Consider the following 54,057-nt stretch of genomic DNA (forward strand, 5'->3'; position numbering starts at 1 on the left):
GACCAGCGTGAGGTCGGCCCGCAGGTCGCCGGTGTCGGGGAGCTGGGGCGCCTCCCCTGCGCTCTCCTCGCTGAGGAGGAGGAAGGCGTCGAAGAGGACGGCGGCCTTCGAGGGCCACCACCGGTAGATCGTCTGCTTCCCGACGCCGGCGCGCGTGGCGATGCCCTCGATGCTCAGCCGGGCGTAGGGGACGTCCTGGAGGAGGTCGAGCGTGGCCGTGAGGACGGCGCGGCGCGAGCTCTCGTTGCGTCGTGCGGGATCGGGGTTCGGCATGCGACCAGGGTAGCCGAAGCGAGACGAGACGTTGCGTATTGCCAAACGCCAGAGCGTGGTCTACGGTGTGGAGCACAACGAGACGCAACGTCTCGTCTTACGAAGGAGGATCACTTGTTCCCGTCTTCCCCCGCCCCCCGCACGTGGTTCATCACCGGCGCCAGCCGCGGCATCGGCCGGGCGCTCGCGGTCGCCGCGCTCGAGCGCGGCGACCGGGTGGTCGCCGCGGCACGCACCGCGACCGCCGACGCGTTCGACGAGCGGCACCGCGACCGCGTCCTCGCGCTCAGCGTGGACGTCACCGACAAGAGCGCGGTCGACGCCGCGGTGACCACCGCCGTCGCACACTTCGGCCTGCTCGACGTCGTCGTGAACAACGCCGGAACCATGTCCATGGGCATGGTCGAGGAGTTCACCGAGGCGCAGGCCCGCGCCCAGCTCGAGGTCAACTTCTTCGGTGCCCTCTGGATCAGCCAGGCGGTGCTGCCGCACCTGCGCGAGCAGGGGTCCGGCCACCTCCTGCAGGTCTCGAGCATCGCCGGCCTCGGCGGCTTCCCCAGCACGGGCCTGTACAGCGCGAGCAAGTTCGCGCTCGAGGGCATGAGCGAGGCCCTCGCCATGGAGGCGGCGCCCTACGGCGTGAAGGTCACCATCGTGCAGCCGGGTGGCTACTGGACCGACCTCTACACGAGCATGACCTCCACGACGCCGCTCGAGGCCTATGCCCCGCTGCGCGCCGAGCTCGAGAGCCAGTGGGCCGAGGGCTCGGTGGACAGCGACCCACGGCTCGCGGCCGAGGCGATGCTCGCGGTGGTCGACAGCGACGACCCGCCCCTGCGCCTCGCCCTCGGGAGCATGACCTACGACCTCGCGCACCACGTCTCGCAGCAGCGGCTCGAGACCTGGGCCGCGTGGGAGCACGTGAGCCGCGCCGCCGAGCACGCAGTGCCGCAGACCGAGGTCGCCGGATGACGTCGCCGAGCCGCACGGCGGCGCCGGTCGAGCCCGCCCAAGCGGCACACCGTTCCGGCAAAGGACGGGACGCACCCGCTGTGCGCTCCTAGGGTGAGGGCCATGCCACCCACCGTTCCCGACGTGACCCAGCTCAGCGTGTGCACGGGCGGGTGGGACGCGTGACGGCCGCGTTCCGTCCCGGGACGGTCCGTGAGGCGACCGGCGGCATCGTCGCGCTGGGCCTCGCGACGTTCGTCGCCATCACGACCGAGCTCGTGCCCGTCGGGCTGCTCCCCCTCATCAGCGCGGACCTGGACGTCACCGAGTCCGTCGCGGGCCTGCTCGTGACGGCGTACGCGGCCATGGTCGCCGTGCTGGCCGTGCCCCTCACGCTCGGGACGCGCCGGTTCCCGCGCAAGAGCCTGCTGCTGACGACGCTCGCGCTGTACACCCTGAGCAACGTGCTCGTGGCGGTCGCGCCGACGTTCGCCGTCGTGGCGGCCGCCCGCGCGCTCGGCGGCATGTCGCACGCGGTGTTCTTCTCGGTGAGCATCGGCTACGCGTCCCGGCTCGTGCTGCCGCACCTCACGGGGCGCGCGCTCTCGCTCGTCACGGCGGGGGCTGCGGTGGGGTTCGTGCTCGGGGTGCCGCTGACGACGGCGCTCGGGACGGCGGTCGGCTGGCGCGCCTCGTTCGCGGTCCTCGCCGGTGCGTGCGCGGTGACCGCCGTCCTCATCGCGCTCCTCCTGCCTGCCGTGCCGGGCGGCGGGAGCCCGCCGTCGGACGCCGCGCGCTCCACCCGGCGGACCGCGCTCGCCGTCGTCACGACGACCAACGCCCTGGCCTACCTCGGTCAGTACACGGTCTACACCTACGTGTCGCTGCTGCTCCTCGGCGCGGGCCTGCAGGAGTCGGCGCTCGGCCCCGCGCTCCTGGTGCTCGGGGCACTCGGGCTCGTCGGCACCGCGTTCGCCGCGGCTCGTCTCGACCACCGGCCGCGCCGCACGACGATCGTCGCCGTCGTGGCGATCGCGGGCGGCATGCTCGCCGTCGGACTCGCGTTCCCCGCGACGGTCGGGGTGCTCGTCGCGATCGGGGTGTGGAGCGCGGGGTTCGGCGCGATCGCACCGGTCTTCCAGTCAGCCGCGATCCGCACGCACGGCGCGTCGCCCGACGTCACGGGAGCGCTCGTCAACACGACGTCGAACATCGGCATCGGGGGCGGCGCCGCGCTCGGCGCGCTCGTCCTGGCCGGGTCCGGGCTCGACGCCGTCCCGTTCGTCGGGGCCGGCATCGCCGCCCTCGCGCTCGTCGTGGTGCTCGTCGCACGGCGCGCGTTCCCCGCGGCGCCGGCGGTGGACCACCGGTAGCCCCCGTCAGCGGGCGGCACTCTCCGCCGGGGCGGCGTCGGCGGCGAGCCAGGCGCGCGGCGAGCGTCCGACCCGGTGGCTGAACGCCCGGGAGAAGGCAGCGGGAGTCGCGTACCCGAGCTCGTTCGCGGTCCGGCTCACGGACGCACCGGCGCGGAGCCTGTCCTGGGCGACCGTCAGCCGCCAGTGCGTCACGTACTCCGCGGGCGGCTGCCCGACGACGTCCTTGAACCGCGCGGCGAACGCGCTGCGGGACAGGTGCGCCTCGCGCGCAAGGGACTCGAGCGTCCAGGGCCGGCCGGGGGACTCGTGGACGGCGACGAGCGCGGGGGCGAGGCGCTCGTCCGCCAGGCCGGGCAGGAGCCCGGCCGGCAGCGCGAGCTCGTCGGCGTGGTCGAGGATCCATCGGAAGAGCTGGACGAGGACCACCTCGAACAGCCTGTCGGCGACCACGCGGCGCCCGCACCGGACGTCGTCGATCTCCCCGAACAGCAGGTCGAGCGCCGGTTCGAGGCCGCTGACCTCGTCGAGCGGCAGCACGAGCAGGGGCGGGAGCGTCCGGACGAGGGGGTGCGTCGAGCCGCTCTCGACGTCGAGGGTCGCGCACGCGAAGTCGGAGTCCTCGGTGGGCGCGTTGTGGAACGCATGCTCCAGCGGGCGCGGGTAGAAGAGCAGGCTCGGGCGGTCGACGGTCCGACGCTCGGTCCGCCCGCCGGCGCCGACGTGCGTGACGTCCATCTCGCCACGGCGCAGCACGTGCAGGAACCCGCGCCCCGGCCGCGCGTCGAAGGTCGTGGTCCCGCACAGCGGCCCCGTGTGGAAGAGGTGCGTCCGGACGCGGAAGCGCTCGAGGAGGTGGGAGAGGCGGTCGACGGAGGCCATCGGCCCAGCATGCCAGACGATCAGGTAAGTCTGGTGGACGATTCGTATCCCGTCGTCCTGTCGACCCGCGCATGCTGGACGACGTCGGCCCCTCACCGCGACGGCCGCACGTCCCGCACCCGACACCGGAGGAACTTCCCATGTCCCGCGTCCCCCTCGTCAGCCCCGAGTCCACCGACGGCCCCGTGGCCGACCAGCTCGACCAGATCCACTCCGCGTTCGGCGGCGTCCCGGCGATGTTCCGGGCGGTCGCGAACTCCCCGGCCGCGCTGCAGAGCCTGTGGGGCTCGTTCGGTGCCCTCGGCACGGGCACGCTCGGTCCCGAGATCAGCGAGCAGATCGCCGTGGCCGTCGCGAACCGGAACGGGTGCGAGTACTGCCTCGCCGCGCACACGGCGCTCGGCCGCAAGGCGGGCCTCTCGCCCGACGAGCTCACCGCCGCGCAGGACGGCGCCTCGCACGACCCGCGGGTCGCCGCGCTCCTGCGCTTCGCCCTGACCCTCGTCGACGAGCGCGGCCACGTCACCGCCCAGGACGTCCAGGTCGTCCGCGACGCGGGGTGGACCGACGGGCAGGTCGTCGAGGTCGTCGCGCACGTCGCGCTGAACATCTTCACCAACTACGTCAACGTGGCACTCGACGTGCCCGTCGACTTCCCGGCCGTCGGGCTGCGCCGCGCCGCCTGACCGCCGTCGTGCGCGGCACCCGGGAGACGCCCGGGTGCCGCGCGCAACGGCGCGCGAGGCGCCGCCCGCGGGTCGCTGGCCAGCGGCCTTAGGGTGGCGCCATGACATCGGTGCGGCAGGTCCAGGTCACCTTCGACTGCGCGCAGCCGGAGCGTGTCGCACGGTTCTGGTGCGACGTGCTCGGCTACGTCCCCACGCCACCGCCGGAGGGCTTCGCGACGTGGGACGAGGCGAACGCCGCGCTGCCGCCCGAGGAGCGCGATACGTGGTTCGCGTGCAGCGACCCCACCGGCGTCGGCCCGCGCCTGTACTTCCAGCGCGTCCCCGAGGGCAAGGTCGTCAAGAACCGGGTCCACCTCGACGTGCGTGCTGGGACCGGGCTCGTCGGCGCCGAGCGACTCGCGACGCTCCAGGCCGAGCGTGACCGGCTCGTCGCGCTCGGCGCGACCTGCGTCCGGGCGATGGTGGCCGACGAGGAGAACGAGTCGTGCATCGTCATGCAGGACGTCGAGGGCAACGAGTTCTGCCTGGACTGATCGGCGGACCGACCGTGGGTCACGACACCGCGAGGGCGCGCACGGCGCGCTCGATGGCGGGACGCAGGTCGAGCTCGGGGTCGACGGTGAGCCGGTGCAGCAGCATCCCGTCGAGCAGCGCCATGAGCGCCCGGGTCGCCGGCACGGGGTCGGCGACGCCGAGGTCGACGACGAGCTGCTCCGTCCACCGCTCGAACTCGTGGCGCTGCCGCCGCAAGGGCTCGCCGAGCTCGGGGTCGCCCGCGAGCTCGAGGAAGAGCGCGTAACGCGCGCGGGTGCGTGTGGCGAACGGTCCGGTCTGGAGCTCGGCCATGGCGCACAGGCCCCCGATCAGTCCGTCGATCCCCGTGATCGCCGGCATCGCGGCCGGGTCGAAGTCCGTCCGCTCCTGCTCCGCGACCCAGTCGACCACTCCCGCGAGCAGAGCCCGCCGGGTGCGGAACCAGTTCGAGGTCGATCCGGGCGGGAGGCCGGCACGGGCATCGACCCGCGCATGGCTCATCGCCCGCACGCCGTCCCTGCCGAGCAGCTCCACGGCCGCTGCCAGCGCGCGGTCCCGCGTGGTGGCCATGGACGCCCCTTCCGACGAGGTCTACTATGAAAATAGTAGTCACTGGACGGAGGGGTCGTCATGACCACGCCCGAGCCTCGCACCACCGGTCCCCGCGACGCCGCGGACTGGTCGCCGCCGCTGCCCGAGGCCCCCGGCTTCGACCATCTCGTCGTCGCGACGCCCGGCCTGCGCAGCCACGTGGCCGTCGTCGGCGAGGGCGACCCGGTGCTGCTGCTGCACGGGTGCCCCCAGCACTGGTGGCAGTGGCACGCCGTCGCCCCGGCGATCGCGGCGCACGGCTACCGCGTCTACTGCCCCGACCTGCGCGGGGCCGGCTGGACCGTGGCCGACGACCCGCACGTCGCGCGCGAGACACGGCTCCACGACGTGCTCGCGCTCCTCGACGCCCTGGACGTCGATCGCGTCCACCTCGTCTCCCACGACATGGGCGCCATCACCGCGATGCAGCTGACCTACGACCACCCCGAACGGGTGCGGTGGGCGGTGCAGCTCGCCGTCTGGCCGGCCTTCCTGCGGTTCAGCCCGAAGCTCGTCCCGGCGTTCCAGCACCTGCCCAAGTACGTCTGGCACCGCCCGGGCGCCTCGCTGCGCGGGGACTTCTCCGAGCGGTACGTCGCCCGCCCGATGTCGGAGGCGACGATCGCGGCCCACCTCGCACCGTTGCAGCGGCCGGAGGTCGACGCCGCGATTCGTCCGCTCGCTCGCCGCATGGTCCTGCCCGAGGCGCTGCGCCTCGTCCGCGGCGACTACCGCCGTCGGCGGCTCACCGTGCCGACGCTCGTCGTGTTCGGCCGCCGCGACCACCCGACCACCGAGGACCTCCTGCGGCACATCTGCCGCGACCACGAGCGGTACGCCGACCGCTTCGAGCTCGCGTTCGTCGACGACGCCGCCCACTTCATCACCGACGACGCCCCGACCGCGGTCGCCGACCTCGCGCTCGACTGGTTCGCACGAGCGGCGTGACGGCGGATACCTAGGATGTCGCCGGCTGACCTGCCTCGTCGCGGCCTGTCCCGCGGCGTCCGGCGCTCGGGCACCGACGACGCACTGGTCGCCCGGACCCCTGGCGGAAGGTGGACGCGTGACGCGCTCCACCTCTCGCCGCTCGACGTCGCCATCCTGTACTACACGGGCCAGTACATCCATGGATCGACGATCCCGCGGCGCAAGCCCGACAGCCGTCGACCCCGCGCTGCTGCCCGAGGTGCTGCGCGTGATCGCCGTCGCGGAGCAGGCCCGCGCGGGGACGCGAATCGGCCTCGATCCGCGCCGGGGACGTCGCCCGACGGAGAAGCGAGCCTGGGACCGGATGAAGACGGCGGTCGACGACGCCGTGCGTCGCGCCTGCCCCGACCTCGCCGACGACGCGGTGCGGACGGTGAGCTTCCTGATGTGCTCGGAGGCCGCGGCCCGCTCCAAGAACGCCCCCTGGGAGGACGACGAGGAGCCGGGCGGCGACGTCGACATGCCCGCGAGGAAGGCGGCACTGACCTTCACCGACGACAAGGACGGCGAGAAGAGGTGGACCCAGGACGGTCCGCGGAGCGCCGGCGCGGCCCCGTGCGACTCCTGCTGCGGCCGCGAGCCAGGCGCGCTGTGTCGCGGGGCGGCGCGGGTGGTCGTCGCGACCACGATCTGGTCGGCGTGTCGTCCATCTGAAGCCAGAGTCCAAAAGAGGGTTCTGCGACGTACGACAAACGGTCGTTCTGCTGCGGTGTGGGGGAGGCGACTGGGTGGTCGATGGGGCGAGTGTGCGGTTCGCTTGAGCGCCCGTGGCTTTCGGCTTCGTGGTGCACCGATGCTGGCTCGCTCACGCGTCCTGCCGTCGTGGTCGGTCAGGGGACGCGGAGCTCGGTGAGGGGGTCGCGTCGTGCGGCGACGAGTGCGGGCAGGAGGGCTGCGAGGGTCCCGACGCCGAGGGTAAGGACCGCGACGGCTCCGAAGAAGTCGGTTCCCGGCAGCGGTTGACCGCTGATGACGAGGGCGGTGAGAGCGACGAGGCTGCCGGTGGCGGCACCGAGGGTGGCGAGGACGGCGCTCTGGGTGAGGACGAGCGCGACGACGAGGGTCTGGCTGGCGCCGAGCGCGCGGCGTCGGCCGTAGTCCTTGCGGCGCAGGAGGACGACTCCAGTCTGGACGGCGGCGATGAGCAGCAGTGCGAGGCCGAGCACGCCGACGACGAGGGTGCGGGAGTAGGCGCGCAGCTGGCCGGCTACGACGTCGCGCAGCAGGACGAGGTCGTCGCTCGTGGTGATGGTGACCGTCGTGGGGTCGGCGACGGCGAGCAGTGAGACGAGCGTGTCGCGCACGGGGTCGACGAGCTGGGGTGTGCTCGTCAGGACGACGAGGATGCTGACGGGCTCAGGTTCGGCGGGGACGCCGGCGGCGACGAGGGCGAGCGGTTCCAGCGGGTCGAGCTCGTCGGGAACGTAGAGCGTGCCTGCTACAGCGCGCTGCGTCCCGGCCGGGTCGGTGACGCCACCAGTGGTCATCGCGAGGTCGTCGAGCGCGGTGGCAGATGCGTGGACGGTGCCGTCGACGGGATCGTCGTCACCGATCCCCAGGTGGGCGGCGTCGTACGTCCACAGGTGACGTAGCGGGACGGGGGTGCCGCCGGGGACGGCGGTGTTGCGCACGTCGGTGGCGGCACTGAAGGCACCGGCCCAGGCGACGGCGTCGATGCGTTCGAGCTCGTCGAGGATGCGGGTGTCGATGCCCGCGTCGGGTTGGGCGCGCACGACGAGCGAGCGGGTGCTGGCGTCGTCGATGCTGGCCAGGACCTGGTCCTCGGTGCCGACGGCGCGTCCGGTGGTGAGCAGGACGGTCGCGCACAGGGCGGCGACGACGAGGACGACTGCGGCCGAGCCGACGGGCTGGCTGCGGGCGGAGGCGATCGCCTCGCGCACGACTTCGGCGGCGTAGCGCGCGCCGCGCAGCGTGCCGTTGGGCGGGCTCACAGGCGCACCTCGCGGGTGCAGCGGGCGACGAGCGCGGGGTCATGGGTCACGACGACGACGCTCGCGCCATGCTGGGCAGCGCGGTGGAACGTGTCCACGACGACGCCTGCCGATGCAGGGTCGAGGTTTCCGGTGGGTTCGTCGGCGAGCACGACGGCGGGCTCGTGCAGGAGCGCGCGGCACAGGGCGACGCGTTGGGCCTGACCGCCGGAGATCTCTCCGGGGCGGTGGGTCGCGCGCACGGCGACGCCGAGCTCATCCATGAGCTCGTGCGCGCGTCGGCGCGCCTCGCGGGGGGAGCGGTGGCGGTGCAGGGCCGGGCCGGTGATGTTGTCGAGCACGGTGCGGGTCGGGTCGAGGGCGGCGTCCTGGAAGACGAACCCGAAGCGCTCGGCGCGCAGGCGCGCGCGGCGGGCGTCGCTTCCGTCGGCCACGCTCACGCCGTCGAGCAGGACGCGCCCTTCCTGCGGGTGGACCATGAGGCCGAGCAGGTAGAGGAGGGTGGACTTGCCGCGTCCGCTCGGGCCGGTGATCGCGACGACCTCGCCGGCCTCGAAGCGAGCGTCCCATTCGCGGAAGAGCGGTTCGTGGCGGTGGTAGCCGAACGTGAGCCCGTCCGCGCGCAGTCGTGCGTCCACCGTTCAGCCGCCCTGAGGGGCAGGGGCGTCGCCGGCCGGTACGCGCACCCGGTCCCCGTCCGCGACTCCTTCGACGACGGCGGTCCCGCCTACCGAGGCGACGATCGTCACCGGGCGCTCGGCACCGTCCGGGTCGACGACGACCACCCTGCCGTCCGGGGTGCTGCGCAGCGCCGCGACCGGCACGGTGAGGCCGGAGACCACGGGGTCGGTCACCACGGCGGAGTCGAGCAGCGTCCGCCCGGTGACCGGCAGCTGCGTGCACGAGCCGCCGCAGACCGATCCACCCGCCGGGCCATGCAGGTCGATCAGGACTGCGCCGTCCTCACCCGGCCGCGACGCGGCGGTGAGGGCTTCCCACGACTCGCCGCCGGGCGAGGTGACGCGCACGGCCGTCCCGGACGGGATCCGGTCGGCCTGCTCCTGGGTCACCTCGAGCTGCAGCGACGGCTCGTCCGGCAGCGCCAGCACGACGGTCTCGCCCCCGCCGAGCGTCGCGCCACGGGTGACGATCTCGGTGTCGAGCACGATCCGGGCGGGCAGCTGCTCGACGTAGACGACGTCGCCCGCGCGGACCACACCGTCGACGCCGATACCGAGGTCGCGCTGCCACGCGCGCACCGCAGCGGTCGTTCCCGCGCCGAAGCGCCCGTCCGGCTCCCCGGAGAAGTACCCCGACCCGGCGAGCAGGGCCTGGAGCTGGCGCACGTCCTCACCGCGGGCGTCCGGTCCCAGATCCCGGAACGCGGGCACCGCGCCCGCCCCGACGACGACCGGCCGCTGGTCGACCCGGTACAACACCGCACCTGCCGCGACCGGCGCGCCGTCGAGCGCCGCGACCTCGGTCACCACGCCCGACGCGCGGTTGACCGCTGCCGGCGTCCGCGGCCACTGCGCCGTCACAGAAAGGTTCAGCTCGGCACCGACCTCACCTGGCACCACCTCGGCCGTCGTGAAGCCGGGCGTCGGGGGAAGCTCGGGCGCCGGACGGAACACGACCGCCCCCGCCCACCCCAGCCCCACGCCCGCGACCAGCGCCGCGGCAGCCCAGGCCACGACACCTGCGCGTCGACGCCGTCGGTCAGCCGGCTCCTCGCCTGGCCAGACGTCACCCACCGACCCGACCTCCGGGTGCGCGCCGGGTCCCGTGCGAGGCTCGCCGGTGGTCCTCACCAGCCCTCCGGAAGCTGGGGGCACTCCGCCTCGTACTGCTCCCACGTCTCCTGATCGACGTCACCGACCGAGGCCCATGCCGACCACGCGCCACCGGAGTTGTACGTGTCCTTGAACACCTGCTCCGACGGGGCCGCGGCGACGTCGACACCGAACTCACGCAAGCACTCCGCAGTGTCGAGCTCGTGCGCGTACAACTCGGCGAGCTGCGCGTCGTCCAACGGTGGGGGTGGAACGTCCATCCCGGCCGCAGCCATGCACTCGTCGTGGTCCGCCTTGTTCTGCGCCCGCTGCGACTCAGGCACGTCTTCAACAAGCATCGACCCGTCGGACTCGTCGTAGGAGGCAGTCCAGCCCCGTTCCTGCATGCAGGTCACCACGGTCTGCATCGACCGCTCTCCATTACCGCTCGTCCCCGCCGAGGAGTCGGGCGAGTCGGCGCCCCCGCCGCACCCGGCCAGGGCCAGCACGACCACCACCACCCCGACTACCGGGAACGACGAGGGCACCGTCCGCATCGCGCTGCGCCTCAGTAGTCGCAGAACACGCTGGCTGAGGCGATCGCGCCGCTGGCCTCGACATACGTCGAGTTCGCGACCTTCACCCCGGAGTAGTACGTGCGCGTGACATACGCCGACGAGTACGCGAACGTCTTGTAGTTGTTGTTGACGTAGTGCACCTGCGACCCCGACGCGCGAGCCTGCGTCGCGACGCTCACCGAGCACGTCTTCGCGCCCAGCGACCGCCCCTCCGCCGCCTGCGCCGGCGTCACAGACATCGCACCGACCAGCGCGATCGCGCCGAGCGTGCCCCCCCACCTGACGAGCATGTTCCTCATGACTACCCCCACATCAGCTGCGACGACACCATGCCGCCTGCGCTGAAAACCCTCCCAACCAGCACGCCGGCCGGCAATCGCTCGACCAAGAATTCCGCTCACGTTCGCTCGGTGTTCTCCTCACTGACCGGCCTCGCCCTCGAAGAGGGTCGCCATGCCCAGGATGAGGACCACGTGGTCGATCCGTCTCGCGAAGAGTGCCGCGGCCCTCGTCGTGCCGGTGGGTGCGTCCAGAGGTGCGACAGTCCAGGTCATGCCCTAATCCTTCCGGACCGGAGTGCCACAGCACGGCACAACTCCAGTCACCGCGATTCGTACTACGCAATTCGCCGTTTATGTAGTACGCTATTGGCGTGGCGATCAGGTGGACGGACAGCGCGGACAAGCACGGCATCGCCCGTGAGGACGCGTTGCACGCGATGCTGAACCACTATCTGGTCGCGGAGGCGTTCGACGAGCCGCGCGTCGAGGGGGCGTCTCGCCCGGACCTGTACATCGGGCCGCCGAGGCAGCTCGGCGGCGATCTGCTCGAGGTGATGGCCGAGCGGGTGCCTCCGCGTGACGTGGTGATCTTCCACGTGATGGTCGCGCGGCCGAAGTTCCTGGCCCTGCTGGACGACGAAGGAGAGTGATGACGATGACAGACAAGCGGTACGACGACCTCGCCGCGTGGGCAGAGTCCGACGCGCCGACGATCCGCCCGGGCGCCGTGGTACGCCGGGGCACGACCGCAAGCCGCGATGCGGTCCGCGCCCTGCTCGATGACGCCGCCGAGGGTGCAGGCGACGTCGCGCTCGTCGAGCGCTCGGCCGGGCGCCCGTCGCTGGACGCGACGCCCGGCGAGTCGCCCATGTGGAAGGTCCGCGCGCCGAAGCAGCTCGACGACCAGGTGCGCGCCGTCGCGGCCGCCGAGGGCCGCTCGGTATCCGAGGTGCTGCGCGCCGCCGCCAGCGAGTACCTGACCCGGCACGCGAGCTGAGGAGCGCTCGAGAACGAGGTTGATGTCGTCATCGCGCGGATGACGACACCAACCTCGTGTTCGGCAGGCCCCCGGTTACTGGCCCGTGAAGACGAACTGCGAGCCGGGCTCCTTGACGACGTCGCCGTCACGCGAGTTCGTGACGGTCACGTTCGACAGGATCGCGTTGCCGCGCGCCCCTCCCATCGCGAGGATGCCGGAGCCGTTGTTCGACCCGTCGATCCGGACGTTCGTGATCTTCACGTCCGGCATGTTTCCGCCGCCGTTCTTGAACTGGATGCCGTCGTACGTGGAGTCGACGATGTCCGTGTCGCGGATGGTGACGCCGACGATGTCGTGCGTCTGCGGGAAGATCGTGATCGCGCCGAACTCCTGGTCCTCGTTCCAGAACGCCCCGCCCGTGCGGTAGAGACCGTTGTTGGCGATGAGCGTCGTCCCCGAGAACGGCAGGGGGTCGTGGTCGGTCGCCAGCATGATGCCGGGGTAGTTCATGGTGTCGTAGATCAGGTTGTTCTCGATCGAGTTGTCGTAGCCGCCGTAGATCGCGATGCCGTTGGCACGCCACGGGAGCTGGATCGTGTTGTTGCGGAACGCGTTGTCGTGCCCGATGTCGACGGCCCGGTCCTTGACGTACGGGTTGGCCCAGACGGCCAGCGCGTCGTCGCCGTTGTTGCGGAACGTCGAGTTCACGACCGTCGAGTTCCGCGTCCCGTTGCTGAAGTTGATGCCGTCCGCGTAGGTGTTGCGGATCCGCATGCCGGAGAACACGAGCCCGTCGCCCGGTCCCCACAGCTCGGGGATGTTGGAGTAGTCGCGCCCGACCCACACGCCGACGTTCGCGTGCTCGATCCACACGTTGGTGATCTTCGTGCCCTGCCCGAACCGGCCGTTGAGGCCGACGCCGCCCTCCTCCTGGGCGTTGTTCCCGCGGATGGTGCCGGAACCGAAGATCGCGATGTCCGAGATCTGGGTGTTGTGGTCGATGTCGAACCCGAAGTTGCCCTCGTGCGGGTGGTTGATGACGCCCGGGGCGAGGTGCGGCTCGAGGGTCGTGTAGAGCTGCGAGTGCCACATGCCGGCGCCGCGGATCGTCACGTCGCGGATGCCCACCTGGTTGTGCATCCCGCGGTTCAGCGGGTCGTCGGTGAGGATCTTCTTCTCCTGGCGCCACTGCCCCGCCGGGATCCACACGCACTCGATGTCACCGTTCTGGTCGGCGGTCACCGCCGCCTGGATGGCGGCCGTGTCCTCGAGCCCGTCGTTCGGGACCGCGCCGTACTCCGTGATCGACGTGCACTGGGCGGGCTTCGCCGCGGGCGGCGCGACCTGCTCGAGCTCGACGAGGTCGATGACGTAGAAGGCGGCGTCGTCACCGGCGTCGCGCTGGAGCGTGAACACCGTCCCCGCGGGGAACGAGCGACCGAGCAGCACGCTCGACTCGTCGAACAGACGACGCGCGTCGGCGCTCGGCGTGTTGCTCAGCGCCTCGGGGCCGTCCACGTTCCCGTAGAGCCACGAGTGCTTCGACGAGAGCGTGAGCTTCTGCACGAACTGGCCGTCCGCGTAGAGGCTGATCGTCTTCTGCTGTCCGCCGCCGGCGGGGGCGTCGGGGATCGAGGCCCGCACGACGATCGAGTTCGTCGGGTTGGTCGAGGTGAACCGGACGTACTGGCCGGTGCTCGTGAGGCGCACGGACTCGCGGCCCGACGACTCGGTCGCGAAGTTGGTGTGCCCGAACGTGCGCAGCGCGTCGGTCTGGAGCAGCGTGCCCGTGTACTGGCCCTCCTCCGCCTCGTAGGTCGTGTACGGGACGGCGGCGCCGCGACCCACCGTCACGGCGAGCGTGCCGGTGTTGTTGCCCTCGTTCGTCTCGGCGACGACGCCGGTCGCGTCGGCCGTCGCGGTCACGGCGGCCCCGCCGTTGGTCGCGGTCCACGAGCCGCTCGGCGTGACGGTGACGGTCGCGCCCGCGGCGACGGCCGGCGTCGTGCCGTTCAGCGTGGCTGACCCGGCGACGACGCGCGTCACCGACCCGGCGGCGACCGGCTGATTGCCGCGGTTGCGCACCTGGACGGAGAACATCACGGCGGCCCCGACGGACGGGTTGGACGGGTTCGAGGCGACCGAGACGACCTCGAGGTCCGGACCGGGCGCCTCGCCCACGACGAGCTTCGCCGTGGCCGTGAACGCGTTGTCGGCCTCGTTCTGCTCGGCCACGGTGTTCGCCGGGTCGACGACCGCGCCCACGGTGTACTCGCCCGCAGGACGCGTGCCCGCGGCGACCGGCACCTGGGCGCTCGCGCCCGGCTGCAGCGCGCCGACGGCGGCCGAGCCTGCGGTCGTGCCGCCCACCTTCGCGTCGAGCGTCGTCGCGGACGACGCCCGGTCGCCCGTGTTCTTCACGGTCGCCGTGAGCGTCACGGCCGTCGTGGCCGTGGGCGCCGCCGGGGACGCCGTCACCGCGGTGACGGTGAGGTTGGGGTTCGGAGCGGGTGCCCCGTAGACCTCGAGCTCGGCGACCTGGCCGTTGCCCGCGCCGGTGTTTCCGGTGAAGCGCAGGCGCACGTCGGTGACGGTCCCGCTCAGGGGCACGTCGACGAGGTTGCCGCTGCCGGGCGCGAAGGCGTACGCGGCGGATGCCTTGAGCTCCTGCCACGCGCCCGTCCCCGTGCGGCCCCAGACGGAGAACGTCTGCGTGCGCGCGCCCCACGCGGCGTCGGGGTTGACGCGCACCCGCGCGCTGCTGAGCTGGGTCGGAGCCGCGAGAGTCACGTCGAGGGTCGAGGGGTACTGCCCGCCCGCGCCCTCCCAGTAGGTCCCGGTCTGGCCGTCCACGGCGTTCGCCGCGCCGAACTGCCACTCGGTCGACGACGCGGTCGCCGGGCGGGACTTCGCGTAGTTGGTGCCGGTCGGGTCGGTCGGCGGGTCGGTGGGGTCGGTCGGGCCACCCTCGGTCGGCGTGCCCCACACCTGCAGCTCGGACACCTGGCCGTTGCCCGCGCCGGTGTTGGCGGAGAACGCGAGGCGGACCTCGTCCACCTCGGTGTCGAGCGGGATCTCAACCTTGTTGCCGGTCGCGGGGTCGAAGCGGTACGCCGCCGACGCCTTGAGCGTGCGGAACGACGACTCGCCGTCGGAGCGGCCGAGCACGCTGAACGTCTGCGTGCGCGTCGACCACGCCGCCGGGGGCGGCAGCGTGACGACGACGCGCTCCAGGTCGGCCTCCGCACCGAGGTCGACCGTGAGGTTCGACGGGTACTGCCCGCCCGTGCCCTCCCAGTACGAGCTCGCGTTCCCGTCGTTGGCGTTGCCCGCGACGTAGCTCTGCGTCGTCGACGACGCGGCGATCGGCTTGCCGACCGCCAGGTTCGTGGCGTCCGCGGCGTGCGCGACGGCGACCACGCCGAGCGGCGCGACGAGCGCCAGGGCGGCGCCCGTCACGACCGTGTACTTCCAGGGGGTTCTCATGAACGTCCTCGTTCTCCCGCCGGGGCGGGCTCGTCCACCCGCGGGCAGCGGTGCCCGACGGCGGGCGCGACCGTGCTGGTGCCGCGCCCGCCGTCACGGGTGGGTCGGGTCAGGTCCGTCTGCGCCACGACACGGCCCGTCAGGGATGGTCACCGGCCGAACCGCGGACGCCATTCGAGAGTTGCAGGGGGTGCACTGCTTTGTGCTGGTCGACTGTCAACTTCTTGCGTCGTGCAGTACAGACGTTACGAGGCGGACATCCCAGGCGTCAAGGCCGCGCGAGGAGCCCGTTCGTCGCGACGACGTCATCCGGTGCTCGTACCGGAGGTGTCGTCGCGCAACGGGACACTCCGGGGACCGTGAACGACGGCGCCGCCGGGTGCGGCGGGCGGCGGCGTCCCCGATGATCGGACGGTGGACCCGACACCCGAGGTGAGAGCCGCTGTCGTCGTGATGCGGGAGGTGCTCGCCGGCGTCGGAGGCGTCACCGAGATCCCGGTGATCGGCCGGTTCCTGCGCGGCGTGGGGGCAGCGTCATGATCCTGTCGGTCGCCGCGGCCGTCGCCGCCGCCGTCGCCTACGCGGTGGCCACGATCATGCAGGCGGTCGCGACGCGGCGCACGCACGGCATGGCCGCGGTGCGCCACCCGCTCGTCATCGGCGGGCTCGCGCTCGACGGCGTCGCATTCGGCCTGTCCCTGCTCGCCCTGGACCACCTGCCGCTGTTCGTCGTCCAGGCGATCATCGCGTCCTCGCTCGTCGGAGTCGTGATCCTCGCCCGTGTGGTGCTGCACGCGACGCTGCGGCCCACCGACCTCGCCTCGATCGCGGTGGTCGTCGTCGCGCTCGTCGTGCTCGCCCTCTCGGCCGGGGAGCAGCCCGCGGCCGAGCCGCCCGCCGGATTCGCGACCTGGACGATCGTGGCGGGCGCGGTACTGGTGGTCGCCTTCCTGCTCGCCTACCGCCGCGGGCACCCGATCCTCCTCGCGCTCGTCGGCGGGCTCGGCTACTCCGTCGCGGCGATCGCCGCGCGCGGGGCGCACGCCTCCGGCGACATCCTCGACACCGTCCTGCAGCCGCTCACGATCGCGATCGTCCTCGCCGGCGCGGCCGGCGTCCTGGGGTACCTCCGTGCCTTGGAGAAGGGCAACATCGGATCCGTCGCCGCCACCGTCTCCGTGGTCGAGGTCCTCGTCCCGGGCGCGGTAGGGCTCCTCGTCCTCGGCGACGTCGTGCGCGACGGCTGGGCGGTCCCGGCCGTCCTCGCCACGGTCCTCGCCGTCGCGGGCTGCGTCGTCCTCGCGACCAGCCCAGCCAACGCCGCCGCCGAGGAGCCGACGACCGACGACCAGGGCCGACCGCCGCAGGGACAGGTGGCTTCTTCGAACCAGACGTAGCGCGGGTCCTCGATGGTGCGCCCCGTCGGCTCGCCGGGTTCGCTGGGCGCGGCTAGCGTCTCCCTGGGGCCGCTCGTGCCCGGGCAAGGGGACGGGACATGGCACAGCAGGGCGCGCGGGCTTCCACCGCGACGATCACCGTCGGCTCGCTCGTCATGCTCAACGTGGCGGCGGTGGTGAGCCTTCGAGGGCTGCCCGCGGAGGCCGAGTACGGACTGGCGTCGGCCTTCTACTACCTGGTCGCCGCCGTCTTCTTCCTCGCCCCGGTCGCCATCGTCGCGGCCGAGCTCGCGTCTGCGTGGCCCGAGGAGGGCGGCATGTTCCGCTGGGTGGGCGAGGCGTTCGGGAGCCGGTGGGGATTCCTCGCGATCGCCATGGTGTTCATCGAAGGGTGCATCTGGTTCCCGACCGTGCTGACGTTCGCCGCGGTGACCCTCGCGTACACCGGCCCAGACATCGAGCTCGACCAGCAGATCGCGGACAACCGCTTCTTCGTTCTCGCGGTCGTGCTCGCCGTGTTCTGGGCCGCGACCTTCATCGCGCTGCGCGGTGCGTCGGCGTTCGCCCGTACTGCGCGCTGGGGCGGGATCGTCGGGACGCTCGTGCCCGCCGCGCTGCTCGTCGGGCTCGGAGCGGCGTACCTGATCAGCGGAGAGACGCCGGAGACCACGCTCTCCTGGGGCGCGTTCGTCCCCGATCTGACGCAGCTCGACAACATCGTGCTCGCCGCCGGGATCTTCTTGTTCTACGCCGGCATCGAGGTCAACGCGGTGCACGTGCGGTCGATCCGGCGGCCCGAGCGGACCTACCCGGTGGCCATCCTCGTCGCGGCGCTCGTCACGGTCGTCGTCCTGACGCTCGGCACCCTCACGATCGCCGTCGTCGTCCCGCAACAGGACATCAGCCTCACGACGAGCCTGCTCCAGGCCTTCGACGAGCTGCTGGCGTGGGCCGGCATCTCGTGGGCGGGGCCCGTCGTCGCCGGGATGCTCGCGGTCGGCGTCCTCGCCGGTGTCACGACGTGGGTCGCGGGCCCAGCCACGGGCCTGCACTCGGTCGCCCGGGCCGGGTTCCTGCCGCGCTGGTTCCACCGGACGAACCAGCACGGCATGGCGACGAACATCCTGCTCGTGCAGGCCGTCGTCGTCACGGTCCTGTCGGTGATGTTCGTCGTCATGCCGTCGGTGCAGTCGGCCTACCAGCTCCTCAGCCAGCTCACCGTGATCCTCTACCTCGTGGCGTACCTGCTCATGTTCGCCGCCGTCGTCGCCCTGCGACGCTCGCAGCCCGACCGGCCCCGGCCCTACCGGGTGCCCGGCGGCCGCGTCGGGGTATGGGTCGTCGGCGGCGTCGGGTTCGTCGCCTCGCTCCTCGCGCTCGTCACGAGCTACGCGCCCCCGGGTCAGGTCGCCGTCGGCAGCCCGGTGACGTACGTCGTGCTGCTCGTGGTGCTCTCGGTCGTGTTCGTCGCGCTCCCGGCGCTCGTCTACCGCGCGCGCAAGGAGACCTGGCGCGACGCCACCTCGACGTTCGCACCGTTCACGTGGCAGGACCCGAGGCAGCAGCCCGACGGCGGGCCCGACCTCGTGGCCCGCGACGAGGACGTGCTGCCCGACCGCTGACGGCGTCGTCCTCCGGTCAGCGTGAGGAGCCTTCCGCGCCCCCTTGGCCCCCCGTGCGTGCGCGCCACCGGTCGGTGACACGACGCCTCCTGGCCGAGAACCGCCCCCAGAGGTACTGCTGCAGCAGCAGCGTGAGCCAGCCCGCCAGCGCCATGCCCGCGAGGTTGACGACGAGCTGCACCGCGCTGCCCCACACCTCGGACCACACGCCGAGCGCCACGGCCAGCGCGATGTTCCCGGCCGCGGGGATCGTCGTCACCGAGATGAACACTCCGGTCAGACCGCCGAGCCGGGCAGAGGTGAGCGACAGGACTCCCGCCGCGCCCGCGACGAGCGCGACGACGAACGACCACTCGTCCGGAGCGTAGACGAAGGCCGTCGCGGGCCGCGGCGCCGTGAGGTCGTCGACGGTGACCCACCCGAACGCCCGGCACACCAGCCACACGAGGCTCGACAGCGCGACGGCGACGGCGAACCCGACGACGAGCGCGACGGCCGCGCGTCGCAGCAGACGCCAGCGCCTGCGAACGAGCCCGACGCCCAGCGCGGCGACGGCCCCGAACTCGGGCCCGAGCACCATGGCACCGATGACGAGGATCTGGGAGTCCTGCAGGAGGGCGATGCCCGCGATGAACGTCGCGAGGACCATGAAGCTGAGGAAGGTCCAGTTGAGCTCGGTGTCGTCGTAGGACCGCAGCACGACCTGGGGCCAGACCACCGAGTCGGCGCCGCTGCCCGGCGTGACCTCCTCGGCCTCGCGTCCGGCGCGCGACATCCACGTGTCGACCCCGCCGACGTGGATGGTGCCGCGCAGGTGCACCTCGAGGTGCAGGAGCTCGTCGACGATCTCGTTCATCGCCTCGCGCGCGACGTCGGCCGTGACGACGTCGCCCTGCGGCCGGACACCGGCGCCGTGGAGCACCGTGAGGGCCGAGACCGCCGGGTGCGGCTCGAGCAGAGTCGTCACCTGCGGCGTGAGGTCCGCGGGAAGGTGGATGCGCAGGTGCAGCACGGCCTCAGCCTTCCACCGGTGCTGCCGCGTCCATCTGCTCCTGGGCGAAGACGAGCGCGTACGGGAGCGCCTTGGCGGCCATCGACCACGTGTGGCTCTCGCCGGGCTCCTCGCGGAGCTCGACCGTCTGCCCCTGGTCCTGGAGGTAGCCGGCCATCTGCCGCACCGCACGACGGCTGTCCTCGGGCGCGTCGGCGCCCGAGTCGAGGAACGTGGGCATCGACTGCGTGAAGGCCATCGTCGGCAGGTAGGTCAGGGGCGTGTTGGCGTCGATCTGCGCCTGGGTGGAGAGCATCGTCGCCGCCGGGCCGGCGCCCGGTTCGCCGTAGGGCTCGATCCCGAGGATCGTGCCGTAGACGTCGAGGTTGCGCAGGCCCACGTTGAGCGCGCAGAAGCCGCCCGAGGACATCCCGCCGATGATGCGGTGCGCGCGGTCCGTCAGTGTCGGGTAGGTGGCGTCGATCGTGTCGACGACGGTCGTCGTGAGGTAGGTCTCGACCTGCTCGCCGCCCTTCGTGGAGTCGAGGCACTCGGTGTCCAGCCCGCCCGGGCCGGTGCCGTTCACCGTGGGCGCGACGACGATCATCGGGTCGACGAGGTCGGCCTCGAGGAGCACGTCCATCGTGTGCGCGACGCGACCGGCCGCGAACCAGCTGCTCGGCTCGTTCGGGGAGCCGTGGACGAGGTAGACGACCGGGTACCGGGTGGTCGCGTCGGGGTCGAACCCCGGCGGGAGGTAGACCCAGGCGGGTGCGTCGTCCATCTGCTCCTCGGCGGTGCCGGGCACGGCCAGCGTGCGGACGGTGCCGCGTTCGCTGCGCACCGCCACCGGCCCCGACACGTCGTCGAGCCCGAGGCTCACCAGCAGCACCCGGGCCGCGTCCCACGTCGGGACGTAGCCGACGTACGCGTTGGCCCCGACCGCCGCGCCGAGCACCAGGGCGAGCACGCCGCCGACCGTGAGCGCGGCCGTCGCGAACCGGGACCGCAGGCGACGACGCCCGGTGGCGCCGCTCGCCCGCCGCTGCCGGCGCGCGCGGCGCGCACGGCGGACCCGGACGACGACCCCCGCGAGCGCGGCGATCCCGAGCACACCGAGCGCCACCGCGAACGGGACGCTCATGAGCAGCCCGTCCTGCCCGGCCCCGAGCCGCCGCAGGACGTCCGCGGGCAGCGCCGGGTCGGAGTCCGGCACCGGGAGGCTCGCCGCACGCACGCTCAGGACCGTCGCTGCGGCTTCACGAACGGGAAGGCCAGTGTCTCGCGGATCGAGGCGCCGATGATCATCATGTAGATCCGGTCGACCCCGAGCCCGAGGCCTCCCGTCGGCGGCATGGCGAACTCGAGCGCCGCGAGGAACTCCTCGTCGATCTCCATCGCCTCCGGGTCGCCGGCCGCGGCCAGGAGCGACTGCTGCGTGAACCGCTCGCGCTGGTCGACCGGGTCGATGAGCTCGGAGTAGGCGGTGCCGAGCTCGGCGCCGAACGCGACGAGGTCCCAGCGCTCCGCGAGCCGCGGGTCGCGGCGGTGGACCCGCGTGAGCGGCGACGTCTCGACCGGGAAGTCGGTGTAGAACGTCGGCTCGACCGTCTGCCCCTCCACGAGCCGGTCGTACATCTCGTTGACGACGGCGCCGTGCGTCTCGTCCTCGCCGACCTCGATCCCGAACCGCGCGCACAGGGCGTGCAGCTCGTGCTCGGGCGTGTCCGGGGTGACCTCGGCCCCCACGGCCCGGGAGACGGCGTCGTGCACCGTGACGACGGGCCACTCGCCGTCGAGCCGCACCACGCTCCCGTCCGGGCGCTTGGAGACGGCGTCGCCGTGCACGGCGACCGCGGCGGCGACGACGAGCTCGCGCGTGAGGTGGCGCATCGTCGTGTAGTCGCCGAAGGCCTGGTACGCCTCGAGGGACGTGAACTCCGGGTTGTGCGTCGCGTCCGCGCCCTCGTTGCGGAAGTTGCGCCCGAGCTCGAACACGCGCTCGACCCCGCCGATCGCGAGCTGCTTGAGGAACAGCTCGGGCGCGATCCGCAGGTAGAGGTCCATGTCGTACGCGTTGATGTGGGTGCGGAACGGTCGCGCGTTCGCGCCGCCGTGGACGCGCTGCAGGATCGGCGTCTCGACCTCCATGAACCCGCGCCGGACGAGCTCGGACCGGAGCGTGTGCACCGCGACCGAGCGGCGGCGCAGGGTGACGGACGCGGTCGTGTCGAGCGCGAGGTCGACGTGCCGCAGGCGCATGCGCGCCTCGGGGTCGGCGAGACCGCGGAACTTGTCCGGCGGCGCCTTGAGCGACTTGGACGCCATGACCCACGAGCCGGCGTGCACCGACAGCTCGCCGGTCCGGCTGCGCGCGACCGTCCCCGTGACGCTCACGTGGTCGGCCAGGTCGACGACGCGACGCCACAGCGCGACGTCGGCCGCGCCGTCGGCCGTCAGCATGACCTGACGCTCCTCGTTCTCCTCGCGCAGCACGGCGAAGCACACCCCGCCCAGGTCGCGCAGCCGCACGACCCGGCCCGCGACCGACACGGACGTGCCGAGCAGGTCCGGGCCGAGGTCGGGCAGCCGGTGCGTGCGCGGGACCTCCACCGGGTAGGCGGGCATCCCCGCCTCGGCCAGCACCGCGAGCTTGGCGCGTCGCGCCCGCTCCTGGTCGGTCAGACGTCGCGTGGGCACGTCGAGCGCGAGCAGCTCCTCCTCCTGCGCGCGCACGGTCGCCCCGAGCGCGGCGTCCTCCGCCACCGACGCGGCGCCTGCAGCCCGGGAAGAACGGAACAGCGGGACGAACCCCTCGGCCTGACCCGCCGCGAGCGTCACCGACGTGAGCTGGGCGGGCGCCCCGTAGCACAGGTAGCGGGTGCGCCAGCGCGGCTCGTACTTCTGGTTCGAGCGGTAGAGCTGGTCGAGCTGCCACCAGCGTGACGCCACGAGGATGAGCCGCCGCAGGAACCGCTGGAACGCGCTCGCCGCGACCGACTCGCCCTGCTCGATGAGGCCGCGGAACATCGCGAAGTTCAGCGACACCCGGTCGACCGCCATGCCGGCGCCCTCGCTCGCGAGGGTCGAGATCATCAGCTCGGTCACGCCCGGCGCGGCATCCGGCGAGCGGCGCATGTAGTCCAGCGACACCCCTTTGCGCCCCCAGGGCACGAAGGTGAGGAGCCCGCGGACCTCGCCGTCGCCGTCGTGCGCGGTGACGACGAGGACGCGTGGGTCGCGCGGGCTGCCGAGCCGCTCGAGCGCCATGGAGAAGCCGCGCTCGTCCTCGCCGTGGCGCCAGGTGTCCGCGGCGCGCGCGAGCGCGGCGAGCTCGTCCGGGGGGATCTCGCGCTGGCGACGCATCCGGACGGTGTACCCCTCTCGCTGGGGCCGCGCGACGGCGTGGCGGACGGCGCGCATGCTCGGCGCGGCCAGGTCGAACTCGCGTGTCTCGACGATCGCCTCGTCGCCCATCGTGAGCACCGCGAGGCCCGCGTCACGGTAGGCGCGCGCCCCCTTCTCGCTCGCGGACACCACTCCGGGCGCCCATCCGTGCCGGCGCGCGTGGGCGAGGGCGCGTGCGATCGCGTCCGGCCACGACGCCGGGTCGCCCAGAGGATCGCCGGCGGCGAGCAGCACACCGCTCACGACGCGGTACGACACCGCGGCGCGCCCGTCGGCCGAGAAGATCGCGTCCCGGTCGTCGCGCGTCGCGAAGTACTCGAGGGAGTCGTCGCTCGGGTGCTCGAGGAGGAGACGACGGATCGCGAGCTCCTCCGAAGGATCGCGCGCGGCGTCGCGGGGCCCGGTGCGCAGGAACACGAGGACCGCGAGCAGGAGCGCGGCGCCTGCGACGAGGCCACCGACGAGCGCGAGCCAGCCCGGCGCACCGCCGTCGATCGCGAACGGCTCCACGTGGGGCGACAGCCCGAGCGAGACGCTCAGCGCCCAGCCCACGCGCTCGGTCTGGGAGTCCAGGGTCGAGGGGACCACCTGCAGGAGCGCGGTGACGATCCCGACGGCGAGAGCCACCCCGAGCACGACGACGAGCCCGGCGGCCCACCAGGCACCGCGCGCGATACGCGCCGGGAACGCGCGCCGCGCCGCGACCAGCACGACCACGAGCACGAGGCCGACAGCAGCCCCCGCGTAGGTGGCCCACGTCACGTCCTCGAGGACTCCCGCCTCCGGCGCGGCCTGGTCGACCACGACCGCGAGGAGCATGACGAGCACGGACGGGAGCTGCCACGCGAGGATCACGAACCACAACGCGGCACGACGACGGCGCAGGAAGCCGCTCGCCACCAGCCCCACCACGATCGCCGAGAACAGCGAGGGGTACGAGGGGATGTTGGTGATCGAGAGGACCTCGGCGACGGGCCGCTCGGCGTGCCGCGCGAGAGGCCGGAACACCAGGCCGAGCAGCAGCCAGACCGCGTAGACCTGCAGGACCCGCCCGCCCCACCGCGCGACGGCCTCCGCCCAGGGGGGCGCCGGCCGCGGCTCCTCCACAGGCGCACGTACCGGTGTGCCTCGTCGCGTGTCGGGCGTCAGCTCCGTCTGCGTCATCAGGTGTTCCCTTCCCCCCAGCCGAGCTGGTCGACCACCCACGTCAGCCCGTCGGGGAACATGGCCGTGGCGCCGTCCCAGTTGTGCGGCTCCGTGAACTCCTCGACGGTGCTGGGCTGTCCTGCGGCGGTGAGCGCATCCGAGATCCGGTTCGCCCAGGAGGGGTCGTCACCGCTCGGGACGCCGAGGTAGACGGGAAGCGTCTCGGTGAACGTCGTGCGCGGGATGGCCTCGAGCGGCGAGTTCTCGGCGAGCGCGCCCGGATCGGAGTGAAGCTCCTCGGCCTCGGGCTCGAGGTAGGGCATGAGCGAGACGATCCCGTCGAACCGGTCCTGGTGCCGGATCCCGACCATCAGCGACCCCAGCCCGCCCGCGCTCATGCCGCCGAGGATGCGGTGGTCGCGGTCGGGCTCGGTCCGCAGGTGCTCGTCGGCCCATGGGACGACGTCGTCCGTCAGGAACGTCTCTCGCTGCGGTCCGGGCGCGGGGTAGTCGATCGGCTCGTCGGTCGGGCCGAGGTCCATGTCGGGCGACACGACGATGACCGGCGGGATCTCGCCCCGCGCGACGAGCTCGTCGACGATCGCGTCGGCCTGCCCCGCCGAGAACCAGTCTGCGCCGCTCCCCGGCGAGCCGTGCAGCAGATAGACCACGGGATAGCGACGGTCCGTGTCCTGGCTGTACCCGGGCGGGACGTACACCCAGCTCGCCGAGTCCGGGACGCCCTGGCTCGTGGACGGGATCGTGACAGCCCAGGCGACGCCGGCCTCGGGTGTCGTCGGCTGCGGCGGTTCTGCCTGCTCGCCTGCGGCCACGGTGGGGGGCGGGCCTCCCGCCACCTGACCCGTGAGCGTACCGATGCCCTGCAGGTCGGTGACGTAGCCGATCCACGCTCCCACCGCGAGGGCAGCGGTCACGAGGCCGACGAACGTCACGAACGCGCCCCCGACGATCGTGAGCAGTGCCCGCGGATGGCCGCCTCGGCGCCGCCGCCGGACTGCTCGGACGAGCAGCAGGGCGAGCAGGACCGTCAGCACCGCTCCCGCCACGACGATCGCCCAGATCTGCCACGAGTCTCCGGCCGCCGTCACCCGGCCAGGCTACGGCCGAGCGAGGACGGCGGCATCGCGAACCTGCGCAGCAGCTCGGGGCAGACGCCCCGGCCCCGCCGACCTTCGGGGCCGAGCACGGCTCGGCAGGAACCGCTCCACGTCGTCGACGCGACCCGCCTCGGGTAGAAAGCCTGCATGGCCCCGCACCCCCCGTCCGTCGCATGGTCGTGGTCGCGCCTCCTCCTCGGTGTCGCGTACGCGGCACCCGCGGCGGTCGTCGCGCTGGCCGTGGACCCCGCGCTCGGGCTCGTCGTCGCCGTCGGAGTGCTCCCGGCAGCCGCCGTCCCCCTGCGCGGACCACGGCGACGGCGCGCGCTCGTCGTCCTCGTGGGTGCGGTCGCCGGGTTCTCGCTGCTGCTCGGCTCGGTCGTGGGCAGGACGCCGGTGCTCGCGGTCGTCACGATCCTCGCGCTGTGCGTGGCCGTCGCGACGGCGACCGCCGTCCCGGAGCGGCGGCTCGCCCCGCTCGCGCTCGGCCTCGGTGTCCCCCTCGTGGGCGCGGGGCTGTCTCTCGACGGCCCGGCCGTCGGCGCCCAGGCGGCGATCCTGCTGCTCGCCGGCTCCGTCTACGCGTGGCTCGTCTCGCTCGCCTGGCCGGTGACGCCGTCGGTCCCGCGTCCTCGGCGCCCACCGCCCACCCGTGCGGCGGCGGCGCTCTACGGCCTGCAGATCGGGCTCGCGGGCGGCGTCGCTGCCGCCGTCGGGTTCTTGCTCGGCATCGACCACCCGGGATGGGGTCCGACGGCGGCCCTCCTGGTGAGCAGGCCGCGCTGGGAGACTCTGCGCTCGCGCGGCGCGGGCAGGTCGGTGGCGGTGCTCGGGGGCGCTCTGCTCGCGTGCGCGGTCGCCGCGGTGGATCCTCCGGCGAGCGTGCTCGCGGCGGTCGCCGTCGTCGCGATCGGCGGCGCGGCCGCGACCGCCGGGAGTCGCTGGTACGTGCTGCCGTTCTTCTCGACGCTGCTCGTGCTGTCGCTGCTGCTCGTCCACGACGACGAGCCGTCGGCCCACTGGTTCGTCGAGCGGGTCGGCGAGACGCTCGGCGGGGTCGCGCTCGCGCTCGCCTTCGCGTGGGCGGTCCCGCGCCTCGCGGCCCGGTTCTCAGGGCGTCAGCAGCACGAGCACGGCTGATCCCCGCCCGCCGTCGGCTCCGGCGTGGTGGTCGCCGGCGTCGCCGCCGCCGCGCTCGTCAGCGTCGCCGTGGGGGCGCAGCACGCGTCGCCGCGCCACGCCTCGACCCCTTCTTTCACCGCGACGGCGGCGATGACGAGCGCGGCGAGCGGGTCCGCCCACGTCCAGCCCAGGGTCGAGTTGAGCACCAGCCCGACGAGCAGCACCGCGGACAGGTACGTGCAGAGCAGCGTCTGCTTCGAGTCCGCGACGGCGGACGCGGAGCCGAGCTCGCGGCCCGTGCGGCGCTCGAACCACGAGAGGAACGGCATGACCGCGAGGCTCACCGCCGCGAGCACGATGCCGACCGGGGAGTGCTCGGGCTCGGCCGCGCCGAGCAGCGTGCGGACGGCGTCGACGGTGACGAACAGCGCGAGGCCGAAGAACGAGACCGCGATGAGCCGCATCGCGGCGCGCTCGCGCCGGTGCGGGTCGGGTGCGGCGAACTGCCACGCGACAGCGGCGGCGGACAAGACCTCGACGACCGAGTCGAGCCCGAACCCGACGAGCGCCGCCGACGACGCGATGCGCCCCGCCGTGATCGCGACGACTGCCTCCACGACGTTGTAGGAGATCGTCGCGGCGACGATCCACCGCACGCGCCGCTCGAGCACGGCACGCCGCGCGTCGGGCAGCGCGGGACGGGGGCGGGGGCCGAGAGAGATCGATGTCATGAGCAGGTGCACCCCTCGGGCGCGCAGCACGTCGGGTCGACGGCGACGACGAGCTGCAGCAGGTCCGCGAGCGCCGGCGCGAGGTGCGGGTCCGCGAGCCGGTACCAGGTGCGGCGCCCGTCGGGGATCGACTCCACGAGCCCGCAGCCGCGCAGGCACGCGAGCTGGTTCGACATGACCTGCCGGGAGACGCCGAGGGCGTCAGCGAGGTCGGACGGATAGGCCGGTGCCTCGCGCAGCGCGAGCAGGATCCGCGTGCGCGTCTCGTCGGAGAGCGCGTGACCGAGCCGCGCGAGCGCGGCGGTGTGCGTGAGGGTGACGGTCTCGACCATACGACAGACAGTACACGCGCCGATGTATTCAGGGAACGCTGTAGCGACTGACCGAGCAGCGTCCAGGAGCGGCGCTCAGCGCGGCGGCCGCTCGTCGCCCACGCACGACTCGGCGGAGGCATCGCAGACCCCGCCCGCATCGACCTCGTCGACCTGGTCGACGACCCGCTCGTCCACGAGCCGCGCGGCCCGGAGCAAGCCTGCGCGCAGCTCGTCCGCCGCCTCGTCCGGCAGGCCGGCCAGCACGCGCCGCTCGGCGGCCGCGACGCGTTCGCGTGCGGTCGCGAGGACCGTCTGCCCCGCGGCCGTCACGTCCACGTGGCGCGCTCGGCGGTCGACCGGGTCGGGCGTGCGGCGCACGAGGTCGGCGCGCTCGAGACCGTCGACGAGGTAGGTGAGAGCCGTCCGGTCGAGGCGCAGGCGCGCGGCGATCTCCGCCTGGTTCGAGCAGGTCCCGTCCGCCGCGACGGAGAGCACGAGGTAGCCGCGCGGCCCGCCGGGCACGTCGGAGAGCGCCGCCCCGACATGCGTGGCGTGCGCGCGCAGGAGCGTCACGAGGGCCCAGCCGAGATCCGCGGGCGATCGCGGCGGTGCGGAGAGGGAGACCGACGAGAGCTCTGCCACGACGTCGAGCGTAGTCGCCTTCGGCGACGATGTAGTGTTCCTCCTTGATGATCTGTCTCTCAGATCATCTTGGAGTCTCATCACTACGCGTCGGCTCGCTGCCGACCGGACGGAGCATCGTGAACCTCGCCCTCTGGATCGTCACCGGTCTGCTCGCTGTCGCCTACCTCGGCGCCGGCCTGCTCAAGGCCACGCAGTCGCGCGAGAAGCTGCGGGAGAACATGCCGTGGGTCGACGACTTCTCCGCCGGCACCGTGCGGTTCATCGGGATCACGCAGCTCCTCGGCGCTCTCGGCCTCGTCCTGCCCTGGGCGACGGGGATCGCGCCCCTCCTCACGCCGGTTGCAGCGACGGGGCTCGTCGTGACGCAGGTGCTCGCCATCGGCGTGCACGTGCGCCGCGGCGAGACGGGCGGGCGCCTCGGGATCAACGTGGTTCTCCTGCTCCTCGCCCTGTTCGTCGCGGTCGGCCGGTTCGCCGGGTGGGGCGCCTGACGACGGTCACGTCGTCCGTTCCTGAGCGGTGACGCGCTACGCCTCGGCGTGGCGCGTCACCACGCGACGGAACAGCACGATGAGCGACGCCACGAGCACCCACGCGGGGAAGACGAGGATGAGCGCCGGCGCCGACGTGAGCCCGAGCAGGAGCACCGCCGCGACCACGTAGCCCAGGACCGCGAACCACCGCGGGACGAGGTTCACCCGCAGCCCGCGCGCCGTCGTCGACAGGACGAACATGGCCGCCACGCGCAAGGCGTAGATCATGAGCACCGTGCTGGTGCCGTCCGCCAGGCCGTGCGCCGCGAGCACGTCCTCGGGGAACTCGCCCGTGAGCCGCACTGTCGCGAGCGCCGTCGTCGCCAGGCCGGACGCCACGAGCGCGAGCCCGGCGAAGAGGATCCCCGAGGCGAGCTGGACCGTCGAGAGCAACGGGTCCTCGCGCGTCGCCAGCCGGCTGATCCGCCGTCGGGTCGCGGCGAGGAACCAGATGAAGCACAGCATGGCGATCGGGATCACGTAGTACCCGACGACCAGCAGCGTCGTCCCGCCCGAGCCCGCGTAGTACTCGAGGAGGCGGTCGGCGTCCGCCTCTGCCCGTGGCCGCCCGTCCAGGATGAGGATGCTCGCACCGAACGCCAGGGCGAAGACGACCCCCGTCACGGCCGCACCCGTTCCCTGCAGCCGCGGCCACCGCGGTGCAGCGGGACGGCCGCCCCCCTCGCCCGTCGTGCCCTGGGCGTGCCGCGGCGCGACTCCGTGCGCAGGAGCGCCTTCGTCGTCCTCGTCCACGTCGCCCTCCCCTGTCGACCCGGTCCCATCGTGGCGCGGGCACGGAGGTCGTGCGAGCGGGATGACCACGGTGTTCGGCGAACGAGCCCGGGTTCGGCACGGGCGGCGGCTCGGCGCGCGACGCGTGGGCGGTCCGCGCCAGGATGGAGCATGCTGCTCGCCGAGGTCGCCACCACGTCCGACGCCGTCGCCGCCACCCGCTCCCGGCTCGCCAAGCGCGCCGCGATCGCCGACCTGCTGCGCCGCGTCGCCGACGAGTCCCGCGAGCGCGACGAGCCCGGCGAGGTCGAGATCGCCGTCGCCTACCTCGCGGGCGAGCTGCGCCAGCGCCGCACCGGGCTCGGCTGGCGCTCGCTGCGGGACCTGCCCGCCCCGGCGGACGAGCCGAGCCTCACGCTCACGGCCGTCGACGCCGCGTTCGCGCGCATGGCCGACCTCTCCGGGCCGGGATCGGCCACGGCGCGCCAGGCCGAGGCCGCCGCCCTGTTCGGCGCCGCGACGGCCCGGGAGCAGTCGCTCCTCGCCGGCCTCGTGTCGGGCGAGCTCCGCCAGGGCGCGCTCGACTCGGTCGTCGTCGACGCCGTGGCCGAGGCGACCGGCGTCCCCGCGGACGCGGTGCGCCGCGCCGTCATGCTCGCGGGCGCGACCGGGCCGGTCGCCCGCACCGCACTCACGGCGGCGAGCCCGGCCGCCGCCGAGGACGCCCTCGCCGGGTTCGCGCTCACCGTCGGCCGGCCCGTGCGCCCGATGCTCGCGCAGTCCGCGCCCGACGTCGCCGCCGCGTTCGAGAAGCTCGGCGCCGCACCGCCCGCGGAAGGTGCCGACGACGCCGGGGGCGGGCGGCCGCCGTCGGGCACCGCCGTGGCGGTGGACGTGAAGCTCGACGGCATCCGCGTCCAGGTGCACCGCGACGGGGACGACGTGCGTGTCTTCACCCGGTCGCTCGACGACATCACGGAACGCGTCCCGGAGATCGTCGCCGCGGTGCGCGCGCTGCCCGCGCGGACGCTCGTCCTCGACGGTGAGGCGCTCGTCGTCGGGTCCGACGGCGTCCCGCGCCCCTTCCAGGAGACCGCCGCCCGCTCGGCGACCCAGGGCGAGCGCAGCGCGGCCGAGGAGGTCGAGCTCGCGGAGTCGCTCGAGCTGTCGCCGTTCTTCTTCGACGTCCTGCACGTCGACGGCCGCGACCTGCTCGACGAACCGCTGCGCGAGCGGCTCGCCGTGCTCGACGAGGTGGCGGGACCGCACGCCGTCCGGCGCCTCGTCACCGCCGACCCCGACGCCGCGTCCGCGTTCTTCGAGGGGGCCGTCGCCGAGGGCCAGGAGGGCGTCGTCGTGAAGTCGCTCGACACCCCCTACGCCGCGGGCCGCCGCGGCGCCGGGTGGATCAAGGTCAAGCCGCGCCACACGCTCGACCTCGTGGTCCTCGCCGTCGAGCAGGGCTCCGGGCGGCGCCGCGGGTGGCTGTCGAACATCTGGCTCGGCGCGCGCGACCCCGACGGCGGGTTCGTCATGCTCGGCAAGACGTTCAAGGGCATGACCGACGAGATGCTGGAGTGGCAGACCCGCCGCTTCCGCGAGCTGGAGACGTCGGACGACGGGTACGTCGTGCACGTGCGCCCCGAGCAGGTCGTCGAGATCGCGTTCGACGGGCTGCAGCGCTCCACCCGCTATCCCGGCGGCCTCGCGCTCCGGTTCGCCCGCGTCCTGCGCTACCGCGACGACAAGACCGCCGCCGAGGCGGACACGATCGACATGGTCCGAGCGCTCGGGCGATGACCGCTCGCCGTCGCACAGCCGACAGCCCCGCGGGATGCTGCGGTACGCCGCGTCCCGGACACGGCCTCCCTGTGACGACAGCACACCCGTACAGTGGACGTATGGCTTTCGAGCGCATCTCTGCCGATCCTGGCCGCATGGGCGGCTTGCCGACGATCCGTGACACGCGCGTCACGGTCACGGCCGTGCTCGGGCAGCTCGCCGCAGGCCAGACTCCGCAGGACATCGTGCGCGACTATCCGTACCTCGAGCTCGACGATGTCTACGCCGCGCTCACGTTCGCCTCGGCGATGCTCGTCGAGCGAGAGCTGCCGTTCGCCGCCGCATGAGGTTCCTGGTCGACGCGAACCTCTCCCCGGTGGTCGCGGGAACGCTGCGCGCCCACGACTTCGACGCGACGCATGTGGTGGACCACGGGCTCGTCACAGCGTCGGACGAGACGATCGCGGCGTTTGCGGTCTCCAACGGCATGGCGATCGTCTCCGCCGACAGCGACTTCGCGACGCTGCTGGCGATCAGCAGAGGCACGGCGCCGTCGCTCGTGCTCGTCCGGTCGATCGACGCCCTTGCTCCGTCGGAGCAAGGAACGCTCATCGCAGCGAACCTCGGCACCGCCATGCCCGCGCTCGAAGAGGGCGCGGTCGTCTCCATGCGTCGCGGGCACATCCGCGTCCGTCCGCTGCCACTCGCGTGACGACGTCCGGCCGCCGGGCATCGCGCCTGACGGCATTGGGCCGTGACTGGGGCTTCCCCCTGGCTGATCGGGCGCCAGCACTGGCGCCGTAGACCTGGGGTCACGCCGCGGCGTCGACCGGGAGCTGGATCGCCGTCGCGGCCTTGTGGATGGGAGCCGTGACGCGGGCGAGCATCTTCTCCTTGCCGGGCATCCGGTCCACGAGCCGCAGCATCGCCAGCGACGAGCGCACCTGCCCCTTCGTCCGCACGAGCATGCGCTTCACGTTGGCGGGGCCGAGCGCCTGGTTGGCCTCGACGAAGGGACGCATCCGGCGCTCGTAGGCGTCGAACGCGACGACGTGGTCCGCGTGGGCTGCGAGCTCGTGGGCGAGGACGTAGGCGCCGACCAGCGCCATGCTGGTCCCCTGCCCGGCGGCGGGCGAGGCGCAGTACGCGGCGTCGCCGAGCAGCACCACACGTCCGCGCGACCAGCGGTCCAGGTGCACCTGGCTCAGGGAGTCGAACAGGAAGTCGGGGGACGCCGCGGTCGCGGCGAGGAGCGCCGGCACCTCCCAGCCCTCCCCGGCGTAGGCGTCGGCGAGGAGCCGCTCGCGCCCGGCCCGGTCGAGCTGCTGGTAGTCCAGCTCGGGCGACGACCAGAGGAACATCGCGCGCGCCGTGTCCTCGCGCGCCGTCGCGTACACGAGCGCGGTGCGACCGGGGCCGATGTAGGTGACCTCCTCGCGGTCCAGGCCGAGGCGGTTCGGCACGGACGCGACCGCGAGGTAGTGGCCGAGGTCGGTGACGTAGTCCTCGTCGGGCCCGAACGCGAGCTTCCTGGTCACGGACCGGAGGCTGTCGGCGCCGACGACCAGGTCGTACCGCCCGGTCCGCCCGGACGCGAACGTGACGTCGACCCCGGCGTCGGTCTCCGTGAGCGAGGCGATCGAGTCGCCGTAGACGTGCTCGGCGGTCTCCGCGCTCTCCCGGAGGAGGTGGTGCAGGTCGCCGCGGAGCAGCTCGACGTCGTCGTGGACCCGGCCGCCGAAGGTGTCGCCGTCCATGCTCGCCGCCCGGCGGCCCCGCGCGTCGACGACGGTCCCGGAGCGGACCTCGGTCCGCAGTTCGCGCGCAGCCCCCAGCAGGCCCATGCGGTCCAGCACGTCCAGTGCCGCGCCCCGCACGTCGACCTTGTAGCCACCCGAACGGGGCGCCTCGGACCGCTCGACGACGGTGGGGGCGAACCCTCGGAGTGCGAGCTGGTGTGCGACGGCGAGGCCGGCGACGCCGCCACCGGAGACGAGGACGGTGCGGTTCATGGGAGAGCTCCTTCGGTCTGGACCGGGCTGACCCTCAAACCGTACACACGTCTTAGACGTTCGTGCAAGACGGTCGAATCAGACGATCGTGCTAGCGTCGCAGCATGAGCACGACACGAGGTTCCGCCTCCGGAAACCGGGCCGCCCTCCTCGCCGCGGCCGGGGACTGCTTGCGCGACAAGGGCTACACGCGCTCCACCGCGCGCGACATCGCCACCGCCGCCGGTGTCAGCCTCGCCGCGATCGGGTACCACTTCGGCAGCAAGGAGGCCCTGCTCGACGAGGCGCTCGTCGTCGCCCTGAAGGACTGGGGGGACGAGCTCGAGTCGCTCGGCGACGTCGACGCGAACGCGTCTCCGCGCGAGCGGTTCTCGACGGCCTGGGACCGCGTCCTGGCCTCCGTGCGCCGCGACCGGCCGCTGTGGGCGGTCCAGTTCGAGCTCCTCGCCGACGCGAGCCGCGACCCCGAGCGGGCGGCGGCCGTCACCGCGGCGAACGGGCACGCACGGGCCGCGCTCGCCGAGCTCTTCGGGCTCCCCGACGCGCACGGCGAGCTCCTCCAGATGCTCATCCTGGGCGCAGCATCCCGCCTGCTCCTCGACCCGGACGACGTCCTGAGCGCCGCGCACGTGCTGGCACGCGTCGGGTCGCTCCTGGACCACTGCTGAACAGACTGACGGCGCAGGCAGTCGTGGAGGCTCGGCGGGCGGGTGGGGCCGCCACCACGTACTCGCTCGACCGCGACCACCTCGCTGCGGAGGCGATCGTGTCCCTCGCTCAGGTGCGCGAGGAGCTCTACGACCGGCTTCGCGGCCACATCTCACGATGGCCGACGGCACCTGCCTGCACGTGCGTCGTCGGATCCTGGGCGCGCGGTGTCGGATGAGCACGACGGGTACGCGTGCCAGGAGAACGGCCGCACAGGGAGCCAGATTGCCGGGGCTCGGGGAGCGAAGTACCGTCGCGAGCACGGCCCGGAGCGTGGCGAGGATGTGCGCCCCTGCTGCGAGCAGTTCGTTCTCCACCGTCGCGAGTGGTGCGCCGTCGGCGCGCAGGGCTCGTGGCGCCGAGGCGCTAGGGGTTCGATCCATGCGCACTGTTCACGCAACGGCTTTCTCGCCCACCACCGGCGCCCACCATGACTGAGGTCGAGGCTCCCGCCGGTTCGTCACGCGGGTTGCGTGGCTTCTTGAACCGGGGAGGCGCGTGGCGGTTCCTGCTGATCCTGGTGGTGTACCTGGCGATCTACCTGCTGGCCGGCCGGCTCGGCGGAGCCATAGGTGGCGACTACGCGGACGACGATCTGTTCAGCAGCGTCGGCGCGATCTTCTTCCAGCTCACCTTCGCCCTGCTGGTCGGCGCGATCGTGCTGCTCGCCTTCTGCGCGTACATGGGGTGGACGCGAGAGATCTTCGCCCGCCAGCGCATCTACCGCTCGTGGTGGATGTGGCTGGCCCCGGTCGTGGTGCTGGTTCCGATCGTGCTGCGGATCCTGGGCATCGAGTGGGCGTCCTTCGGCGTCGCGATCGCGGGGTTCATGCTGGTCACCGGGCTCCTGGTCGGTTTCGTCGAGGAGCTCACCTACCGGGGTGTCGGGGTGAAGATGATGCGCGACGGCGGCCACGGCGAGTGGGTCGTCGCAGCCGTGACGTCGCTGTTCTTCGCGCTGTCGCACCTTGCCAACCTGGTCGGCGGTCAGTCGATCACGATCGTCGGCCCGACGGTCCTGTACACGTTCGCGTTCGGTGTCCTGATGTACCTGACGCTGCGGGTGAGCGGATTCCTGATCGGTGCGATGATCCTGCACGGCTTGACCGACCCCACCACGTTCCTGGCCACGGGGGGTGTCGACAAGGTGGACACGGGCGCCGCGAGCAACGAGTTCCTGACCGGCGCTGCCAACGCCACCTTCCCCCTGATCGCCATCGGGTTCCTTCTGCTCATCTTCATCCGCGGCCGCGTCGCCCGCCGAGAACCGGCACCGGCGGCCATCTGATCGAAAGGGCTCAAGAGGTGCCGAACGTGGCGGGATCGCCGTGGTGGTGCTCGGACGGTGGCCCCGGGTACACGCCCGAGAGGAGCAGCAGGTAGACCGCGACACCGACCACCACCAGTCCACCGAGCCACCAGAAGACGCGCCGCGGGGCGGCGATCAGGAGGCCAGCCCAGCACGACCTGCCAGCGCGGTACGGACCGGGCGCGGACGGGCTCCGGGCTCACCACGTGCGCAACACCGCGGCCTTGGTTCCGGTCACGAGGCTGCGTGCCGGGACGTCGTCGGCCACGACGGCCCCGGCCGCGATCACCGCGTCGGGGCCGATGCTCACGCCCGGCAGGATCGTCGCGCCCGCGCCGATCCAGACGTTCTCCGCCACGTCGATCGGTCCGCCGGTCAGCCACTCCTTGCGGTCGTCGGTGTCGACCGGGTGCCCGACGGTGATGAACGTGACCTTCGGCGCGACCATGACGCGCTCGGCGAGCCGGATGCCGGCGTAGTCGAGGAACGTGCAGCCCTGGTTGACGAACACCCTCTCGCCGAGCTCCAGGTTCAGGCCATGGTCGGTGTAGAACGGCGGGTAGATCGTCACCCGCGGTGGCAGCGGCCGGCCGAGGATCTGCTCGAACAGCGCGGACTTGCCCGCCTCGTCGTCGAACGGCAGGACGTTGAGGCGCGACGTCAGCTCCGTGGCGCGCAGCACCCGCTCGGACATGGCCTGGAACTCGGGGCTGTGGATGCGCATCAGGAGGTCGCCGGGCATCCCCCGATCATTCCCCGCCCCGGGCGTCCGGCGCGAGAGTCCGGCCTCACGCGGTGCGGCGCTTGGGAGACCAGCAGCGCGCCGTCACCGACAGCGCGTTCCACGCGTTGATCGAGACGAGCAGCGCGAGCACCGCCGCCGTGCCCTGCTCGCCGAGCGCGTCGAGCGCGAGGTCCGCGACGTCGTCGGGCACGTGCGTCTCCGACAGCCGCGTGACCGACTCGGTCAGCTCGAGCGCGGCGCGCTCGCGCGCCGTGAAGAAGTCCGACTCGCGCCAGACCGCGACGGCGTGCAGGAGCTGCTCGTCGGCGCCCGCCCGGCGAGCGGTCCGGGTGTGCAGGTCGACGCAGTACGCGCAGCCGTTGAGCTGCGAGGCGCGCAGGCGGACGAGGTCGCGCAGGACGGGGTCGAGGCCGGCGCGCTCGGCCTCCGCCGTCGCGACGGCGTCGAGGTCGCTCACGACGCGGTAGAGCTCTGGCGTCAGCGCCTCGACGTCGAACCGTGCGGGGACCTCGACGAGCGGGTCGTTGGTACGGGGTGCGGTGGTGGTCGTCATGGTCACCACGCTACGAAGGATCAGCGCACACGAGCAGGGCAATGCGCACCGTCTGGCATGGGCTAATCGTTCCCGGACGTTCGCCGACGCGACGCACTCTCGGGTAACTACCCGGAGTCCCAGCCAAGCGTTGTCACAGATCCGTGACAAATGGCATTGTCATGAGTCTGTGACTTTTTGCCCTGTCACGGTACTGTGACCAGCATGAGGGTCATCGCGAACGAGCTCCAGCTGGGCGCCGCGCTACGCGAGCGCCGCGAGCGCGCCCGACTGACACAAGGGCGCCTGGCCGAGCGTGCCGGTGTCTCGCGCGCCTTCGTCATCGACCTGGAGCGCGGCCGGCGCCCGCGCGCGGAGCTGAACCGCGTGCTGGCCGTCATGCGCGCGCTCGACGCGGCCATCACCCTCGTCGACGACGAACCCCGCGACACCGAGGACATCCTCACCGAGCTGCTGGGGGACCTGTGAGACTCGCCTTCGCGCTGTACGGCCGGGTCGCCGGGATCATCGAGCGCGACGGCGGAGCCACCACCCTGCGCTACTCGCCCGAGCACCTCGACCTGCGCCAGCCGACCCCCCTGTCGCTGTCCATGCCCGTCAGCACCACCACGTACCGCACTCGCCAGGTCGAGGCGTACCTCCGCGGCCTGCTGCCCGACCACGACGAGGTCCGTGAGCGCTGGGCAAGGAAGGCTGGAGTGCGCCCCGGCAACACCCTCGGTCTGATCGCCCACGTCGGCATGGACGTCTCCGGCGGCGCGATCTTCGCCCCCGAGGACGAGATCCTCGACGTGATGTCGCGACCCGGCACCCTCGTCCCGGCCAGCGACGCCGACATCGCCGAGCGTCTGCGCCGCGTCCGCCAGGACGACGCCGCGTGGCAGGACGACGAAGACGACGAACACTGGAGCCTGGCCGGTGCGCAGTCGAAGTTCACGCTCGCCCGCACCGAGAAAGGGTGGGCGTTCGCGGAGGGCAGCGCTGCCTCCACCCACATCGTCAAGCCCGGCATCGGGCATATCCGCGCCCAGGCGCTGTCCGAGCACGTGAGCATGCGGGCGCTGGCCATCGCCGGCCTACCGGTCGCCGAGACCCAGTACCTGACGTTCGAGGACCAGGACGCGATCGTCGTGACACGGTTCGACCGTCGCAAGGCCGCTTCCGGCGCGACCGCACGCATCCACCAGGAAGACCTGATCCAGGCCTTCGCGACGGACCCGCGCAAGAAGTACGAAGCTGACGGCGGCCCGGGAGTGCAGGCCATCGCAGACCTCGTGCGCTCCACCGCGGGGCAGACGTCCGTCATGCATCTCGTGCGCGCGGTCATCGCGAACCACGTGCTCGGCGCGCCCGACGCTCACGGCAAGAACTACGGCCTGCTGCTGGTCGGCTCGAACGCGAGCCTCACGCCGCTGTACGACGTGGCCACCGGACTCATCCCGAACGCCGCCGGCCGGCTGCGCTTCGGCAGAGGCGCCATGTCGATCGGCGGCGAGCGCCGGTTCGGCGACGTCGAGCTCGGCAACTGGGAGAAGTTCGCCGTCGCCGCGAAGGTCTCACCCGGGCGGGTCGTCGAATGGGTCGACGAGCTCGCTACCTCGATCCCGCCCGCCTTCGAGCAGGCCGCCAACGAGGTCGACACGCCGGACGCCGACTTCCTGGCCGGCACGGTCGCCAAGAACATTGCCTTGGTCGCCGAGCAGACCCGCAAGGGCCTGGCCTCCACCCGCCGCACCGGCGGACGAGTCGTCACCCCGTTCGTCCGGACGCTGCCCGGGCAGGGACGCGCACCCGCGCGACCACGCGCCGCCGGCCAACCCGCTGCGTCCACCGGCGCTGAGCCGGACGTCAGTCTCACGGCCGCCGATGACCTGGACGATCAGTGGGACGCATCCGGAGCTTGACGGCCGGAGGCAGACCACTGACCGGTCCCGCCGCGTGCACCGTGGGAACGCTCGAGCAGGTAGTCGCGCTCGACGGCGTTCTCGGCCAGCCCGGCCGCGGTGCGGAACGCCGCGGCGGCCTCGCCGGCGCGGCCGAGCTCGGCGAGCAGGTGCGCGCGGACTGCGCGCTCGCGGAACCGCGTGAGCGGGGCGGCGCTCAGGCCGTGCTCGCGGTCGAGGCTGTCGAGCAGGTCCAGGCCGCGCGTCGCGCCGAACGCGCGCGCCACGGCGACGACGCGCGCGAGGCGGACCGGGCCGGTCGGCGTGAGCCGTTCGAGCCACAGGTAGAGCGCGGCGATCTGCGGCCAGTCGGTCGTGGCGTCGTCCGGCGCGGCGGCGTGCACGGCGGCGATCGCCGCCTGGATCTGGTATTGCCCGACCGAACGCCGCGTCCACACGTCGTCGAGGACCGCCGTGCCCTCGGCGATCATCGCCCGGTCCCAGAGCGCGCGGTCCTGCCCCTCGAGCGGGACCAGCCGGTGCTCGGCGTCGGTCCGCGCGGCGCGGCGCGCCTCGGTGAGCAGCATGAGCGCGAGCAGGCCGGCGACCTCCGCGTCCTGCGGGCTGTGCTCGCGCGCGAGGCGCACGAGCCGGATCGCCTCCCGGGCGAGGTCGACCCGGCCCAGGTCGGCGCCCTCGCTGGCCGTGTAGCCCTCGTTGAAGACGAGGTAGAGCACGCGCAGGACGGCGGCGAGGCGCTCGTCGCGGTCCTGCGCGGTCGGGGCGACGAGGCGCGCGCCCGCACGGGCGAGCTGCTGCTTCGCGCGGCTGATGCGCGTGCCCATCGTCGCCTCGGTGACGCCGTAGGCGTGCGCGATCTCGGCCGTCGTGAGACCGCCGACCGCCCGGAGCGTGAGGGCGACCTGGGACGTCGGGCTGAGCGCCGGGTGGCAGCACAGCAGGAGCACGGTGAGGCTGTCGTCGTCGTCGACCACCTGGGGCCGGCGGTCGGTCTCCTGGACCGCGAGCTCCGTGCCGCCGACCAGGCGCTCACGCCGGTGCCGCGCCTGCTCGGCGCGCAGCAGGTCGACCATGCGGCGGTACCCGACGCGGATCAGCCACGACCGGGGCTCGGCGGGGACGCCGTCGACGGGCCACTGCACGCTCGCCGCGAGGAGCGCCTCCTGGACGGCGTCCTCCGCGACGTCGAACCTGCTGAAGCGGCGCGTGAGCGCCCCGAGCACCTGCGGCGCCTCCGTGCGCAGCAGGTGCTCGATCGCGGCCTCGGGCGTGACGGTCATCGGTCGTCAGGCGAAGTCGTCGCCCATGATCGGCCGGATCTCCATCGGCTCGCCGAGGACCTCGACCATGCGGCTGACGATCTCGACGGCCCGCTCGTGGCTCGCGACGTCGATCACCGCGAAGCTGGCGAGGACCTCCTTGAGCTCGGCGAACGGCCCGTCCGTGGCGACCACCCCGGCGTCCGACCGGCGCACGGTCGTGCTCACCGCCGGGTGGCCCAGGCCCTCGCTCGAGACGAACTCGCCGGACGCACGCAGCTCCGCCTCGAACCGCTGGTAGGCCTCGAACGCCGCGAGCGCCTCGTCGGAGGGGACGTCAGCGGTCGCCGCGTCCCAGTCGGCCGTCGGGGTGTAGCCGAGGAGCAGGTACCTCATCGTGGTTCTCCCTCGCGGTGGGGCGGGTGGCGGTGGGCGTTCAGGGTCTCCTGGACAGGCTCTCGGCGCCACGGGAATCATGCCTCCGCAGGGGCCGGCCGGCGACGCAGGCGGACCGCGACGACCGTGGTCCACGTGAAGGCGACCAGGCCCGTCGCGGCGACCTGCACGCTGGCCTGCTCCGGCGACACCGGCAGCAGCAGGACGAGCGCGACCACGCCGTGGCCGACCGCCGCGAGGACGCGGCGCTCGCGGACCGCGCGGACGGTGAGCACGACGCACGCGACCGCGAGCGCCGTGAACGCCAGGACCGCGGCGACCGAGTGCGCGACGCCGTGCCAGGACATCGCGGCGACCGGACCGTCGGGAGTACCTTCCGGGAAGCCGTTCTCGGGGTCCATGACGAACGCGCCCGCGAGGACGAACCCGAGCGCCGAGAGCGCGAGGAGGACCGGGACGGCACGGCGGCCGACGCCGTCGGTCACGAGCCGCCGGTGGGCGACGGCCAGGGCGAGCACGCCGAGGCCCGTGAGGACGAACGTCGCGACCTGGATCCAGCCGAGGCTGCCCGTGGAGAGCTGGCTGAGCGGGTGCACACGCAGGTCGAAGCCCTCGCGCGTGAGCATCTGCACGCTCACGGACGCGTAGAAGAACGGGCCGGCCGCCGCCGCGGCGGTGAGCAGGCGCCGGGTGGAACGGTCGGTCGGTCGGTGGACGGACGTCGGGCGGGACTGCGGCGTGCGGGTTTGCGGTGCACCGGGCTGCTCGGTGGAGGGCTGCGTGCTCATCGGGTGCTCCTGGTTCTCGTCGGGTCGTGCCCTCTGGGGCCTGACACCGCTACCTCGTCGCGCCCGTCGGCATCTCGACATCCGCGGGTGTGAGCTAGATCACACCCGCGCGAGCCCCCGCAGACGTCGAGAACCCGGCCCCTGTCCCGAGGTGACGGTGAGCGCCCCGACCGGGGCACCACCACACGCACAGGGAGACAGAACCATGACCGAGAACCAGAGCACCCGCGCCGACGCCGACGAGGTCGACGCCCCGTTGCTCGACGGTGGCGGGTTCGACCCGCCGGCACCGCCCAGCGCCGCGCTGACGGCGCTCGACCGCCTCGTCGGCACGTGGGACGTCACGGGCGGCGCCGAGGGCGTCGTCACCTACGAGTGGATGCCGGGCGGGTACTTCCTGCTCCAGCGCGTGCGCCTCACCCAGTTCGGCCAGGAGGTCACCGGCATCGAGGTGATCGGCAACCTGCACCCGTTCGGCGAGCCCGTCGGCGAGGACGTCGTCTCACGCTTCTACGACTCGACGGGCAACACGCTCGACTACGTGTACGAGCTCGTCGGCGACACGCTGACCATCTGGGGCGGCGCCAAGGGCAGCCCTGCGTACTTCCAGGGCACCTTCGACGCCGACGGCGACTCGCTCGTCGGCGAGTGGGTCTACCCCGGGGGCGGCGGCTACGCGTCCACCATGACGCGCAGCGCCTGAGCCGAGGTCAGGGGGCGGCGCCGGCCGCCGGGTGCTGGATCGTGCATCCGTCCACGCCCTCCGGACGGAAGGGGGTGTGGACGCCGCACCGGCGGCCGGCGGCGGGCTCCGCCGTCCTGTGCACCACGAAGGGACTCGACGATGAACCTCCGACGCACGCTCACCGCGATGGGAGCCGCGACGCTGGCGCTCGCAGCGACGGCGCTGGCCGCGCCCGCCTCCGCAGCCCCCGCACCCGCGGCTCCCCCGGCCGGGACGCAGAGCCTCGCCGCGGTGCTCGCCGCCGACGGCGACACGTTCGACCGGAACTGGTACGACTTCGACCTCGTCGACCAGGCGGTCGCGGCGGTCCTCGCGGCGAAGCCCGGCAGCCCCGTGGCGGTGCTCGCGGACGGCACCGTCCCGCTCACCGCGTTCCTGCCGAACGACCGCGCCTTCCAGCTCCTCGCCCTCGACCTCACCCACCGCTGGCAGCCCACCGAGGAGAAGGTGCTCACGTCGCTCGCCGAGACCGTCGGGATCGACGCGATCGAGCAGGTCCTGCTGTACCACGTGGTGCCCGGGGCGACCATCGACGCACAGACGGCGCTCGGGTCGGACGAGGCCGTGCTGACGACCGCGCAGGGCGGGACGTTCCGCGTCGACGTCCTGAGCAAGCGGTTCGCCCTCGTGCGGCTGGTCGACCAGGACCGGAACGACTACGACCCGTTCCTCGTCCGGAGCAAGCTCGACCTCAACAAGGGCAACGCGCAGATCGCGCACGGCATCACGGCCGTGCTGCGCCCCTCGAACCTCTGACGACCCGCCCGACGGAGCCCGGTCCCGCACGGGGCCGGGCTCGGTCGGGCCCGGAGTGCATCCGGATCGGTGTCCCCGGGGGAAGAGGGAGTGTCAACAGCTCGAGCGCCCGGCCCCCGGCCGGGCCGAGACACCGGAGGACACCATGCACCGCACCGCACGACGCAGCGCAGCGCTCGCGGGCGCCACCACCCTCGTCGCGCTGGGGGCGTTCGCCCTTCCCGCGCACGCCGCCACCGCCGACGGGGCTTCCCTGTCCGTCCTGCACGGGGTGCCGGACACCCCCGTGGACGTGTGGGTGAACAACGAGCTCACGCTCGACGACTTCCAGCCGGGCGACCTCGCCGGCCCGCTCGACCTGCCCGCCGGGTCGTACAGCGTCGCGATCACCGCACCCGACGCGACGGACACGAGCGCCCCCGTCATCGGCCCGGTCGACCTGCCGCTGGAGGCGGGCGGGAACTACACCGCCGTCGCGCACCTGGACGCGGCCGGCCAGCCGACCGCGACGCTCTTCACGAACTCGACCGAGCCGACCGCGGCGGGCCAGGGCCGGCTCACCGTCCGGCACGTCGCCGCGGCACCCGCCGTCGACGTGCTCGCGGGCGGCGCGGCCGTCGTCTCCGGGCTCGAGAACCCGAAGGAGGCCGTGCTCGACCTGCCGGCCGGGACGGTGTCCGCATCGGTCGCGGCCGCGGGTACGACCGATCCGGTGATCGGCCCGGCCGACGTCACGGTCGCCGAGGGCGTGAACACGATCGCGTACGCGTGGGGCAGCCTCGAGGCGGGCAACCTCGCCCTCGCCACGCAGACGGTCGAAGGTCTCCACTCGTCGCCCTCCGGCGTGCCGGCCGGGGTCTCGGGCCTGGCGGCCGAGGCGCCGAACAGCATCTTCACGGGCGTCGCCATCGCGTTCGGCGTGTGCCTCGTCGGGCTGCTCCTCGTCGGCGCGTCGGTCATGTTCGGGCGGGCGTGGCGCGAGCACGCCCGTGAGGCCGTGCACACCGGGCGGGGCGACCGCTCGGCATGACGCACGCCTCCTCTCCCGGCCGTGCGCCCGGGCACCGGGGCGCACGGCCGGGCCTCATGACCCTCCTGGGGGCGGTGCTCGTCACCGCAGCGGCCGTCGGCGGGTGCTCCCCGGCACCCGCCGGCGGGTCCGCGGGGCCACCAGGCCCGACGCCGGACCCCCCGCCCGCCTCGGCGCCCCACCGAGGCGGGGCGGGGGCCGCAGGAGGTCCGGACCTCGCCGGACCGACCGGCACGGTGGCGGACGTCCCCGTCCGACCGGCGCAGGACGCGTCAGCACCTGCGCCACCGGCGCCCACGCGCGTCGTGGTCGCGGACCTGGGGATCGACCTCCCGGTCGAGCCCACGGGCGTCGACCCCGACGGGCGGATGGCGCTCCCCGGCAGCGGCGACGTCGCGGCGTGGTACCGGTTCGGGCCGGCACCCGCGAGCACCGAGGGCGCGACGCTCGTCGCGGCCCACGTGGACGACCTGGACGGCGTCGGGCCCTTCGCCCGGCTCCGCGAGGTCACGACCGGCGCCCGGATCGACGTGGTCGACGCCGCGGGCACCTCGTACACCTACACAGTGACGGACGTGCGGAGCGTGGCGAAGCCCGACGTCCCGCTCGACGAGCTCTTCGACCGCGACGGCGAACGCCGCCTCGTGCTCGTGACGTGCGGCGGTCGGTGGGACGGCGAGCGACGGTCCTACTCGGACAACGTCGTCGTGACCGCGGCGCCCGCGCGGTGACCGCGGCCGGACCGGCCCGACACGGACCGGACGGACGCACCCCGGACGGGCAGGACCTGGCCGGTGCGCCTACGATCGCTGCTACCCGCTCGCCGCTGCCGCCAGGGCGGCCGGCGCCGACCCCCGAGGACGCACTCTGAACCCCACCGACACCGGGACCCCCGACCCGGACCTGTGGCGTCTCGGTCGCGACTTCGCCGACGGTGACGAGCAGGCGCTCGCCGAGGCGTACCGGCGGTGGTCCGCGCTCGTGCACACGATCGCGATCCGCTCGCTCGGGGCGCGCGCCGACGCCGAGGACGTGACCCAGCAGGTGTTCGTCGCCGCCTGGCGCGGCCGGTCCCGGTTCGACCCCGACCGCGCGCGCCTGCCTGCATGGCTCGTCGGGATCACGCGGCACACGGTCGCGGACGCGCACGAGGCCCGCTCCCGGGTCCGGCGGTCGGAGCACGCCGCCGCGGCGTCCGCTCCGAACCCAGGACGGACGGTGCACGAGGACGCCGACGTCGGGCGCGTCGCGGACCGCGTGCTCCTGAGCGACGAGCTGCGGCGGCTCGGCGACCCGGGGCGCACGATCCTCGAGCTCGCGTTCTTCCGTGACCTGACGCACGTGCAGATCGCGGAGGAGCTGGACCTGCCGCTCGGTACGGTCAAGTCCCACGTACGACGAAGCCTGATCAGGCTGCGCGACCGGTTGGAGGTGGACGGTGCAGCACATCGATGACGAGACCCTCGCGCTCCTCGCGCTCGGCGAGGACGTGCTCGACGACGCCGCGCGCGTCCACCTCGCCTCGTGCGCGGTGTGCGCCGCGACCGTCGCCGAACTCGGCAGCGTGGTCAAGGCGTTCGACGGCGCGGACGAGTCGGACGTGCTCGTGGCGCCGCCCCCCGACGTCTGGGCGCGGGTCCACGCGGACCTCGGGCTCACGCGCGTCCCCGCCACGCTCGACGCCGTCCCGGCCACGCTCGACGCCGGCCCGACCCCCGCGGCGGCACCACCGCGCGCACCCGACGAGGACAGGCCGGGCGTGGTGGTCCCGATCGCGCCGCGCCGCCGGAGCCGGTGGGTGGCGCCCGCCGCCGCGGCGTGCGCGCTGGTCGTGGGCGCGGTCGGCGGCGTGCTCTGGGAGCGCCGGGAGTCGGCACCGCCGGTACTGCCCGAGACGACGGTCGCCACGGCGACGCTCGACGCCCTGCCGGACTGGGAGGGTGCGAGCGGAGAAGCGCGCGTCGAGGAGCGTCCCGACGGCCGACGGCAGGTCGTCGTGACGGTGGACGCGCCCGCGCCCGAGGGCACCTATCGCGAGGTCTGGCTCCTCGCCGAGGACCTCAGCGGCCTCGTCAGCCTCGGCGTGCTCGAGAGCACGGAGGGCACGTTCGACCTCCCGGACGGGCTGGACCTCGCGCAGTTCCCCGTGGTCGACGTGTCGGAGGAGCCTCTCGACGGCGACCCCGCGCACTCCGGCGACTCGGTCGTGCGCGGACCGCTGGGCGTCTAGCGGCGGGTGTGAGGGAGAGGTTTGCGGTGCGGTCACAGCGGCAGTATCCCGGGACCGTTTGACGCCACCCCACGGTATTCGACCGCCGGGGCTGGTCGGTCTCTCTACGCTTCGCATCATGGAGCAGATCGTGGCGGCGTTCGAGGACGTTCAGTGGGGCACCGCTGGGGAGTGGGTCGGTGGGTTGAGCGCTCTCGCCGCGGTGCTCGTTGCGTTGTCGATCGCGCTTCGAGCGCGGACGGACCGGCAGTCGGCTGAGGCGCGCGTGACCGCGCTCGAAGAGGCGGCGGCGAAGGAGAAGCGCGAGGCGCAGGCCCGAGCGGTGGCAGCGTGGATCTTCTACCGAGAGGGCGCACCCGAGGATGAACGGGACGACCAAGGCCTACCCCCGCTCGCGGTGCGGATGCTGGCCGTCGTCAATGGATCGTCGCAGCCGATCTTCGACGTGAGGGTTCAGTACTGGGAGAAGGGCCCGAACGGGGCCCAGCGGACAGAGATCTTTGATCTTCCGGCGATTGCCCCGACCCGCAGCGAGCGCATCCGTCCTCGGGGCACCATCAGGTACGAGGGTGAGGCAGTCATCCAGTTCACGGACGCCACGGATCAGCGGTCGGAGCGGCGTGAGCGCGGCGAGCTCCGCCCGGTGAGTGAAGCCCAGGTCTGGACGTGAGGATGCCGCACGGCTCAGTGCAGGTGGAGGCCCAGGTGGTTCTGGGCTGTGCGTAGTGCAGTGTCGGTGAGCTCGATCGCTTCGTGGGACAGCACCTTGTACTCGGTACTGACCGCTTCGGCGATGGTGACCTCGGGGCCGTGGCGGTCGAGGTCGACCCAGAGGGCGTAGCACTGGAGGTCTGCGCCGTGGCGGGAAGGGTAGGCGATGCCGACCGGTAGGGATCCGTCTGCCAGGACGGTGCGTGAGAGCCACCAAGCCGCGCGGGTGGTCGCGGTTCGGCGGGGGCCGGTGAGGGTGGACACGTCGATCGACAGCGGCCTGTCGCGCAACCAGCGCGGAGCCCATTGCTCTGCCGTTGCCCGCAGGTATGCCAGCGAGTTGCTGGAAGCGATGTCGACGACATGACCGGCGTTGAGGCGCTGGAAGGAACTCATGGTGCGGACGTCGCGCCACTGGCGGGGGACCGACCGTGTCGGCATGTGCCCAAGCCGTTCCCACTGCTGATCGACCGGTTCGGGGTCCTTGTCGTCGAACAGGTCCGCAAGCGGAAGGGGGACGAATTCGGCGTAGGCGAGGGCTTCCATGTAGGCGCCGACTCGGTTCGCGGCTCCTTACAGGGTGGCCCAGCCGCGCAGGTCGAACCGGCTCCAGGCCTTGTTCGGTGGACCTGATCGTGGAGGCGGATTCAAGGGCCCGTAGGACGTCTTATGAACCCGCCACAGGACCTTCGGGATGGCGGCGACGTCAGGGAGCAGCTCGCCCGCTGCTCGCGGCTCCGCAACGGGCGAACCCTCGTTCAGTCGTGCCATGCGCCGGTGACGAAGGCTTCGGCTGCCTCAGTGACTTCCTTGGTGCGACCCTCGCGCAGCGCGAGCACCGGTGAGGTCTCACCCAGGATCGGGTTGTTCCCGAGGAACCACGTGCGTGCCACGTGGTCGGACTCGGCGTCGGCGATCACCACCCACACACGGTGGGCCGTGTAGATCCGGTCCTGGGCGCTCTGGCCCGGCTCGGTCGCCTTCGCCCACCGGTAGGGAAGCTTGCTGTCACGGCTTCCCGCGAGCGCCGCGACCGCGGTTGCGCCCAGGTGTGTGTTCAGGCGTCGCACGACCTCGTGGATGTCCATACGGATCGAGCGCGCGTGCGCGTCGACCATTGCTCCGAGAGCCATCAGGCCACCCTCCCTACCACTTGTTTTACCACCTCAGGTTACACCGATGCGAAGCATGTATCGACAGAGGTCTAGCCGGCGCTCTCCCGCCTGCGTCAGGCGTCGTGCCGCAGGAGTGCGGTCAGGTCGCCGACCGGGCCGGCGTGCCGGAGCTTGTCGGGGTTGAGCTGGTTGTGCAGCGCGACGACGTGCCCGTCGGCGACGTCGACGGACATCACGCACAGCAGGTGTCCGTCCGCGCTCCGCACGAGCAGCGCCGGCTGCCCGTTCGCCTCCCCGAGGTCGATCGCCATGTGGAGGCGCTCGCCCTGCCGCACCAGGCCCAGCAGGAACCGCGCGACGGGCACCGCGCCGACCAGCGGGGAACGGATCGCCGGGGCGCGGCCGCCGCCGTCGCCGGTGAACACGATGTCGGCGGCGAGCAGACGCTCGAGACCGACGACGTCCCCCGCCGTGACGGCGGCGACGAACAGGGCCGCCGTCCTCTCCCGGTCCGCCCGGGACGTGTCGGACCGGGGTCGACGGGCGTCGACGTGCTTCCTCGCACGCGCGAGGATCTGCCGGCAGTTCGCCTCGCTCTTGCCGACGACGGCCGCGACCGCCGGGTAGTCGTACCCGAGCGCCTCGCGCAGCACGAAGACCGCGCGCTCGACCGGGCTGAGCGACTCCAGGAGCACGAGGAACGCGGTCGACACCGTCTCGTCCATCACGACGCGGTGCGCCGGGTCGGAGTCGGCACGTTCGGCGGAGGCGAGGAGCGGCTCGGGCAGCCAGGGCCCGACGTACTGCTCCCGGCGGACCCGGGCCGAGCGGAGCGTGTCGATCGCCAGCCGAGTCGTGACCGTCGTGGCGTAGGCCTCGGGATTGTCGACGGACAGGCCGTCCGGTCCCGCGCGGTGCATCCGCAGGAACGCCTCCTGGACCACGTCCTCGGCCTCCGCCACGCTGCCCAGCATCCGGTAGGCGATGGAGAACATGAGCGGTCGGAGGTCGTCGTGGAGCTCCGCGAGGGCGGTCACGTCCCGATCCAACCACGACACCCGAGGGCAGGGGTGTCACAGGGAGGACAGCTGTCTCGTCGGACGGGAGGACGAAGGGAGAACGACATGCGAGTCTTCATCGCCGGCGCCACGGGTGCGCTGGGGACCCACCTGGTCCGCCGTCTGCTCGACGACGGGCACGAGGTGAGCGGGACGACCAGGACCTCCGAGGGTGTCGCACGGTTGGCCGCACAGGGTGCGACCGGCGTCGTCATGGACGCGCTCGACCCCGCCGACGTGCGGCGTGCGGTCCAGGACGCCCGGCCCGACGTCGTCGTGCACCAGCTCACGGCACTCGCGGCGATGACGGGCAACCCGAAGAGGTTCGACGTCGACTTCGCCACGACCAACCGCCTGCGGACGGAGGGCACCGACCACCTGCTCGCCGCCGCGCGGGCGGCCGGGGTCCGCCGGTTCGTCGCGCAGAGCTACACGACCTGGCCCAACGAGCGCACCGGAGGGTGGGTCAAGACGGAGGACGACCCCCTGGTCGACGACCCGGGCCAGGAGGGCCGGGAGTCGCTGCGGGCGATCCGCCACCTCGAGCGGGCCGTGACGCAGACCCCCGGCATCGAGGGGGTCGTGCTGCGCTACGGCAACTTCTACGGGCCGGGCAACGCGGTGTCCCGGACCGGCTCGATGAGCGAGATGGTCCGGCGGGGGCGTTTCCCGCTGGTCGGCGGCGGGACGGGGGTGTGGTCGTTCGTGCATGTCGAGGACGCGGCGGCGGCGACCGCGGCCGCCGTCGTGCGGGGCACGCCGGGCATCTACAACGTCGTCGACGACGACCCCGCCCCGGTGGCCGAGTGGCTGCCCTACCTGGCGGAGCAGCTCGGCGGCCGGCGGCCGGTGCGGCTCCCCGTGTGGCTCGCCCGGCCGATGCTGGGCGAGCTCGGGACGGCGCTCATGACCACCGTGCGCGGGTCGTCGAACGCCAAGGCCCGGCGCGAGCTCGACTGGACGCCGCGGTACGCGAGCTGGCGCGAGGGCTTCCGCACGGGCCTCGGCTGAGCCGGTACCCCTCCGCGGGTCGACCGATGAGTCGTGCGCGCCTGGGCGGTCACCCACGACCGGGGCAACCGCCCGCCGACTGCACCACCGACGAAGGGACGACATCGTGACCGCACCCGTGACCTACCGCCCGATCGAGCCCGTGACCGTCTATGCCCTGAGCGCGACGGCGCCCGGGAAGGGTCCGACGCACGTCGCCCCGGTCGTCGGGCCGCTCGTCGCACGTCTCGACGACGCGCTCACCCGTGCGGGGCGACCCCCCGGCGAACCGGCGATCTTCTGGTACGAGCCCGTCGACGGCACCGAGGAGCTCGGGGTGAACGTCTCGTACACCGCCGAGCCGGAGCCGCAGCCGGGCGACGGCTACGACGTCGTCGAGCTGCCGGGAGTCCCCGTCGCGGCGACGCTGGTCCACCGTGGCGACATGTCCGGCATCGGCGACTCCTGGTCGGAGCTGGACGACCACTGGGGGACGCAGCCACCGCCTCCGATCTTGCTGGATCACCGTTCCTCGAGACCCCTGATCAGGCGCGCGACCTCGCTGACCCGCCGAGCATCGGAGGTCTCGTCCGCATCGACGACGATCGGGTCCTCGTCGACCGGCTGCTGGAACGCCTCGGCGTGCGCGACCAGGACGTCGTCCGTGACGTCACCGCGTTCCCCGACCGCGCGGTTGGCCACCACTCTGGCACGCTGTCGCGCCAGGTCGACGTGGACCCAGACGAGGGCGAATCCTGCACCGGCCTCGGCAGCGACGTGGCGCCACCGGTCCCTGACGAACCGCGGTGACCCGGTGTCGTCGATGATCACGTCACGTCCGGCGCCGAGGGCCTCGGCAGCGCTCGTCTGCGCCAACCCGTTCGTCGTCGCCCACTCTTCGAGCGGGATGCCCTGACCACCGTCCAGCCCGCGCTCGGCATTGATGGCGTCGAGGCTGATCACCTCGGCAGACAGCTCTGACGCAAGGAGCCCCGCGAACGTGCTCTTCCCGGCGAACGACAGGCCGCACATGAGCGTCAGAGTCATGGGACTGACAGTACGAAGGTGTGGAGCCTTCACGAAGAGCAATAGTCAGTCGACGCGCCGACCACGCTCAGCGCCACCGGGTGCGCCGGCGCATCGACGACCCCCACGATCAGCCGCGCGCCACGGGTCGGGGTGCGCTCCACCCTCGCGACCTAGGAAGTCCGCGATGCGGTCCTGATGGGTCCGTGACTGTTGCTCATGCCCCCCGCACCCGCGCACGACGCGCGGGTGCGGGGAAGGGTCACGACGGGCGCTGGACCGTCATGCGTACGCAGTTGCGGTGGTGCCGTCCGAGCTGAGCGTGCCGGGTTCTTCCAGGTCCTGTGTCTCGAATGCGGCGACCTGGTCCTGGACGGCGCGCACGCGCGCGACGTCGAGCTTCTCGCTGCGGTCGAAGCGGTAGATGCCGTTCTGCTCCTGGAACACGTCCGTGAGCTGGGTGTAGCAGTAGCCGAACATGAGCGGGTCGCCGAGCAGGGCGTTCGTGAGGCCGGCGAAGCGGGCGTGGAACTCCTCCTCGTCGGCGACGCGCTGGCCGTAGCCCCAGGACTCGCCGAGCGCGTTCCCCGCTGCGGCGGCGGCCGCCTCGGGGTTCCACCAGATGCCGCCGTACTCGCTGACGAAGTACGGCTGACCGTTGTAAGGCTGCGACCAGACCGACCCGTCCTCGCGGCGGTTCTCGTACGGCGCACCGTCGGCGAGACCGCCCACGAGCTCCGCGAACCGCTCGGGGTCCTGCTCGTAGAGGTGCGAGTCCCACACGTCGGTCTCGAGGACGCGGTGCGAGTACCCGCTCGCGTCGATCACGGGCCGCGACGGGTCGGCGAGCTTGGTCGCCAGGAACATCGCGCGCGTGACGTCGTCGAGCACCGTCATGCGGTCGTGCAGGTCCTGGAACGTCTCGTTGAGCGGGCACCAGCCGACGATCGCCGGGTGCGAGTGGTCGCGCTCGAGGGCCTCGAGCCACTGCGCGACGAACGACGCCGTGGGCTGCTGGTAGTCGCCCTTGGTGCCCTGACCGGAGGCGCCCCAGTCGCCGAACTCGCCCCACACGAGATAGCCCAGGCGGTCGGCGTGGAAGAGGTACCGCTCCTCGAACACCTTCTCGTGCAGGCGCGCGCCGTTGAAGCCGGCGGCGAGCCCGAGCTCGATGTCGCGCACCAGGGCTTCGTCGGACGGCGCGGTCATGAGCGACTCCGACCAGTAGCCCTGGTCGAGCACGAGGCGCTGGAACACGGCCTCGCCGTTGATGCGCAGCGACCGGCCGTCGATCGACACGGACCGCAGGCCCGCGTACGAGCGCACCGAGTCGACGACCTCGCCCGCGGCGTCGCGGATCTCGACGAGGACGCCGTACAGGTTCGGCTCCCCCGGCCCCCACAGGCGCACGCGGTCCGCGGGCACGACGACGCGCAGCGCCGGCGCGAGGTCGAGGTCCGCCCGGGCGGTGGCACGCCCGACCTCGCCGTCGGCGTCGCTCACCGCGACGGTGACGGTGTGGCCGCGACGGTTCGCGGACAGCGGCACGACGACGTCGAACGCCGAGCTCGCGACGTCGGGCGTGATGCGCGGACGACGGGCGTGCACGGCCGGGACCGGCTCCATCCACACCGTCTGCCAGATGCCGGTGGTGCGCGTGTAGTTGCAGTGCGTGTTCGCGTACCAGGTCGCCTGCTTGCCGCGGGCCTGGACGGCGTCACGCGGGTCGCGGGCCCGCACGACGACGGTCACGGTGTCCCCGGCGCGGGCGACCCCGTGCAGGTCGGCGGTGAACGGCGTGAAGCCGCCGCGGTGGCGCACGACCTCGACTCCGTCGACCCACACCGTCGTGTCGTGGTCGACGGCCCCGAAGTGCAGGAGCACGTGGTGGTCGTCGCCGACCTCGGCCCACTCGGCCGGGATCGTCACCTCGCGGCGGTACCAAACCGCCTCGAGGAAGTCGGTGTTCTCGACGCCCGAGAGCTCGGACTCGGGCGCGAACGGGACGGTGATCGTCCCGGTCAGGGGGCGCTCGCGCAGGCCGCGCTCGAGGCCGGAATCGCCCTGGTCGATCTCGAACTCCCACTCCCCGTTGAGGTTGAGCCAGCGCTCACGGACGGCCTGGGGCCGCGGGTACTCGGGGCGCGGCGTCGTCCCGGCGGACGTGCCGGGCGTCGGTGCGCTCGGGGGGTCGAGAAGGTCGAGGGGCAGCGGCTGGGTCATGAACGTTCTCCATCGCGGTCGCCGATGATCGGTGGTCACCATGATTCAACCTCGCGCCGCCGAGAAATGCAACGTTGTACCAGCCACTCCCCGTCGACCTCCCGGAACTGGCGCGCGGTCAGACGACCGGACGCGAGCTCTCCCGCACGAGCAGCCGGTGCGGCACGACGGCGTCCGACGGCTCGCCGGGCAGGCCCTCCACCTGCGCGACGACGCGCGCGACGGCGTGCTCCGCGATCGCCCGGACGTCGGGTGCCACCGTCGTCAGCGTCGGGTTGGCGTACCGGCCGTCCTCCGTGTTGTCCCACCCGACGACGGCGACGTCCTGCGGGACCCGCACGCCGTTCGTGCGCAGGACGTGCAGCGCACCGAGTGCGAGCAGGTCGTTGGCGCACAGGATCCCGTCGACCTCGCCGAGGCGTGCCAGGACGTCCTCGACGGCACGCGCGCCCACGGCCCGGGTGAACGACGGCGCGGGCAGGACCCACTCGTCCCGCACCGACAGTCCCGCCTCGGCCAGCGCCTGCGTGAAGCCGCGCAGGCGCGGCGCCCCGGACCGCTCGGGGACTCCCGGCTCGGCGCCGAGGAACGCGAGCCGCGTCCGTCCGCTCTGGAGCAGGTGCTGGGTCGCCTCACGTGCGGCCAGCACGTTGTCGATGCTCACGTGGTCCGTGTGCACGACGCCGGCACGCGGGTCTGCGGGGCGCTCGCCGAGCAGCACCATGGGCGTGGCGCCGCGCAGCCGGTCGACCTCCGACAGGCTCAGGTCGAGCGGGGAGAACACGATCCCGTCGATGAGGCGGACGTCGAACCCGCGCGCCACCGCCTCCTCGGCGGTCCGGTCGCCGCCGGTCTCGTCGATGAAGACCCGGTAACCGCGCGCGTCCGCGGCCTCGATGACGGCGTGGGCGAGCCCGGCGAAGTAGGGCGAGGTGATCTCCGGCACGGCCAGCGCGAGGATGTTCGTGCGTCCCTGCCTCAGCTGGCGACCGGCGAGGCTCGGCCGGTACCCGAGGTCGGCGATGACGCGCTCGACCCGCTCCCGCGTCGCCTCGCCGACCCGCCCGGTCCCGTTCACGACGTTGGAGACGGTCTTCCACGACACCCCGGCTGCGGCCGCGACGTCCTTGATCCCCGGCGCCTTGGCCGGCGCCGAACGCCCTGGCACCGCGTCGGGCTCGTGCTCGGCGCCGCCCGCCGCCGCAGCATCGCTGTCCGTGCGTCGTCCGCCCACGTCATCCCTCTCGTCCATCTCTGGTCCCACCGGTCGCCCGTCGGTGCACTTGACGTCGGTAGGCAACGTAGTCCATCTTGGTTCAACGTTAGAACGCAACGTTGCACCACAGCGAGGAGTCGAGGATGACCGCGCGACGAGGACCGGGCCACCACGACCCGCTCGGCACTGCACCGCCTGGCACGTCCCGTGAGGGCACCGGCCGCCGGGGAGCGGGCCTGTCCCGTCGTGGCCTTCTCCAGGCCGCGTTGTTCGGCGCCGGAGCGGTCGCGCTGGGCGGCACCCTCTCGGGGTGTGCACCCAGCGCGAGCGCCGGCGACCGCACGCTGGTGCGCATCTGGGACCTGTTCTCCGGCGCGGACGGTGAGCGCATGCAGTCCATGCAGGCCGCCG

Annotated in this window: 59 protein-coding genes and 1 pseudogene (2 of these 60 cut by a window edge); 30 read left to right on the top strand and 30 right to left on the bottom strand. The window is 73.0% G+C overall.

Annotated features, from left to right (window positions below; all coding sequences use genetic code 11):
* A protein-coding gene (locus AC4H2H_RS01260) for a TetR/AcrR family transcriptional regulator (protein ID WP_494368999.1) crosses the window boundary here: on the bottom strand, window positions 1-273 show its beginning. Its footprint begins 336 nt before the window's first position; 273 of the gene's 609 nt are visible here — the first part of the coding sequence; it begins with the start codon at window positions 271-273; the stop codon falls past the left edge of the window.
* Between the two features lie 114 nt (window positions 274-387).
* Between AC4H2H_RS01260 and AC4H2H_RS01265 the strand changes: the two genes are divergently transcribed.
* Together AC4H2H_RS01265 and AC4H2H_RS01270 are read left to right on the top strand one after the other, a co-directional pair.
* Complete coding sequence (locus AC4H2H_RS01265) at window positions 388-1,245, top strand: SDR family oxidoreductase (protein WP_494369000.1); 858 nt, start codon at window positions 388-390, stop codon at window positions 1,243-1,245.
* 161 nt (window positions 1,246-1,406) lie between these two features.
* Complete coding sequence (locus AC4H2H_RS01270) at window positions 1,407-2,597, top strand: MFS transporter (RefSeq protein ID WP_494369001.1); 1,191 nt, start codon at window positions 1,407-1,409, stop codon at window positions 2,595-2,597.
* A gap of 6 nt (window positions 2,598-2,603) precedes the next feature.
* On the opposite strand, the gene AC4H2H_RS01275 is transcribed toward AC4H2H_RS01270, so the two are convergent.
* Complete coding sequence (locus AC4H2H_RS01275) at window positions 2,604-3,479, bottom strand: AraC family transcriptional regulator (RefSeq protein WP_494369002.1); 876 nt, start codon at window positions 3,477-3,479, stop codon at window positions 2,604-2,606.
* 140 nt (window positions 3,480-3,619) lie between these two features.
* On the opposite strand from AC4H2H_RS01275, the gene AC4H2H_RS01280 reads away from it, so the two are divergent.
* The gene (locus tag AC4H2H_RS01280; protein WP_494369003.1) at window positions 3,620-4,165 is read left to right on the top strand and encodes a carboxymuconolactone decarboxylase family protein; all 546 of its coding nucleotides are present in this window, start codon (window positions 3,620-3,622) and stop codon (window positions 4,163-4,165) included.
* Between the two features lie 101 nt (window positions 4,166-4,266).
* Entirely contained in the window at window positions 4,267-4,701 is a 435-nt protein-coding gene (locus tag AC4H2H_RS01285; protein WP_494369004.1) for a VOC family protein, read from the top strand.
* A gap of 19 nt (window positions 4,702-4,720) precedes the next feature.
* Here AC4H2H_RS01285 and AC4H2H_RS01290 read toward each other — a convergent pair whose 3' ends face one another.
* Window positions 4,721-5,272: a TetR/AcrR family transcriptional regulator gene (locus AC4H2H_RS01290; RefSeq protein ID WP_494369005.1), complete on the bottom strand. Its 552-nt coding sequence runs from the start codon at window positions 5,270-5,272 to the stop codon at window positions 4,721-4,723.
* Between the two features lie 60 nt (window positions 5,273-5,332).
* Between AC4H2H_RS01290 and AC4H2H_RS01295 the strand changes: the two genes are divergently transcribed.
* From AC4H2H_RS01295 to AC4H2H_RS01305, 3 genes and pseudogenes are all read left to right on the top strand, one after another.
* Window positions 5,333-6,241, top strand: coding sequence for an alpha/beta fold hydrolase (locus AC4H2H_RS01295; RefSeq protein ID WP_494369006.1), 909 nt, complete (start codon window positions 5,333-5,335; stop codon window positions 6,239-6,241).
* 15 nt (window positions 6,242-6,256) lie between these two features.
* Window positions 6,257-6,403, top strand: a pseudogene (locus AC4H2H_RS01300) (hypothetical protein); the annotation flags it as partial.
* A gap of 19 nt (window positions 6,404-6,422) precedes the next feature.
* On the top strand, window positions 6,423-7,136 hold the full coding sequence (locus AC4H2H_RS01305; protein WP_494369007.1) for a DUF6357 family protein: 714 nt from the start codon (window positions 6,423-6,425) through the stop codon (window positions 7,134-7,136).
* Here the strand turns inward: AC4H2H_RS01305 and AC4H2H_RS01310 are convergent.
* From AC4H2H_RS01310 to AC4H2H_RS01335, 6 genes are all read right to left on the bottom strand, one after another.
* Window positions 7,114-8,235, bottom strand: coding sequence for an FtsX-like permease family protein (locus AC4H2H_RS01310; RefSeq protein WP_494369008.1), 1,122 nt, complete (start codon window positions 8,233-8,235; stop codon window positions 7,114-7,116). The genes AC4H2H_RS01305 and AC4H2H_RS01310 overlap by 23 nt on opposite strands.
* Window positions 8,232-8,873, bottom strand: a complete 642-nt coding sequence (locus AC4H2H_RS01315) for an ABC transporter ATP-binding protein (protein ID WP_494369009.1) — start codon at window positions 8,871-8,873, stop codon at window positions 8,232-8,234. The genes AC4H2H_RS01310 and AC4H2H_RS01315 overlap by 4 nt, the downstream gene beginning before the upstream one ends.
* A gap of 3 nt (window positions 8,874-8,876) precedes the next feature.
* The gene (locus AC4H2H_RS01320) at window positions 8,877-9,929 is read right to left on the bottom strand and encodes a peptidoglycan-binding protein (RefSeq protein ID WP_494369010.1); all 1,053 of its coding nucleotides are present in this window, start codon (window positions 9,927-9,929) and stop codon (window positions 8,877-8,879) included.
* A gap of 113 nt (window positions 9,930-10,042) precedes the next feature.
* The gene (locus AC4H2H_RS01325; RefSeq protein ID WP_494369011.1) at window positions 10,043-10,564 is read right to left on the bottom strand and encodes a hypothetical protein; all 522 of its coding nucleotides are present in this window, start codon (window positions 10,562-10,564) and stop codon (window positions 10,043-10,045) included.
* 11 nt (window positions 10,565-10,575) lie between these two features.
* Complete coding sequence (locus tag AC4H2H_RS01330; RefSeq protein WP_494369012.1) at window positions 10,576-10,884, bottom strand: hypothetical protein; 309 nt, start codon at window positions 10,882-10,884, stop codon at window positions 10,576-10,578.
* A gap of 120 nt (window positions 10,885-11,004) precedes the next feature.
* On the bottom strand, window positions 11,005-11,139 hold the full coding sequence (locus AC4H2H_RS01335; RefSeq protein ID WP_494369013.1) for a hypothetical protein: 135 nt from the start codon (window positions 11,137-11,139) through the stop codon (window positions 11,005-11,007).
* Window positions 11,140-11,237: 98 nt separating this feature from the next.
* Between AC4H2H_RS01335 and AC4H2H_RS01340 the strand changes: the two genes are divergently transcribed.
* A complete protein-coding gene (locus AC4H2H_RS01340; protein WP_494369014.1) occupies window positions 11,238-11,516 on the top strand; it encodes a hypothetical protein in 279 nt (92 codons plus the stop codon).
* Window positions 11,516-11,863 carry a ribbon-helix-helix domain-containing protein gene (locus tag AC4H2H_RS01345; RefSeq protein WP_494369015.1) on the top strand — a complete coding sequence of 116 codons (348 nt, stop codon included), beginning with the start codon at window positions 11,516-11,518 and terminating at the stop codon, window positions 11,861-11,863. The genes AC4H2H_RS01340 and AC4H2H_RS01345 overlap by 1 nt, the downstream gene beginning before the upstream one ends.
* Before the next feature lie 75 nt (window positions 11,864-11,938).
* Here AC4H2H_RS01345 and AC4H2H_RS01350 read toward each other — a convergent pair whose 3' ends face one another.
* Entirely contained in the window at window positions 11,939-15,331 is a 3,393-nt protein-coding gene (locus AC4H2H_RS01350) for a CARDB domain-containing protein (protein ID WP_494369016.1), read from the bottom strand.
* Window positions 15,332-15,745: 414 nt separating this feature from the next.
* On the opposite strand from AC4H2H_RS01350, the gene AC4H2H_RS01355 reads away from it, so the two are divergent.
* The 3 genes from AC4H2H_RS01355 to gadC all read left to right on the top strand — a co-directional run bounded on the left by AC4H2H_RS01355 (window position 15,746) and on the right by gadC (window position 18,350).
* Entirely contained in the window at window positions 15,746-15,871 is a 126-nt protein-coding gene (locus tag AC4H2H_RS01355; protein WP_494369017.1) for a hypothetical protein, read from the top strand.
* Window positions 15,868-16,728: a hypothetical protein gene (locus tag AC4H2H_RS01360; protein ID WP_494369018.1), complete on the top strand. Its 861-nt coding sequence runs from the start codon at window positions 15,868-15,870 to the stop codon at window positions 16,726-16,728. The genes AC4H2H_RS01355 and AC4H2H_RS01360 overlap by 4 nt, the downstream gene beginning before the upstream one ends.
* 98 nt (window positions 16,729-16,826) lie before the next feature.
* Window positions 16,827-18,350, top strand: a complete 1,524-nt coding sequence (gadC, locus tag AC4H2H_RS01365) for a glutamine/gamma-aminobutyrate antiporter GadC (RefSeq protein ID WP_494369019.1) — start codon at window positions 16,827-16,829, stop codon at window positions 18,348-18,350.
* Window positions 18,351-18,366: 16 nt separating this feature from the next.
* On the opposite strand, the gene AC4H2H_RS01370 is transcribed toward gadC, so the two are convergent.
* From AC4H2H_RS01370 to AC4H2H_RS01385, 4 genes are read right to left on the bottom strand one after another with little or no spacing between them, the layout of a single operon-like run.
* Window positions 18,367-19,362 (bottom strand): DUF389 domain-containing protein, encoded by a 996-nt coding sequence (locus AC4H2H_RS01370; protein ID WP_494369020.1) that lies wholly within the window; start codon window positions 19,360-19,362, stop codon window positions 18,367-18,369.
* Window positions 19,363-19,366: 4 nt separating this feature from the next.
* Window positions 19,367-20,578 (bottom strand): alpha/beta hydrolase, encoded by a 1,212-nt coding sequence (locus tag AC4H2H_RS01375; protein ID WP_494369021.1) that lies wholly within the window; start codon window positions 20,576-20,578, stop codon window positions 19,367-19,369.
* A gap of 2 nt (window positions 20,579-20,580) precedes the next feature.
* Window positions 20,581-23,913, bottom strand: a complete 3,333-nt coding sequence (gene lysX, locus AC4H2H_RS01380) for a bifunctional lysylphosphatidylglycerol synthetase/lysine--tRNA ligase LysX (RefSeq protein ID WP_494369022.1) — start codon at window positions 23,911-23,913, stop codon at window positions 20,581-20,583.
* Window positions 23,913-25,004 (bottom strand): alpha/beta hydrolase, encoded by a 1,092-nt coding sequence (locus AC4H2H_RS01385; RefSeq protein WP_494369023.1) that lies wholly within the window; start codon window positions 25,002-25,004, stop codon window positions 23,913-23,915. The genes lysX and AC4H2H_RS01385 overlap by 1 nt, the downstream gene beginning before the upstream one ends.
* Window positions 25,005-25,160: 156 nt before the next feature.
* Between AC4H2H_RS01385 and AC4H2H_RS01390 the strand changes: the two genes are divergently transcribed.
* The gene (locus AC4H2H_RS01390; protein ID WP_494369024.1) at window positions 25,161-26,153 is read left to right on the top strand and encodes an FUSC family protein; all 993 of its coding nucleotides are present in this window, start codon (window positions 25,161-25,163) and stop codon (window positions 26,151-26,153) included.
* Here the strand turns inward: AC4H2H_RS01390 and AC4H2H_RS01395 are convergent.
* From AC4H2H_RS01395 to AC4H2H_RS01405, 3 genes are all read right to left on the bottom strand, one after another.
* On the bottom strand, window positions 26,132-26,866 hold the full coding sequence (locus tag AC4H2H_RS01395; protein WP_494369025.1) for a cation efflux transmembrane domain-containing protein: 735 nt from the start codon (window positions 26,864-26,866) through the stop codon (window positions 26,132-26,134). The two genes, AC4H2H_RS01390 and AC4H2H_RS01395, sit on opposite strands and share 22 nt — an antisense overlap.
* Window positions 26,863-27,198 carry an ArsR/SmtB family transcription factor gene (locus AC4H2H_RS01400; RefSeq protein ID WP_494369026.1) on the bottom strand — a complete coding sequence of 112 codons (336 nt, stop codon included), beginning with the start codon at window positions 27,196-27,198 and terminating at the stop codon, window positions 26,863-26,865. Before AC4H2H_RS01400 ends, AC4H2H_RS01395 begins: the two co-directional genes overlap by 4 nt.
* Window positions 27,199-27,273: 75 nt before the next feature.
* Window positions 27,274-27,822, bottom strand: coding sequence for a MarR family winged helix-turn-helix transcriptional regulator (locus AC4H2H_RS01405; RefSeq protein WP_494369027.1), 549 nt, complete (start codon window positions 27,820-27,822; stop codon window positions 27,274-27,276).
* A 119-nt stretch (window positions 27,823-27,941) separates the two neighbouring features.
* On the opposite strand from AC4H2H_RS01405, the gene AC4H2H_RS01410 reads away from it, so the two are divergent.
* A complete protein-coding gene (locus tag AC4H2H_RS01410) occupies window positions 27,942-28,316 on the top strand; it encodes a DoxX family protein (RefSeq protein ID WP_494369028.1) in 375 nt (124 codons plus the stop codon).
* Between the two features lie 36 nt (window positions 28,317-28,352).
* Here the strand turns inward: AC4H2H_RS01410 and AC4H2H_RS01415 are convergent, their stop codons facing one another.
* Complete coding sequence (locus AC4H2H_RS01415) at window positions 28,353-29,111, bottom strand: hypothetical protein (RefSeq protein ID WP_494369029.1); 759 nt, start codon at window positions 29,109-29,111, stop codon at window positions 28,353-28,355.
* A 150-nt stretch (window positions 29,112-29,261) separates the two neighbouring features.
* Between AC4H2H_RS01415 and AC4H2H_RS01420 the strand changes: the two genes are divergently transcribed.
* The 3 genes from AC4H2H_RS01420 (at window position 29,262) to AC4H2H_RS01430 (ending at window position 31,584) form a co-directional block, all read left to right on the top strand.
* Complete coding sequence (locus AC4H2H_RS01420) at window positions 29,262-30,890, top strand: ATP-dependent DNA ligase (protein ID WP_494369030.1); 1,629 nt, start codon at window positions 29,262-29,264, stop codon at window positions 30,888-30,890.
* A 101-nt stretch (window positions 30,891-30,991) separates the two neighbouring features.
* Complete coding sequence (locus tag AC4H2H_RS01425; protein ID WP_494369031.1) at window positions 30,992-31,219, top strand: DUF433 domain-containing protein; 228 nt, start codon at window positions 30,992-30,994, stop codon at window positions 31,217-31,219.
* A complete protein-coding gene (locus AC4H2H_RS01430) occupies window positions 31,216-31,584 on the top strand; it encodes a DUF5615 family PIN-like protein (RefSeq protein WP_494369032.1) in 369 nt (122 codons plus the stop codon). The genes AC4H2H_RS01425 and AC4H2H_RS01430 overlap by 4 nt, the downstream gene beginning before the upstream one ends.
* Before the next feature lie 100 nt (window positions 31,585-31,684).
* On the opposite strand, the gene AC4H2H_RS01435 is transcribed toward AC4H2H_RS01430, so the two are convergent.
* Window positions 31,685-32,884, bottom strand: coding sequence for an FAD-dependent monooxygenase (locus AC4H2H_RS01435; protein WP_494369033.1), 1,200 nt, complete (start codon window positions 32,882-32,884; stop codon window positions 31,685-31,687).
* Between the two features lie 104 nt (window positions 32,885-32,988).
* Between AC4H2H_RS01435 and AC4H2H_RS01440 the strand changes: the two genes are divergently transcribed.
* Complete coding sequence (locus AC4H2H_RS01440; protein ID WP_494369034.1) at window positions 32,989-33,552, top strand: TetR/AcrR family transcriptional regulator; 564 nt, start codon at window positions 32,989-32,991, stop codon at window positions 33,550-33,552.
* A gap of 470 nt (window positions 33,553-34,022) precedes the next feature.
* Entirely contained in the window at window positions 34,023-34,880 is an 858-nt protein-coding gene (locus tag AC4H2H_RS01445) for a CPBP family intramembrane glutamic endopeptidase (RefSeq protein ID WP_494369035.1), read from the top strand.
* Window positions 34,881-35,100: 220 nt separating this feature from the next.
* On the opposite strand, the gene AC4H2H_RS01450 is transcribed toward AC4H2H_RS01445, so the two are convergent.
* Window positions 35,101-35,643 carry a DapH/DapD/GlmU-related protein gene (locus AC4H2H_RS01450; protein WP_494369036.1) on the bottom strand — a complete coding sequence of 181 codons (543 nt, stop codon included), beginning with the start codon at window positions 35,641-35,643 and terminating at the stop codon, window positions 35,101-35,103.
* A 46-nt stretch (window positions 35,644-35,689) separates the two neighbouring features.
* Entirely contained in the window at window positions 35,690-36,199 is a 510-nt protein-coding gene (locus AC4H2H_RS01455) for a carboxymuconolactone decarboxylase family protein (RefSeq protein WP_494369037.1), read from the bottom strand.
* A gap of 204 nt (window positions 36,200-36,403) precedes the next feature.
* On the opposite strand from AC4H2H_RS01455, the gene AC4H2H_RS01460 reads away from it, so the two are divergent.
* Window positions 36,404-36,667 carry a helix-turn-helix domain-containing protein gene (locus AC4H2H_RS01460; RefSeq protein ID WP_494369038.1) on the top strand — a complete coding sequence of 88 codons (264 nt, stop codon included), beginning with the start codon at window positions 36,404-36,406 and terminating at the stop codon, window positions 36,665-36,667.
* Window positions 36,664-38,103: a type II toxin-antitoxin system HipA family toxin gene (locus AC4H2H_RS01465; RefSeq protein ID WP_494369039.1), complete on the top strand. Its 1,440-nt coding sequence runs from the start codon at window positions 36,664-36,666 to the stop codon at window positions 38,101-38,103. Before AC4H2H_RS01460 ends, AC4H2H_RS01465 begins: the two co-directional genes overlap by 4 nt.
* Here the strand turns inward: AC4H2H_RS01465 and AC4H2H_RS01470 are convergent.
* From AC4H2H_RS01470 to AC4H2H_RS01480, 3 genes are all read right to left on the bottom strand, one after another.
* Entirely contained in the window at window positions 38,079-39,383 is a 1,305-nt protein-coding gene (locus AC4H2H_RS01470) for an RNA polymerase sigma factor (protein ID WP_494369040.1), read from the bottom strand. The genes AC4H2H_RS01465 and AC4H2H_RS01470 overlap by 25 nt on opposite strands.
* A 6-nt stretch (window positions 39,384-39,389) precedes the next feature.
* Window positions 39,390-39,758, bottom strand: coding sequence for a YciI family protein (locus tag AC4H2H_RS01475; protein WP_494369041.1), 369 nt, complete (start codon window positions 39,756-39,758; stop codon window positions 39,390-39,392).
* Between the two features lie 77 nt (window positions 39,759-39,835).
* Window positions 39,836-40,546, bottom strand: coding sequence for a DUF998 domain-containing protein (locus tag AC4H2H_RS01480; RefSeq protein ID WP_494369042.1), 711 nt, complete (start codon window positions 40,544-40,546; stop codon window positions 39,836-39,838).
* A 205-nt stretch (window positions 40,547-40,751) separates the two neighbouring features.
* Between AC4H2H_RS01480 and AC4H2H_RS01485 the strand changes: the two genes are divergently transcribed.
* The 7 genes from AC4H2H_RS01485 to AC4H2H_RS01515 all read left to right on the top strand — a co-directional run bounded on the left by AC4H2H_RS01485 (window position 40,752) and on the right by AC4H2H_RS01515 (window position 45,977).
* Window positions 40,752-41,249 carry a hypothetical protein gene (locus AC4H2H_RS01485; RefSeq protein WP_494369043.1) on the top strand — a complete coding sequence of 166 codons (498 nt, stop codon included), beginning with the start codon at window positions 40,752-40,754 and terminating at the stop codon, window positions 41,247-41,249.
* 141 nt (window positions 41,250-41,390) lie between these two features.
* Complete coding sequence (locus tag AC4H2H_RS01490; RefSeq protein ID WP_494369044.1) at window positions 41,391-42,047, top strand: fasciclin domain-containing protein; 657 nt, start codon at window positions 41,391-41,393, stop codon at window positions 42,045-42,047.
* 145 nt (window positions 42,048-42,192) lie between these two features.
* Window positions 42,193-43,077, top strand: coding sequence for a DUF4397 domain-containing protein (locus AC4H2H_RS01495; protein ID WP_494369045.1), 885 nt, complete (start codon window positions 42,193-42,195; stop codon window positions 43,075-43,077).
* The gene (locus AC4H2H_RS01500) at window positions 43,074-43,808 is read left to right on the top strand and encodes a class F sortase (protein ID WP_494369046.1); all 735 of its coding nucleotides are present in this window, start codon (window positions 43,074-43,076) and stop codon (window positions 43,806-43,808) included. Before AC4H2H_RS01495 ends, AC4H2H_RS01500 begins: the two co-directional genes overlap by 4 nt.
* 136 nt (window positions 43,809-43,944) lie before the next feature.
* Entirely contained in the window at window positions 43,945-44,532 is a 588-nt protein-coding gene (locus tag AC4H2H_RS01505; protein ID WP_494369115.1) for an RNA polymerase sigma factor, read from the top strand.
* Window positions 44,516-45,307 (top strand): anti-sigma factor, encoded by a 792-nt coding sequence (locus AC4H2H_RS01510; protein WP_494369047.1) that lies wholly within the window; start codon window positions 44,516-44,518, stop codon window positions 45,305-45,307. Before AC4H2H_RS01505 ends, AC4H2H_RS01510 begins: the two co-directional genes overlap by 17 nt.
* Window positions 45,308-45,425: 118 nt before the next feature.
* Window positions 45,426-45,977, top strand: a complete 552-nt coding sequence (locus tag AC4H2H_RS01515; protein ID WP_494369048.1) for a hypothetical protein — start codon at window positions 45,426-45,428, stop codon at window positions 45,975-45,977.
* A gap of 14 nt (window positions 45,978-45,991) precedes the next feature.
* Here AC4H2H_RS01515 and AC4H2H_RS01520 read toward each other — a convergent pair whose 3' ends face one another.
* The 3 genes from AC4H2H_RS01520 to AC4H2H_RS01530 all read right to left on the bottom strand — a co-directional run bounded on the left by AC4H2H_RS01520 (window position 45,992) and on the right by AC4H2H_RS01530 (window position 48,170).
* Window positions 45,992-46,564, bottom strand: coding sequence for a hypothetical protein (locus tag AC4H2H_RS01520; protein ID WP_494369049.1), 573 nt, complete (start codon window positions 46,562-46,564; stop codon window positions 45,992-45,994).
* Window positions 46,565-46,776: 212 nt separating this feature from the next.
* Window positions 46,777-47,151, bottom strand: a complete 375-nt coding sequence (locus tag AC4H2H_RS01525; protein ID WP_494369050.1) for a hypothetical protein — start codon at window positions 47,149-47,151, stop codon at window positions 46,777-46,779.
* Between the two features lie 95 nt (window positions 47,152-47,246).
* The gene (locus tag AC4H2H_RS01530) at window positions 47,247-48,170 is read right to left on the bottom strand and encodes an RNA polymerase sigma-70 factor (RefSeq protein ID WP_494369051.1); all 924 of its coding nucleotides are present in this window, start codon (window positions 48,168-48,170) and stop codon (window positions 47,247-47,249) included.
* 87 nt (window positions 48,171-48,257) lie between these two features.
* Between AC4H2H_RS01530 and AC4H2H_RS01535 the strand changes: the two genes are divergently transcribed.
* Window positions 48,258-49,202 carry an NAD-dependent epimerase/dehydratase family protein gene (locus AC4H2H_RS01535; RefSeq protein WP_494369052.1) on the top strand — a complete coding sequence of 315 codons (945 nt, stop codon included), beginning with the start codon at window positions 48,258-48,260 and terminating at the stop codon, window positions 49,200-49,202.
* A gap of 501 nt (window positions 49,203-49,703) precedes the next feature.
* On the opposite strand, the gene AC4H2H_RS01540 is transcribed toward AC4H2H_RS01535, so the two are convergent.
* From AC4H2H_RS01540 to AC4H2H_RS01550, 3 genes are all read right to left on the bottom strand, one after another.
* The gene (locus AC4H2H_RS01540) at window positions 49,704-50,228 is read right to left on the bottom strand and encodes a P-loop nucleotide/nucleoside kinase family protein (RefSeq protein WP_494369053.1); all 525 of its coding nucleotides are present in this window, start codon (window positions 50,226-50,228) and stop codon (window positions 49,704-49,706) included.
* A 261-nt stretch (window positions 50,229-50,489) separates the two neighbouring features.
* Window positions 50,490-52,430 (bottom strand): glycoside hydrolase family 2 protein, encoded by a 1,941-nt coding sequence (locus AC4H2H_RS01545; protein WP_494369054.1) that lies wholly within the window; start codon window positions 52,428-52,430, stop codon window positions 50,490-50,492.
* Between the two features lie 118 nt (window positions 52,431-52,548).
* Window positions 52,549-53,682, bottom strand: a complete 1,134-nt coding sequence (locus AC4H2H_RS01550) for a LacI family DNA-binding transcriptional regulator (protein WP_494369055.1) — start codon at window positions 53,680-53,682, stop codon at window positions 52,549-52,551.
* 107 nt (window positions 53,683-53,789) lie between these two features.
* Between AC4H2H_RS01550 and AC4H2H_RS01555 the strand changes: the two genes are divergently transcribed.
* Window positions 53,790-54,057 carry the start of an ABC transporter substrate-binding protein gene (locus tag AC4H2H_RS01555; protein WP_494369056.1) on the top strand. The gene runs 1,133 nt beyond the window's last position, so 268 of the gene's 1,401 nt are visible here — the first part of the coding sequence; it begins with the start codon at window positions 53,790-53,792; its stop codon lies beyond the right edge, outside the window.

Source organism: Cellulosimicrobium sp. BMG9.22 (genome assembly GCF_059159975.1).

Coding starts and splice junctions, on each gene's coding strand:
- AC4H2H_RS01425 (WP_494369031.1), top strand. CDS start 30,992: ATGGCTTTCGAGCGCATCTCTGCCGATCCTGGCCGCATGGGCGGCTTG.
- AC4H2H_RS01285 (WP_494369004.1), top strand. CDS start 4,267: ATGACATCGGTGCGGCAGGTCCAGGTCACCTTCGACTGCGCGCAGCCG.
- AC4H2H_RS01280 (WP_494369003.1), top strand. CDS start 3,620: ATGTCCCGCGTCCCCCTCGTCAGCCCCGAGTCCACCGACGGCCCCGTG.
- AC4H2H_RS01330 (WP_494369012.1), bottom strand. CDS start 10,884: ATGAGGAACATGCTCGTCAGGTGGGGGGGCACGCTCGGCGCGATCGCG.
- AC4H2H_RS01485 (WP_494369043.1), top strand. CDS start 40,752: ATGACCGAGAACCAGAGCACCCGCGCCGACGCCGACGAGGTCGACGCC.
- AC4H2H_RS01460 (WP_494369038.1), top strand. CDS start 36,404: ATGAGGGTCATCGCGAACGAGCTCCAGCTGGGCGCCGCGCTACGCGAG.
- AC4H2H_RS01275 (WP_494369002.1), bottom strand. CDS start 3,479: ATGGCCTCCGTCGACCGCCTCTCCCACCTCCTCGAGCGCTTCCGCGTC.
- AC4H2H_RS01390 (WP_494369024.1), top strand. CDS start 25,161: ATGGCCCCGCACCCCCCGTCCGTCGCATGGTCGTGGTCGCGCCTCCTC.
- AC4H2H_RS01495 (WP_494369045.1), top strand. CDS start 42,193: ATGCACCGCACCGCACGACGCAGCGCAGCGCTCGCGGGCGCCACCACC.
- AC4H2H_RS01520 (WP_494369049.1), bottom strand. CDS start 46,564: ATGGAAGCCCTCGCCTACGCCGAATTCGTCCCCCTTCCGCTTGCGGAC.
- AC4H2H_RS01430 (WP_494369032.1), top strand. CDS start 31,216: ATGAGGTTCCTGGTCGACGCGAACCTCTCCCCGGTGGTCGCGGGAACG.
- AC4H2H_RS01335 (WP_494369013.1), bottom strand. CDS start 11,139: ATGACCTGGACTGTCGCACCTCTGGACGCACCCACCGGCACGACGAGG.
- AC4H2H_RS01420 (WP_494369030.1), top strand. CDS start 29,262: ATGCTGCTCGCCGAGGTCGCCACCACGTCCGACGCCGTCGCCGCCACC.
- AC4H2H_RS01345 (WP_494369015.1), top strand. CDS start 11,516: ATGACGATGACAGACAAGCGGTACGACGACCTCGCCGCGTGGGCAGAG.
- AC4H2H_RS01435 (WP_494369033.1), bottom strand. CDS start 32,884: ATGAACCGCACCGTCCTCGTCTCCGGTGGCGGCGTCGCCGGCCTCGCC.
- AC4H2H_RS01440 (WP_494369034.1), top strand. CDS start 32,989: ATGAGCACGACACGAGGTTCCGCCTCCGGAAACCGGGCCGCCCTCCTC.
- AC4H2H_RS01470 (WP_494369040.1), bottom strand. CDS start 39,383: ATGACCGTCACGCCCGAGGCCGCGATCGAGCACCTGCTGCGCACGGAG.
- AC4H2H_RS01295 (WP_494369006.1), top strand. CDS start 5,333: ATGACCACGCCCGAGCCTCGCACCACCGGTCCCCGCGACGCCGCGGAC.
- AC4H2H_RS01325 (WP_494369011.1), bottom strand. CDS start 10,564: ATGCGGACGGTGCCCTCGTCGTTCCCGGTAGTCGGGGTGGTGGTGGTC.
- AC4H2H_RS01290 (WP_494369005.1), bottom strand. CDS start 5,272: ATGGCCACCACGCGGGACCGCGCGCTGGCAGCGGCCGTGGAGCTGCTC.
- AC4H2H_RS01545 (WP_494369054.1), bottom strand. CDS start 52,430: ATGACCCAGCCGCTGCCCCTCGACCTTCTCGACCCCCCGAGCGCACCG.
- AC4H2H_RS01395 (WP_494369025.1), bottom strand. CDS start 26,866: ATGACATCGATCTCTCTCGGCCCCCGCCCCCGTCCCGCGCTGCCCGAC.
- AC4H2H_RS01475 (WP_494369041.1), bottom strand. CDS start 39,758: ATGAGGTACCTGCTCCTCGGCTACACCCCGACGGCCGACTGGGACGCG.
- AC4H2H_RS01550 (WP_494369055.1), bottom strand. CDS start 53,682: ATGGACGAGAGGGATGACGTGGGCGGACGACGCACGGACAGCGATGCT.
- AC4H2H_RS01400 (WP_494369026.1), bottom strand. CDS start 27,198: ATGGTCGAGACCGTCACCCTCACGCACACCGCCGCGCTCGCGCGGCTC.
- AC4H2H_RS01515 (WP_494369048.1), top strand. CDS start 45,426: ATGGAGCAGATCGTGGCGGCGTTCGAGGACGTTCAGTGGGGCACCGCT.
- gadC (WP_494369019.1), top strand. CDS start 16,827: ATGGCACAGCAGGGCGCGCGGGCTTCCACCGCGACGATCACCGTCGGC.
- lysX (WP_494369022.1), bottom strand. CDS start 23,913: ATGACGCAGACGGAGCTGACGCCCGACACGCGACGAGGCACACCGGTA.
- AC4H2H_RS01540 (WP_494369053.1), bottom strand. CDS start 50,228: ATGACTCTGACGCTCATGTGCGGCCTGTCGTTCGCCGGGAAGAGCACG.
- AC4H2H_RS01500 (WP_494369046.1), top strand. CDS start 43,074: ATGACGCACGCCTCCTCTCCCGGCCGTGCGCCCGGGCACCGGGGCGCA.
- AC4H2H_RS01350 (WP_494369016.1), bottom strand. CDS start 15,331: ATGAGAACCCCCTGGAAGTACACGGTCGTGACGGGCGCCGCCCTGGCG.
- AC4H2H_RS01445 (WP_494369035.1), top strand. CDS start 34,023: ATGACTGAGGTCGAGGCTCCCGCCGGTTCGTCACGCGGGTTGCGTGGC.
- AC4H2H_RS01305 (WP_494369007.1), top strand. CDS start 6,423: ATGGATCGACGATCCCGCGGCGCAAGCCCGACAGCCGTCGACCCCGCG.
- AC4H2H_RS01480 (WP_494369042.1), bottom strand. CDS start 40,546: ATGAGCACGCAGCCCTCCACCGAGCAGCCCGGTGCACCGCAAACCCGC.
- AC4H2H_RS01455 (WP_494369037.1), bottom strand. CDS start 36,199: ATGACGACCACCACCGCACCCCGTACCAACGACCCGCTCGTCGAGGTC.
- AC4H2H_RS01525 (WP_494369050.1), bottom strand. CDS start 47,151: ATGGCTCTCGGAGCAATGGTCGACGCGCACGCGCGCTCGATCCGTATG.
- AC4H2H_RS01490 (WP_494369044.1), top strand. CDS start 41,391: ATGAACCTCCGACGCACGCTCACCGCGATGGGAGCCGCGACGCTGGCG.
- AC4H2H_RS01360 (WP_494369018.1), top strand. CDS start 15,868: ATGATCCTGTCGGTCGCCGCGGCCGTCGCCGCCGCCGTCGCCTACGCG.
- AC4H2H_RS01535 (WP_494369052.1), top strand. CDS start 48,258: ATGCGAGTCTTCATCGCCGGCGCCACGGGTGCGCTGGGGACCCACCTG.
- AC4H2H_RS01450 (WP_494369036.1), bottom strand. CDS start 35,643: ATGCCCGGCGACCTCCTGATGCGCATCCACAGCCCCGAGTTCCAGGCC.